General features: G+C 51.7%; 53 protein-coding genes and 1 pseudogene (2 of these 54 running past the window's edge). 13 read left to right on the forward strand and 41 right to left on the reverse strand.

Annotation, left to right across the window (positions count from 1 at the left end):
• The 5 genes from BQ7367_RS12920 to BQ7367_RS12940 all read right to left on the reverse strand — a co-directional run.
• A protein-coding gene (locus BQ7367_RS12920; RefSeq protein ID WP_072525811.1) for an LPXTG cell wall anchor domain-containing protein crosses the window boundary here: on the reverse strand, nt 1–1,513 show its 5' portion. The gene continues 836 nt to the left of window position 1, outside the view; 1,513 of the gene's 2,349 nt are visible here — the first part of the coding sequence; its start codon is at nt 1,511–1,513; its stop codon lies off the left edge, out of view.
• On the reverse strand, nt 1,506–2,204 hold the full coding sequence (locus tag BQ7367_RS12925) for an isopeptide-forming domain-containing protein (RefSeq protein ID WP_072525812.1): 699 nt from the start codon (nt 2,202–2,204) through the stop codon (nt 1,506–1,508). Before BQ7367_RS12925 ends, BQ7367_RS12920 begins: the two co-directional genes overlap by 8 nt.
• 277 nt (nt 2,205–2,481) lie before the next feature.
• Nucleotides 2,482–7,080 carry a PolC-type DNA polymerase III gene (locus tag BQ7367_RS12930; RefSeq protein WP_072525813.1) on the reverse strand — a complete coding sequence of 1,533 codons (4,599 nt, stop codon included), beginning with the start codon at nt 7,078–7,080 and terminating at the stop codon, nt 2,482–2,484.
• Nucleotides 7,068–8,123 (reverse strand): flavodoxin-dependent (E)-4-hydroxy-3-methylbut-2-enyl-diphosphate synthase, encoded by a 1,056-nt coding sequence (gene ispG / locus BQ7367_RS14855; RefSeq protein ID WP_072525814.1) that lies wholly within the window; start codon nt 8,121–8,123, stop codon nt 7,068–7,070. The genes BQ7367_RS12930 and ispG overlap by 13 nt, the downstream gene beginning before the upstream one ends.
• A gap of 115 nt (nt 8,124–8,238) precedes the next feature.
• Nucleotides 8,239–8,613: a hypothetical protein gene (locus tag BQ7367_RS12940; protein WP_072525815.1), complete on the reverse strand. Its 375-nt coding sequence runs from the start codon at nt 8,611–8,613 to the stop codon at nt 8,239–8,241.
• Between the two features lie 162 nt (nt 8,614–8,775).
• Between BQ7367_RS12940 and BQ7367_RS12945 the strand changes: the two genes are divergently transcribed.
• A complete protein-coding gene (locus tag BQ7367_RS12945; protein WP_072525816.1) occupies nt 8,776–9,621 on the forward strand; it encodes a DUF368 domain-containing protein in 846 nt (281 codons plus the stop codon).
• A 93-nt stretch (nt 9,622–9,714) separates the two neighbouring features.
• Here the strand turns inward: BQ7367_RS12945 and hisC are convergent, their stop codons facing one another.
• The 8 genes from hisC to rho all read right to left on the reverse strand — a co-directional run bounded on the left by hisC (nt 9,715) and on the right by rho (nt 17,592).
• A complete protein-coding gene (hisC, locus tag BQ7367_RS12950; protein WP_072525817.1) occupies nt 9,715–10,779 on the reverse strand; it encodes a histidinol-phosphate transaminase in 1,065 nt (354 codons plus the stop codon).
• A gap of 13 nt (nt 10,780–10,792) precedes the next feature.
• Entirely contained in the window at nt 10,793–11,989 is a 1,197-nt protein-coding gene (locus tag BQ7367_RS12955) for a pyridoxal phosphate-dependent aminotransferase (protein ID WP_072525818.1), read from the reverse strand.
• Between the two features lie 5 nt (nt 11,990–11,994).
• Nucleotides 11,995–12,894 carry a DUF2156 domain-containing protein gene (locus tag BQ7367_RS12960; protein WP_072525819.1) on the reverse strand — a complete coding sequence of 300 codons (900 nt, stop codon included), beginning with the start codon at nt 12,892–12,894 and terminating at the stop codon, nt 11,995–11,997.
• Between the two features lie 5 nt (nt 12,895–12,899).
• Nucleotides 12,900–13,970, reverse strand: coding sequence for a peptide chain release factor 1 (gene prfA / locus BQ7367_RS12965; RefSeq protein WP_072525820.1), 1,071 nt, complete (start codon nt 13,968–13,970; stop codon nt 12,900–12,902).
• Complete coding sequence (prmC, locus tag BQ7367_RS12970) at nt 13,963–14,889, reverse strand: peptide chain release factor N(5)-glutamine methyltransferase (RefSeq protein WP_072525821.1); 927 nt, start codon at nt 14,887–14,889, stop codon at nt 13,963–13,965. Before prmC ends, prfA begins: the two co-directional genes overlap by 8 nt.
• Nucleotides 14,886–15,800 carry a DUF1385 domain-containing protein gene (locus BQ7367_RS12975; protein WP_072526217.1) on the reverse strand — a complete coding sequence of 305 codons (915 nt, stop codon included), beginning with the start codon at nt 15,798–15,800 and terminating at the stop codon, nt 14,886–14,888. Before BQ7367_RS12975 ends, prmC begins: the two co-directional genes overlap by 4 nt.
• Before the next feature lie 151 nt (nt 15,801–15,951).
• Complete coding sequence (rpmE, locus tag BQ7367_RS12980; RefSeq protein ID WP_072525822.1) at nt 15,952–16,152, reverse strand: 50S ribosomal protein L31; 201 nt, start codon at nt 16,150–16,152, stop codon at nt 15,952–15,954.
• A 90-nt stretch (nt 16,153–16,242) separates the two neighbouring features.
• On the reverse strand, nt 16,243–17,592 hold the full coding sequence (gene rho, locus BQ7367_RS12985; protein WP_072525823.1) for a transcription termination factor Rho: 1,350 nt from the start codon (nt 17,590–17,592) through the stop codon (nt 16,243–16,245).
• A gap of 440 nt (nt 17,593–18,032) precedes the next feature.
• Between rho and BQ7367_RS12990 the strand changes: the two genes are divergently transcribed.
• Complete coding sequence (locus tag BQ7367_RS12990; RefSeq protein ID WP_235837530.1) at nt 18,033–19,178, forward strand: transposase; 1,146 nt, start codon at nt 18,033–18,035, stop codon at nt 19,176–19,178.
• Nucleotides 19,179–19,429: 251 nt separating this feature from the next.
• On the opposite strand, the gene BQ7367_RS12995 is transcribed toward BQ7367_RS12990, so the two are convergent.
• Nucleotides 19,430–20,602, reverse strand: a complete 1,173-nt coding sequence (locus tag BQ7367_RS12995) for an NAD(P)-dependent malic enzyme (protein ID WP_072525824.1) — start codon at nt 20,600–20,602, stop codon at nt 19,430–19,432.
• A gap of 138 nt (nt 20,603–20,740) precedes the next feature.
• On the opposite strand from BQ7367_RS12995, the gene BQ7367_RS13000 reads away from it, so the two are divergent.
• Complete coding sequence (locus BQ7367_RS13000) at nt 20,741–21,691, forward strand: tRNA modification radical SAM protein MnmL/YtqA (RefSeq protein WP_072525825.1); 951 nt, start codon at nt 20,741–20,743, stop codon at nt 21,689–21,691.
• On the forward strand, nt 21,684–22,196 hold the full coding sequence (locus BQ7367_RS13005; protein ID WP_072525826.1) for a DUF4364 family protein: 513 nt from the start codon (nt 21,684–21,686) through the stop codon (nt 22,194–22,196). The genes BQ7367_RS13000 and BQ7367_RS13005 overlap by 8 nt, the downstream gene beginning before the upstream one ends.
• 57 nt (nt 22,197–22,253) lie before the next feature.
• On the opposite strand, the gene BQ7367_RS13010 is transcribed toward BQ7367_RS13005, so the two are convergent.
• The 4 genes from BQ7367_RS13010 to BQ7367_RS13025 all read right to left on the reverse strand — a co-directional run bounded on the left by BQ7367_RS13010 (nt 22,254) and on the right by BQ7367_RS13025 (nt 26,032).
• Nucleotides 22,254–23,582 carry a replication-associated recombination protein A gene (locus BQ7367_RS13010; protein WP_072526218.1) on the reverse strand — a complete coding sequence of 443 codons (1,329 nt, stop codon included), beginning with the start codon at nt 23,580–23,582 and terminating at the stop codon, nt 22,254–22,256.
• A gap of 44 nt (nt 23,583–23,626) precedes the next feature.
• Nucleotides 23,627–24,352 carry a tRNA threonylcarbamoyladenosine dehydratase gene (locus BQ7367_RS13015; protein ID WP_072525827.1) on the reverse strand — a complete coding sequence of 242 codons (726 nt, stop codon included), beginning with the start codon at nt 24,350–24,352 and terminating at the stop codon, nt 23,627–23,629.
• Nucleotides 24,353–24,441: 89 nt separating this feature from the next.
• Nucleotides 24,442–25,104 (reverse strand): polysaccharide deacetylase family protein, encoded by a 663-nt coding sequence (locus tag BQ7367_RS13020; RefSeq protein WP_072526219.1) that lies wholly within the window; start codon nt 25,102–25,104, stop codon nt 24,442–24,444.
• A 70-nt stretch (nt 25,105–25,174) separates the two neighbouring features.
• A complete protein-coding gene (locus BQ7367_RS13025) occupies nt 25,175–26,032 on the reverse strand; it encodes an AraC family transcriptional regulator (RefSeq protein WP_083588944.1) in 858 nt (285 codons plus the stop codon).
• Between the two features lie 203 nt (nt 26,033–26,235).
• On the opposite strand from BQ7367_RS13025, the gene BQ7367_RS13030 reads away from it, so the two are divergent.
• Entirely contained in the window at nt 26,236–27,405 is a 1,170-nt protein-coding gene (locus tag BQ7367_RS13030; RefSeq protein ID WP_072525829.1) for a galactokinase, read from the forward strand.
• A gap of 69 nt (nt 27,406–27,474) precedes the next feature.
• Nucleotides 27,475–28,965 (forward strand): UDP-glucose--hexose-1-phosphate uridylyltransferase, encoded by a 1,491-nt coding sequence (galT, locus tag BQ7367_RS13035; protein ID WP_072525830.1) that lies wholly within the window; start codon nt 27,475–27,477, stop codon nt 28,963–28,965.
• A gap of 96 nt (nt 28,966–29,061) precedes the next feature.
• Here the strand turns inward: galT and BQ7367_RS13040 are convergent, their stop codons facing one another.
• The 4 genes from BQ7367_RS13040 to BQ7367_RS13050 all read right to left on the reverse strand — a co-directional run bounded on the left by BQ7367_RS13040 (nt 29,062) and on the right by BQ7367_RS13050 (nt 33,188).
• On the reverse strand, nt 29,062–29,949 hold the full coding sequence (locus BQ7367_RS13040) for a tyrosine-type recombinase/integrase (protein ID WP_083588945.1): 888 nt from the start codon (nt 29,947–29,949) through the stop codon (nt 29,062–29,064).
• A gap of 165 nt (nt 29,950–30,114) precedes the next feature.
• A complete protein-coding gene (locus BQ7367_RS14510; protein WP_159431657.1) occupies nt 30,115–30,276 on the reverse strand; it encodes a hypothetical protein in 162 nt (53 codons plus the stop codon).
• 24 nt (nt 30,277–30,300) lie between these two features.
• Entirely contained in the window at nt 30,301–31,476 is a 1,176-nt protein-coding gene (locus BQ7367_RS13045; protein WP_072525831.1) for a SpoIIE family protein phosphatase, read from the reverse strand.
• A 2-nt stretch (nt 31,477–31,478) separates the two neighbouring features.
• Entirely contained in the window at nt 31,479–33,188 is a 1,710-nt protein-coding gene (locus BQ7367_RS13050; RefSeq protein ID WP_072525832.1) for a [Fe-Fe] hydrogenase large subunit C-terminal domain-containing protein, read from the reverse strand.
• Between the two features lie 197 nt (nt 33,189–33,385).
• On the opposite strand from BQ7367_RS13050, the gene BQ7367_RS13055 reads away from it, so the two are divergent.
• Together BQ7367_RS13055 and BQ7367_RS13060 are read left to right on the forward strand one after the other, a co-directional pair.
• Nucleotides 33,386–33,928 carry an RNA polymerase sigma factor gene (locus tag BQ7367_RS13055; protein WP_328586532.1) on the forward strand — a complete coding sequence of 181 codons (543 nt, stop codon included), beginning with the start codon at nt 33,386–33,388 and terminating at the stop codon, nt 33,926–33,928.
• 22 nt (nt 33,929–33,950) lie between these two features.
• The gene (locus BQ7367_RS13060; RefSeq protein ID WP_072525833.1) at nt 33,951–35,426 is read left to right on the forward strand and encodes a hypothetical protein; all 1,476 of its coding nucleotides are present in this window, start codon (nt 33,951–33,953) and stop codon (nt 35,424–35,426) included.
• Between the two features lie 801 nt (nt 35,427–36,227).
• Here the strand turns inward: BQ7367_RS13060 and BQ7367_RS13065 are convergent.
• The 5 genes from BQ7367_RS13065 to BQ7367_RS13085 are packed head-to-tail and all read right to left on the reverse strand — an operon-like array spanning nt 36,228 to nt 41,272.
• A complete protein-coding gene (locus BQ7367_RS13065) occupies nt 36,228–37,970 on the reverse strand; it encodes an NADH-dependent [FeFe] hydrogenase, group A6 (RefSeq protein WP_072525834.1) in 1,743 nt (580 codons plus the stop codon).
• Between the two features lie 15 nt (nt 37,971–37,985).
• A complete protein-coding gene (gene nuoF / locus BQ7367_RS13070) occupies nt 37,986–39,773 on the reverse strand; it encodes an NADH-quinone oxidoreductase subunit NuoF (protein WP_072525835.1) in 1,788 nt (595 codons plus the stop codon).
• A 21-nt stretch (nt 39,774–39,794) separates the two neighbouring features.
• Nucleotides 39,795–40,184: a (2Fe-2S) ferredoxin domain-containing protein gene (locus BQ7367_RS13075; protein WP_072525836.1), complete on the reverse strand. Its 390-nt coding sequence runs from the start codon at nt 40,182–40,184 to the stop codon at nt 39,795–39,797.
• A 29-nt stretch (nt 40,185–40,213) separates the two neighbouring features.
• Nucleotides 40,214–40,774 (reverse strand): ATP-binding protein, encoded by a 561-nt coding sequence (locus BQ7367_RS13080; protein ID WP_072525837.1) that lies wholly within the window; start codon nt 40,772–40,774, stop codon nt 40,214–40,216.
• A gap of 3 nt (nt 40,775–40,777) precedes the next feature.
• Complete coding sequence (locus BQ7367_RS13085) at nt 40,778–41,272, reverse strand: NADH-quinone oxidoreductase subunit NuoE family protein (RefSeq protein ID WP_072525838.1); 495 nt, start codon at nt 41,270–41,272, stop codon at nt 40,778–40,780.
• Nucleotides 41,273–41,582: 310 nt separating this feature from the next.
• On the opposite strand from BQ7367_RS13085, the gene BQ7367_RS13090 reads away from it, so the two are divergent.
• The 5 genes from BQ7367_RS13090 to BQ7367_RS13110 all read left to right on the forward strand — a co-directional run bounded on the left by BQ7367_RS13090 (nt 41,583) and on the right by BQ7367_RS13110 (nt 44,871).
• Nucleotides 41,583–41,927 carry a DRTGG domain-containing protein gene (locus BQ7367_RS13090; RefSeq protein WP_072525839.1) on the forward strand — a complete coding sequence of 115 codons (345 nt, stop codon included), beginning with the start codon at nt 41,583–41,585 and terminating at the stop codon, nt 41,925–41,927.
• Nucleotides 41,928–42,350 carry an ATP-binding protein gene (locus tag BQ7367_RS13095; protein ID WP_072525840.1) on the forward strand — a complete coding sequence of 141 codons (423 nt, stop codon included), beginning with the start codon at nt 41,928–41,930 and terminating at the stop codon, nt 42,348–42,350.
• A gap of 61 nt (nt 42,351–42,411) precedes the next feature.
• Nucleotides 42,412–43,836, forward strand: coding sequence for a [Fe-Fe] hydrogenase large subunit C-terminal domain-containing protein (locus tag BQ7367_RS13100; RefSeq protein ID WP_072525841.1), 1,425 nt, complete (start codon nt 42,412–42,414; stop codon nt 43,834–43,836).
• Nucleotides 43,826–44,158 (forward strand): DRTGG domain-containing protein, encoded by a 333-nt coding sequence (locus BQ7367_RS13105; RefSeq protein ID WP_072525842.1) that lies wholly within the window; start codon nt 43,826–43,828, stop codon nt 44,156–44,158. The genes BQ7367_RS13100 and BQ7367_RS13105 overlap by 11 nt, the downstream gene beginning before the upstream one ends.
• Nucleotides 44,155–44,871, forward strand: a complete 717-nt coding sequence (locus BQ7367_RS13110; protein WP_072525843.1) for a PHP domain-containing protein — start codon at nt 44,155–44,157, stop codon at nt 44,869–44,871. The genes BQ7367_RS13105 and BQ7367_RS13110 overlap by 4 nt, the downstream gene beginning before the upstream one ends.
• Before the next feature lie 55 nt (nt 44,872–44,926).
• On the opposite strand, the pseudogene BQ7367_RS13115 reads toward BQ7367_RS13110, so the two are convergent.
• The 14 genes and pseudogenes from BQ7367_RS13115 to BQ7367_RS13180 form a co-directional block, all read right to left on the reverse strand.
• Nucleotides 44,927–45,316, reverse strand: a pseudogene (locus BQ7367_RS13115) (precorrin-2 dehydrogenase/sirohydrochlorin ferrochelatase family protein); the annotation flags it as partial.
• On the reverse strand, nt 45,316–45,981 hold the full coding sequence (locus BQ7367_RS13120) for a precorrin-8X methylmutase (protein ID WP_072525845.1): 666 nt from the start codon (nt 45,979–45,981) through the stop codon (nt 45,316–45,318). The gene BQ7367_RS13120 and the pseudogene BQ7367_RS13115, both read right to left, overlap by 1 nt.
• Before the next feature lie 4 nt (nt 45,982–45,985).
• The gene (locus BQ7367_RS13125) at nt 45,986–47,029 is read right to left on the reverse strand and encodes a bifunctional adenosylcobinamide kinase/adenosylcobinamide-phosphate guanylyltransferase (RefSeq protein WP_235837600.1); all 1,044 of its coding nucleotides are present in this window, start codon (nt 47,027–47,029) and stop codon (nt 45,986–45,988) included.
• A 43-nt stretch (nt 47,030–47,072) separates the two neighbouring features.
• On the reverse strand, nt 47,073–48,728 hold the full coding sequence (locus BQ7367_RS13130) for a peptide ABC transporter substrate-binding protein (protein WP_072525846.1): 1,656 nt from the start codon (nt 48,726–48,728) through the stop codon (nt 47,073–47,075).
• A gap of 12 nt (nt 48,729–48,740) precedes the next feature.
• Nucleotides 48,741–50,501 (reverse strand): ABC transporter ATP-binding protein, encoded by a 1,761-nt coding sequence (locus BQ7367_RS13135; protein WP_072525847.1) that lies wholly within the window; start codon nt 50,499–50,501, stop codon nt 48,741–48,743.
• The gene (locus BQ7367_RS13140) at nt 50,498–51,292 is read right to left on the reverse strand and encodes an ABC transporter permease (protein WP_072526223.1); all 795 of its coding nucleotides are present in this window, start codon (nt 51,290–51,292) and stop codon (nt 50,498–50,500) included. The genes BQ7367_RS13135 and BQ7367_RS13140 overlap by 4 nt, the downstream gene beginning before the upstream one ends.
• A gap of 20 nt (nt 51,293–51,312) precedes the next feature.
• Nucleotides 51,313–52,245: an ABC transporter permease gene (locus tag BQ7367_RS13145; RefSeq protein ID WP_072525848.1), complete on the reverse strand. Its 933-nt coding sequence runs from the start codon at nt 52,243–52,245 to the stop codon at nt 51,313–51,315.
• Between the two features lie 66 nt (nt 52,246–52,311).
• Complete coding sequence (locus tag BQ7367_RS13150) at nt 52,312–52,956, reverse strand: GNAT family N-acetyltransferase (protein WP_072525849.1); 645 nt, start codon at nt 52,954–52,956, stop codon at nt 52,312–52,314.
• On the reverse strand, nt 52,949–53,482 hold the full coding sequence (ybaK, locus tag BQ7367_RS13155) for a Cys-tRNA(Pro) deacylase (RefSeq protein ID WP_072525850.1): 534 nt from the start codon (nt 53,480–53,482) through the stop codon (nt 52,949–52,951). The genes BQ7367_RS13150 and ybaK overlap by 8 nt, the downstream gene beginning before the upstream one ends.
• 29 nt (nt 53,483–53,511) lie before the next feature.
• Nucleotides 53,512–53,895, reverse strand: coding sequence for a DUF6483 family protein (locus tag BQ7367_RS13160; RefSeq protein ID WP_072525851.1), 384 nt, complete (start codon nt 53,893–53,895; stop codon nt 53,512–53,514).
• 12 nt (nt 53,896–53,907) lie between these two features.
• A complete protein-coding gene (locus BQ7367_RS13165; RefSeq protein ID WP_072525852.1) occupies nt 53,908–54,651 on the reverse strand; it encodes a class I SAM-dependent methyltransferase in 744 nt (247 codons plus the stop codon).
• Nucleotides 54,648–56,243, reverse strand: a complete 1,596-nt coding sequence (gene cobA / locus BQ7367_RS13170) for a uroporphyrinogen-III C-methyltransferase (protein ID WP_083588946.1) — start codon at nt 56,241–56,243, stop codon at nt 54,648–54,650. Before cobA ends, BQ7367_RS13165 begins: the two co-directional genes overlap by 4 nt.
• Nucleotides 56,240–57,166 carry a hydroxymethylbilane synthase gene (hemC, locus tag BQ7367_RS13175; RefSeq protein WP_072525853.1) on the reverse strand — a complete coding sequence of 309 codons (927 nt, stop codon included), beginning with the start codon at nt 57,164–57,166 and terminating at the stop codon, nt 56,240–56,242. The genes cobA and hemC overlap by 4 nt, the downstream gene beginning before the upstream one ends.
• Nucleotides 57,154–57,671, reverse strand: the 3' end of a protein-coding gene (locus tag BQ7367_RS13180; RefSeq protein WP_072525854.1) for a cobyric acid synthase. It continues 1,000 nt past the right edge of the window; 518 of the gene's 1,518 nt are visible here — the last part of the coding sequence; its start codon lies off the right edge, out of view; its stop codon occupies nt 57,154–57,156. The genes hemC and BQ7367_RS13180 overlap by 13 nt, the downstream gene beginning before the upstream one ends.

The following is a 57,671-nucleotide window of genomic DNA, read 5'->3' on the forward strand; positions in this document are numbered from 1 at the left end:
TGCCATCGGCGCTTTCATAATCCAATGACTTTTCTCCACCTGAAAGATAAGGTTCTGCTGCACCTACTGTGGCTGTAATTTTTTCTGTATTTAATTCATAATTTTCAGGCGCTTTTGTCTCCACAAAATAATAAGTACCAGGCTCAAGATTATCCAAGCGTTCTGTATAACCTGGCAAGGATTCTGTTTTATATTCCTGAGTCACTTCATCATAGACTTCTACTTCTCTTGTAGCTGTCTCTAGATTTTCCCTAATCAGTTCATCCTCTCCTGTATCATTTTGTTTATACAGACTAAAGACCGCTCCATTCAACGCCTCGCCTGTCTGTTCGTCTATTTTTCTGAGCTGCAGGCTGCCGGTGCTCCCATTGGAAATTTGCACGTTGTCAAAAATCGTAAATGTAGGAAAAAGCATGGGTGCCATGGATGTTACATTAGGTGCTTCCATTCCCGACTCTGCATTTACACTCCATGAACGAAAGGCTAAATCCATAGCAGCTCCTATAAAAGGGCTGCAACTCCTTGTTAGATTTGTAAAACGCGCGTCAATGTTTTCATTTTTATTTGGCCCGTCGGCTGTCTTTTCAACAATAATTTTGGCATCCTCAGAAAGATCTGCGTTTCCGGCTCCTTCCGCTGTTATCTGTATCCAATCTATTGTCACATACTCTGCGTCTGGTTCCATAGAATCATATTGAACAAACCCTACCCTTAAGAAACCGTCATATCTTTCTGTATCCTCTCTTTTATAGTAAAACTGCAGATCTGCCGGATCCACATATGTCACATCACTACCGGTTAAATCTTTTATTTCTAGATAACCGAAATATTTGCCTTCAACATCATTAGCAAAGCAACGAATAGGGTTATTTTTTAACTCTATTGAAACTGGACGGTATTTCCATGACCCAATATCTGTGCAATATACATATCCTCCAAAATGAAAAGGGTCTTCCATACAGGCATTTATAAGAGGGGTCAGATCCTCTATCAAATTGTTATAAAAATCTATTTCATAAGTTGTATCAGCAGTCGTTGCAATTTTTAGGTATTGAATACCTTCTATACTTTTTATTTTTTCCGAATCCGGAGTACTGAAGCTCTTTTCAGCCTCAATAGGGCCCTGATAAGTTTCGAGAATTTCCTGCACCGTTTCCGGAGGATCATTTGGATTTCCAGCAAGCCATCCGTATTCTTCAAAAGCGTCATATATTGCTTTTCTGAAATTTGCATCAGGTACCAGGCTGACCAGCTCGGGATCATCTGGGGAACTGATGCTAACACCATCTGCCAATGGTTCTGTTATATTGACGTTGCTGTCAGGTTCCCCCTCCTTCTTAATCTGACTCTGTTCTGACAAAGCATCATTTTCTTCCGGTTCCTCTGCATTTTCTGTGCTCTGAGTATCTGCCTGAGTTTGTTCCGTATCTGCCAGCACAACACATGTAGAAAGAGAAAGAAGTATTGCTCCAGCCAGCACAGCACTCAGCATTTTCTTTAACATTTTATTCATCTGCGCCTTCCTCCTTTCTCCGCCTCCTCATAAAAAGGATCGCTCCTGCCACAACCGCAGCACCGGCAGGAATCAAAGCCCGGACTCCGGTCTGCGTGTCATCTCCTGTCTGTACTGAAGTTTCTTTGTCAGGAGCAGGCTCTTCTGGCTCTTCTTCCGGATAGGGAGATGCCTTTGGCTCTGATACCACCTCATAGATGGGTCCCTCCATCTGTCCCTCTACCTCTTCCCAATATGGCAGCTGCACAAGGAAAGGCGCGATCCTTCCATAAGGATTGTCCTCCTCTGCGCAGATCAGATAGACTCCCGTCTGAACCTCTTCAAAGATAACCTGACCGGTCTGATTCGTTATTCCTATCCTGTCTGGCTGCCCGGATTCTGTCAGAACCATATCCGCGATTTTCTCTGCAGCTTCATCCAGACTCTGGCTGTCCTGTGGATATTCCGGAATCCCGTAACTTTCATCGATTACCGGTGTCCCGTACTCATTTACAGTTCCCACCTTCCAAAGGCTGAACTCTACGCCTTCTGTGGAAGAATTTTCTGCTTCCAGATTCTTTAAGATCAGGCTGATGCTTCCTGTCTCCTGTTTTTGTCCTATTTCTTCTGACGCAGATACAGGCAACACATTCAATATAGCCAGCAGCAGCGTCACGGCAAAAATATGCCATCCTATTTTCCATTTTTTCATCTCAATCTCCCACTTGGAATCTTGTCCCTCATGTTCCTTTAATTATTACGCATATAATTACATTTGTATTTTATATTACCATTTATAGGTATAAATTGCAATATGATTATAATGTTTACTTTTTAATACCGTCATACACGATTCTGCTTTTTTCGACTTTTATATCTGTGTCTCCACTCCTTCGCTTTTTTCTTTTAAACAGAACAAAAATGCGCAGAAAAAGAGCAGGGTACATATTTCTACATACCTTGCTCTCTTATAATCCTGGCAGTATATCCTACAGGTCGAAAAGCGACAGCTGATTGCTCTGGGGCAGTCCGCCGAACAGGCCCAGCTCCTGCATAAGGTCGATCACGGTCTTACTGACTTTGGTTCGCTGCCGGAAATCGTCCAGTGACAGATATGGCCCGTCCTTGGATGCTTCTTCCACTGCTTCCGCGGCTCTGTCGCCCATTCCTTCAATGGTAGCCAGAGACGGCAGGAGTTTTCCGTCCACGATCTGGAACATTTTCGCTTTTGAGCGGTAAATATCGATCGGAAGGAACTCAAACCCTCTGGCATACATTTCCTGGACGATCCTCATATCCTTCATGACATCCTGCTCTTTTTTGCTGAGGGTGTCGCTGCGCTTTTTGTAATCTTTCATATAATATTCCAGTTTGTCGCGGCCCTGGCACATGATCTCATAGGAGAACGCGTCCGCGCGGATACTGAAATACGCCGCATAGTAAGCCAGGGGGTAATTGATCTTACAGTAAGCGATGCGGTAGGCCATCATAACATAGGCCGCCGCGTGGGCTTTCGGGAACATGTAGCTGATCTTCTTGCAGGACCAGATATACCAGTCCGGCACGCCCTGGGCCTTCATGGCCTCCTCCCACTCAGGCTTCAGTCCTTTTCCCTTCCGCACGCTCTCCATGATGGTAAAGGCAAGCGCGCTCTCCACGCCCTGGTTGATCAGATAGATCATAATATCGTCACGGGTACAGATCGCGGTTGAAATCGTCGCTTTCCCGCTCCTCACCAGTTCCTGAGCGTTTCCGAGCCACACATTGGTCCCGTGGGACAATCCGGAGATACGGATCAGGTCAGACAGAGTCTGCGGCTTTGTATCTTCCACCATCTGGATGACAAAGTCCGTGCCGAACTCCGGGATCCCCAGGCATCCCAGCCTGCATCCGTCAATGTCCTCCGGCTTGATCCCCAGCACTTCTGTTCCATGGAACAGCTCGATCACCTGCTTGTCGTCCAGCGGGATCTCCGTGGCGATGAACGGATGATCTTTATTATACTCATTGTCCATGGCGTCCGATGTGATGTAATCTTCCAGGGAACGGATCATCGTCGGATCATCATGGCCCAGGATATCCAGCTTCAGCAGGTTATGGTCGATGGAATGGTAGTCAAAATGCGTGGTGATGATCCCGCAGTCCATGTCATTGGCCGGATGCTGCACCGGAGTGAACTCATTGATATTGTGTCCGTGGGGCAGCACTACGATGCCGCCCGGGTGCTGTCCGGTGCTGCGGCGGATCCCGGTACACCCCGCCGTGATCCTGTCGATCTCGCATTTCCTCTTGCGCTGTCCGTGCTCTTCATAATAATTTTTTACATAGCCGTAGGCAGTCTTGTCAGCCAGCGTTCCGATGGTCCCCGCCTTGAATGTATGTCCTTCCCCAAACAGGACTTCCGTATATTTATGTGCTTTCGCCTGGTAATCACCGGAAAAGTTCAGGTCAATGTCCGGTTCCTTGTCTCCCTTGAATCCCAGGAACGTCTCAAATGGAATGTCAAACCCGGCCTTTACCAGCGGCTCCCCGCACACCGGGCAGTTTTTGTCCGGCATGTCGAATCCGCAGCCTCCCGCGTAAGCGCGGACTTCCTCGGACTCAAAATCACTGTAGTGGCATTTTTTGCAGTAATAATGGGGGCTTAACGGATTCACTTCTGTGATCCCGGCCATGGTGGCCACAAAGGAGGAGCCCACGGAGCCACGGGATCCCACCAGATATCCGTCATCATTGGATTTCCACACCAGTTTCTGGGCTATGATATACATCACCGCATAGCCGTTGGATATAATGGAGTTCAGTTCCTTCTCCAGCCGCTCTGACACCTGCGGCGGCAGATCCTCGCCGTACATCTCGTGGGCTCTGCGGTAGCAGATGTCTCTCAGCTCCTGATCCGAATTTTCGATCACCGGCGGGCACTTGTTGGGATTCACCGGCGAGATCTTCTCCACCATCCCGGCGATCTTCACCGGATTGTCGATCACGATCTCCCGGGCCTTCGCCGCTCCCAGATAGGAAAATTCCTCCAGCATCTCCTCGGTGGTGCGCAGAAACAGAGGCGCCTGGTTGTCCGCGTCATCAAACCCTTTGCCGGCCATGATGATCCTGCGGTATACTTCATCCTCCGGATCCAGGAAATGAACGTCACAGGTCGCCACCACCGGCTTTCCGAACTTCTCGCCCAGTTCCACAATCTCCCGGTTGATATTTTTCAAGTCTTCCTCTGAGTTCACATCCGGCGTCCGGTCACTGTCGATCATGAATCGGTTGTTCCCCAGAGGCTGGATCTCATAGTAGTCATAAAAATCCGCCAGCCGCGCGATCTGCTCCGGTGACCGTTTCTCCAGCACTGCCTGATACAGCTCTCCCGCCTCGCAGGCGCTTCCGATGAGAAGCCCTTCCCGGTGTTCGTTCAGCAGACTCTTCGGGATCCTGGGCCGCCTTGCGTAGTAGGTCAGATGAGACTCTGTAATGAGCTGATACAGATTATATCTGCCGATATCATTCTTCGCCAGGATAATGATATGGTGTGTGGGCATCTTGCGGATCGCGTTTACATTCCGCCCGCCATACTGATTGACCTCTCTTAGGGTGGTGATGTTCTCTTTCTTCAGCATCTCCACGAATTTTACGAAAATCTCCGCCGTGGCCCCGGCGTCGTCCACCGCCCGGTGATGGTTCTCCAGGGAAATATTTAGCGCCCTGGCCACTACGTTCAGCTTATACTTTGACAGAGTGGGCAAAAGCACCCGTGCCAGAGCGACTGTATCCACGTATACAAAATGATCATCCAGTCCCATAAGCCTGCAGTTCTGCTCAATAAATCCCACATCAAACCCGGCATTATGGGCCACAAGGGCGCCTTTGCCGATAAATTCCATAAACTGTGGCAGAACCTCTTCTATCGGCGGGGAGTCCAGCACCATCTCGTCCGTGATCCCGGTAAGATTGGTGATTTCAAAGGGAATGGGCCTCTCCGGATTTACGAATGTGCTGAACCGGTCCACGATCCTGCCGTCTGCGACTTTCACCGCGCCGATCTCAATGATCCTGTCACGGATCGAGCTGAACCCGGTGGTCTCGATATCGAATACGATATAGGTGTCATCCAGAGTTTCCCCTCCCGCATTCACCGCGATTTCCGTCAGATCGTCCACCACATATCCCTCCACTCCGTAGAGGATCTTAAATGGATCGTCTTTATCCAGTCTCTCGATATAATGATTAGCATCCGGAAATGCCTGGGCCACTCCGTGGTCCGTGATCGCAATGGCCGGATGTCCCCAGTCGTGGGCCCGCTTCACGATATCCTGCACTTCGGATACTCCGTCCATATCGCTCATCTTCGTGTGGCAGTGCAGTTCCACCCGCTTCACCGGGCTTAGATCTTTTCTTGTAACTGTAAAGTCTCCGATCTTTTTGATGCCCGTCACCGAGCCGATGGTAAGCTCTCCGTCAAACTTGTCTATAGTGGTGACTCCCTTGATCTTGACGAAAGCGCCTTTCTTCAGTTCGCCCAGCAGATCGGGGAGCTGTTCGTTCCTCGCAAACATCTTCACCATGATGGTATCTGTGAAATCTGTCACCGCGAACATGATGATGGTCTTTTCGTTGCGGATCTCTCTCGTCTCAAACCGGATGATCTTGCCGTGGACAGTGATCTCCCCCATCTCTGAAACGATCTGTTCCAGAGGCATCGGCTCGTCATCAAAACTTCTTCCGTAGATCAGATTCGGATCGTTCCCGGTCTTAAGCGGACGATAGGCTTCTTTCTTGCGGAAAGTCCCCTTCCCTGAACCCCTTCCTGCATTTTTCCCGCCTCTGCCGTTTCTCCCCGCAGCGCCTGTCCCGGCGGAGGTACCCGCGGCACTGCCGGCTCCCTTCGTTCCTGCCTCAACGGAGAGATTCCCGGTACGATTCCCGCCGATATCTTCTCCTCCATCTTCCGGAGTATTTTGATCCGTACCAGAACCGGACGTCTCACCATGCCCCAAGCTGTGGGCAAAAATGGCTTCGATCTCCTGCCGGATCCGCTGTTCCTCATACTCTCTCGTGCTTTCTCCATCCGGCTCCCGGTAGGTCACGCGGATATCCGCGTCCATGTGCATCCGCTCTTTAAAAAGCCGGTTCAGATAATTCAGGATCTCATCCTTTCGCCCCTCGGAAACGACAGTGTCAATGAGCTCCAGACAAACCACGTTATCCTCCCCGTACCGGATCTCCGCCTGAGCGAACATACTGGCAGCCAGCATGCTGGTCTCCTTAAGCTCCATCAGGATGCTGTCCCGGTACTCCTCCATCAGGGTCCGGGGCGTGTACTGCCCGGAAAGGGCATACTCCTCCTCGATTCCTACATCCACGGGACTCCTGCCAAACAACTGTTCTTTGATCCGCTGTTCCATCTGCCGGATCTGCTTCTTCTGGATCAGATGGCGGCTGTATATGTACACGTGAAGAAAATCACGGCGCGAATTGGTCGTGATCTTCCTGACTTCCACATCTGAAAAGAGGATCCGGGTATCTTCTTCCACCTTCAGAGTGGGAAACACCTGAAAAAATATCCTGTCATTCTTTACCTGTTCCAATTTAACAGCTCCTGTCTGAGAGTGTCGAGAAGTTCTTCTTCCTTTACCTTTTTTATGATCTGTCCTTTTTTGATCAGAAGGCCCTCCCCGATGCCTCCGGCGATCCCGATGTCCGCCTCCCGGGCTTCTCCCGGGCCGTTTACCGCGCATCCCATGACGGCGACTTTAATGTCCAGCGGGATGTCTTCCACCATTTTCTCCACCTGTTTTGCCAGACCGATCAGGTCGATCTTCGTCCTTCCGCAGGTGGGGCAGGACACAACCTCGATGCCGCCCTTCCTCAGCCCCAGTGTCTTCAGGATCAGCTTCGCGGTCCGGATCTCCTCTACCGGATCTCCCGTCAGGGAGACACGGATCGTATCGCCAATTCCTTCGTGCAGGATAATCCCCAGCCCTACGGAGGACTTTACATTTCCGGAATATACTGTCCCGGATTCCGTAATCCCCACGTGAAGAGGATAGACGCACTGCTCGGCGATCTGCTCATGGGCCTGCACGCACATCATCACGTCCGAAGATTTGATGCTGACCACCAGGTTGTCATACCCCATCTCCTCGATCATATGGACTTTGTCCATTGCGCTCTCCACCAGTCCCTCTGCTGTAACACCGCCGTATTTCTCAAGGAGATGCTTCTCCAGAGAACCGCTGTTGACGCCCACCCGGATGGGAATGCCGTACTCCCGGGCCTTGTCCACAACTGCTCTGACTTTTTCTTCCGATCCGATGTTCCCCGGATTGATCCGGATCTTATCCGCGCCATTCTCAATGGCCGCGATCGCCAGCCGATAATCGAAATGAATATCTGCCACCAGTGGGATATGGATCTGCCTTCTGATCTCCCGGAGCGCGTGTGCCGCCTCCATGGTGGGCACCGCGCACCGGACGATCTGGCATCCCGCCGCTTCCAGCCTGAGGATCTGCGCCACTGTGGACTTTACATCCTCAGTCTTCGTATTCGTCATGGACTGAATAGCCACAGGGTTTCCTCCGCCGATCTTCACATTTCCGACAGCGATCTCCCTGGTCTTGTCTCTGTACATACCGTCATCCTCCTGATTACAACAGAAGAGTTCCGCAAACGGAACTCTTCCTGATCTTCCAAGCTGTCATCCGGATCTTCTGTCCGGATCTCTGCAGAATACGTCCGCCAGACGTCTATCTGCGCGTAAATTCCATCTGATCCCCATATTCCCGCTCAGTAAGCGTCAGCGTATTTCTCTCCAGATTATAGTCGTAAGACCCTGCCAGATCTCCCTCCGAATATACAGTGAATACCTTTGTCCTGGTGTCCACCGTATACTGCACCATGATATTGTCCGATCCGGTCCCTTCATCCACGACCAGCTCTCCGTCATCCCTGATCTCCATCACGGCGCCGTTGTCCTCGCTGACCCAGGTCCCCTCCAGAGGATTTCCCGTAAAAAGCTTGGCGATAAAAAACACGGCCACAATGATGATCAGAACGGAGGACACGCTCAGAACGGTCCGCCAGAGTGTACTTCTTTTTTCCTCATTATTTTCCAGAATCATAGAATATTTCCCTTCTTTTTCTGTCTTTCATTATACGAAATTCATACGGGACTGTCAACGTTCGAAAAGGCAAGCCCACTCTTGCAAAAATCGTGAAAAAATAGTATAAATACTATGGTCTTTAAAATAAGTATATGAAGAAAGGAAAGGATTTACGAACATATGTTAAAAAAACAAACCAACACTTTCAATCCCCTGCAGTTCCTGTACCGGATCATCCAGGGCGCGCTGATCGGTCTCGGAGCCGTACTCCCCGGCATATCCGGCGGTGTTCTGAGTGTGATCTTCGGCATCTATAAACCGATCATGGAGCTTCTGTCCAATCCGTTTAAAAATTTCAGGACCCATGTACCGAAGCTTATTCCTGTTTTTATCGGAGGCATCATCGGCTTTCTGGGTGTGGCAAATATTCTTTCCTACTTCCTGAATAAATATCCGGATCCGTCTGTCTGTCTCTTTATCGGACTGATCGGCGGCATGCTGCCCTCACTCTTCCGGGAAGCAAGTGAACAGGGCCGGTCAAAAGGTTCCTGGATCTCCCTGATGGTCTGCATGTGCTTTATCTTCGTGCTCCTCATCGGGCTGCGCATGACATCCGTGGAGATCGTGCCAAACTTTTTCTGGTATCTGTTCTGCGGATTCTGCCTCGCCTTAAGCGTTATCGCTCCGGGCATGAGTTTTTCTACACTTTTGATGCCACTGGGGCTGTACACTCCTTTTGTAGACGGGATCGGACACTTTGATATGGCGATCCTGGTTCCAGGCGGAATCGGGGCCCTTGTCACTGTGATCCTGCTGGCCAAAGCGATCAACGCTCTTTTTGACCGTCACTATTCCATCGCGTTCCATGGTATCGTCGGCATTGTCATTGCGGCTACGATCATGATCATACCTGTAGACAGTTTTCTGTCGGCAGGAAGCGCTTTTGTCAACCTGATCTGCATCGTAGTCGGCATCATCTGCGCCCTTGCTCTGGACAGATTTAACAGCCGCGTCCAAGTGGAGTAAAAGCAAAACAGGGCTTCCGCAGACTGCCGGTATTCTCACCGGCCGGTCGCGGAGCCCTGGCTCTCTTTCTGACAGATCCTGGCTCTGTCCTTTTTATCTACAGTATTTTTTTCTTAAAGAATCAAACAGCAGATCCATCTCCTCTTCTGTGCCCACCGTAATCCTCAAATACTGCCCGATCCTTTCCTCTTTCCAGTGTCTCACATAAATCCGCTCCGCCTTCAGCTCTTCAAAAAGTTGCTCTGCGTCGCGGTGCGGGTGGCGGACAAAAAGAAAGTTTGCCCTTGACTCCGTACACAAAAATCCCATATCCCGAAGTTTTTTCTGCGCATGTTCTCTTGTCTCTGTGATCCTGCGGATATTTTGTTCAAAGTAGTCCCTGTCCTTTATTGCGGCTGCCCCGCAGACCAGAGCCGCCCGACTCATGGTATAAGAATTGAAGGAATATTTTACATCGTTCAGCCGCCGGATCAGATCCGGATTGGAAACGGCATATCCGATCCTCATGCCGGCCATGCTCCGGGACTTGGAAAAAGTCTGGGTCACGATCAGGTTGTCATATTTTCCGATCAGATCCATGGCAGATCTGCCGGCGAAATCCACATAAGCTTCATCCACGATCACGATCGAATTCCGGTTATGTTCCAGAATATCCTCTATAAAATCCTGTTCTTCATAAATTCCTGTCGGCGCGTTGGGATTGGGGAATATAATTCCTCCGTTTTCCCGGTAATAGTCTTCCCTGACAATACGGAAATCCGTATCCAGCGCCGGACACTCGTACGGAATCCGGTACAGGCCGGCCCAGACTTTATAAAAGGAATAGGTAATATCCGGGAACAGGATCGGCTTTCCCGAATGGAAAAAGGTCAGGAAACAAAGGGAGATCACATCATCGGATCCTACCCCCACAAACACCTGATCTTCCCCCACGCCGTAATTCTCTGCCAGCGCCTTTACCAGCACACTGGATGCCGGATCCGGATACAGACGGAAATCCGCCGGATCCAGAGAGTCCAGCGCCGCTTTCACCCCGGGGGCAGGCGGATACGGATTCTCGTTGGTATTTAGCTTAACTACATTTCCCCGGGGCTGTTCTCCCGGCACATAGGGATCCACTGTGCGGATATTTTTCAGAAGTTCTGGTCTGACTGCCATTGATTTTCCTCCCTCAGTTCTTCAGTCCGTACTCTTCTGCCAGTGAGGCAAATTTCGGAAGGGAGTTTACGATCGTCTCATGGGCGACGCAGTACGCGATCCGGACATATCCCGGGCATCCGAAAGAACTTCCCGGCACAATCAGGATATTGTATTTTTTCGCTGCGGCACAGAATTCCTTTTCATCGGCTACCGGAGATTTCACAAAGAGATAGAACGCCCCTTCCGGCCGGATACATTCAAATCCCAGATCTTTCAGTCCATTGTACAATGTCTCCCGGTTCCTGTTATAGAAGGAGATGTCTGTCTTCTCATTTAAGCAGGCCTTCACCACTTTCTGCTGAAGGGTCGGCGCGTTTACAAATCCAAGGATACGGGTGGCCACATTTGCCGCCGCGATCAGATCCCCGCTGTCGGACGCCTCATCGGGAATGATCAGATATCCGATACGCTCTCCCGGAAGAGAGAGGGATTTGCTGTAGGAATAACCCACTACCGTATTGGCATAGTATTTCGTCAGATAAGGCACTTCCACCCCGTCATAGGCCAGCTCCCTGTAGGGCTCATCCGAGATCAGGTAAATGTCCGTTCCGAACTCTTTCTGCTTTTTCTCCATGACGGCAGCCATCTTTTTGATCGTATCTTCCGAGTAGACGACTCCTGTGGGATTGTTCGGCGTATTGACGATCACGGCTTTCGTTTTCGGCGTGATCTTTGCCTCAAATTCATCAAGCTTTGGCTGGAATGTGGCTGTGTCCGGAGAGATCTCCACCAGCACGCCGTCATAATTGTCCGTATAGCTCCTGTATTCTCCAAAATAAGGCGCAAACACGATCACTTCATCTCCCGGGTTCAGCAGAGCTTTCAGGATCACGTTCAGTCCTCCTGCCGCTCCCACGGTCATGGTAATATTGTGGGCCCCGAAGCTCGTCCCGAAGCGCCGGTTCAATGATTCTGCCACCGCCTGGCGGACATCCTCATATCCGGCATTGCTATTGGTATATCCGTGAAGGACTACCGGATCTTCTTCATTCAGAAGCTCAATGATCGCCTGTTTCACGGAATCCGGAGCGGGCACATTGGGATTGCCCAGGCTGAAGTCATATACGTTTTCCGCTCCATACAGCTTTGCCAGCCGGTTTCCTTCCTCAAACATAGCCCGGATCGCGGAACTGTTTGCAACCATATTTTGCATTTTCTTTGATATCATCTCTCTCACTCCGTTTCTTTTACGATTCCTTTTTCCTCCAGGAACACCGGCCTGTAGGAAAGCTTTGCTTTCCGAAGCCCCTCTGCCCCGGTGTCTTCTTCTCTGTTCACATATTTATAATCTGTACACTCGTGCTGGACAAACTGCTGATTGATCATGGGATACGCCCCTTCCACATCCGGGAACGCCTTCTCGATATGCACGACAAACGTGTCTTCGCACAGGGGTTCTCCCAGCGTGAAAGCTACGATCTTCCCGCCAATCTTAAGAACACCGCCCCTGAGCCCCAGCTCTTTGTACAGCCGCAGAGAATTCAGCGTCACGCACATCTCCGCGTTCTTATCGGGATCCTCCTCACAGCCGTTCTGGTTTCTCCATTTCAGCGCCATCTGGAAACAGTCTTCCACGTTGTCATCGTTCAATGCCTCATAAGTCCAGTCCGGATACAGGGCCTTGAATTTATTAATATGATTGCGCTTTCCATGAAGTTTTTTCCCCGCAAGACTCGCCAGTTTCTCCGACTCATACACATAATCCGCCACATCCCGGTTATACTCTACTGTAAACCGTCCCGGATACCATCCGTCCAGCTGGGCGAACATCTCCGGAGTCACATTGTACAGGATGAAGGGACAGGCATTCTCCCTGCAGTACTCCATCAGGAACTCCAGGGCATTCTTTATATTTTTCTCCTCTCCCGCAGGATAGGAAAACGCCAGAAGATCTCCTTCATTTCGAAAGACGAGGGCGTCTTCGATCACAGCATAAGTTACTTTATAGTGTCTGGACCACAGGTACACATTTACAAAAGTACGTTCACAGCTCCGGCTGGGCGCCTTTGAAAAATAAGCAGTGATCAGATCCCTGTCCTCCAGTTCCGGCCGTTTAAATACTGGTTCTGTCATCGCTGTCACTCCTCCATCTTCGCCAGCTTCGCGGTCTGATCCGCCGCGATCAGGCTGTCTATGATCTCATCCAGGTCGCCGTTCAATATCGAATCCAGTTTATGCAGCGTCAGCTTGATCCGGTGGTCTGTCACACGTCCCTGGGGGAAGTTGTAAGTCCGGATCTTCTCGGAACGGTCCCCCGTACCGATCTGGCTCCTCCTTGCTTCCGCCTCGGAGGCCTGCTGCTTCTCAAGCTCCAGGTCATACAGCTTGGAGCGGAGCAGCCGGAACGCCTTCTCCTTGTTCTGGAGCTGTGACTTCTCGGTCTGGCTGTAGATCACGATCCCGGTAGGATAGTGGGTCAGACGCACCGCTGAGTCTGTGGTGTTGACGCACTGCCCGCCGTTTCCGGAGGCGCGCATCACGTCGATGCGGATGTCCTTCTCATCGATAACCACATCCACTTCCTCCGCTTCCGGCATGATCGCCACCGTAACGGTGGATGTATGGATCCTGCCGCCGCTCTCCGTCTCCGGCACCCTCTGGACACGGTGAACTCCGCTCTCGTATTTCAGTCTGGAGTAGGCGCCCTGACCTGTGATCATGAACACGCACTCCTTGAAGCCCCCGATGCCGTTCTCATTCAGAGAGATCAGCTCCGTCTTCCATCTCCTGCTGTCGGCGTAATGGACATACATCCGGTAGATCTCCGCCGCGAAAAGCGCCGCTTCATCACCGCCGGCCCCCGCGCGGATCTCAACGATCACGTTCTTGTCGTCGTTGGGGTCCTTCGGAAGGAGCAGGATCTTCAGCTCCTGTTCCAGCTCCTCCACTCTCTTTTTGGATTCATTCAGCTCTTCCTTTGCCAGCTCCCGCATCTCCTCGTCTGATTCATCCTCCAGCATGGCAAGGCTGTCCTCGATATTCTGGTTACAGTTTTTATACTCGGTGTATGCTTCCACGATAGGAGCCAGGTCACTCTGCTCCTTCATGAGCCTGCGGAAACGTTCCTGATCGTCCGCGGCTCCGGGCTCCTGCAGTTCTCCCATCACTTCCTGATACCGGATCAGAAGATCCTCCAATCTGTCAAACATATTCCTCTTCCTTTTCTATACTCTTCTCTTTTGACAACACTCTTCCACTATACACGCCGTACACTACACGGTCAAGCCCTGCCAGATCCTTTTTCACCCGGATCCTAGCATAGCCGGACGCGCGCATCAGCGCCGATACTTCCTCTGCCTGATCCCATCCGATCTCAAACATCAGATATCCCCCCGGCTCCAGATACTCCCGGCTCTCTCTGATGATCTTCCGGTAAAAGTACAGCCCGTCTTCTCCGCCGTCCAAAGCAGCCCGCGGATCATAAAGCCTTACTTCTTCCTGGAGCCCGTCGATGTCTCCCGTCCTGATATAAGGCGGATTGGACAAAATCATGCCAAACTTTCCGCCAAGATCCTGAAACAGATCACTTCGTACAAAATCCGCCCGGATCCCCAGGGCAGCCGCATTTTCCGCCGCTGTTTCCAGCACCTTTTCTGACAGATCGCTCCCGATTCCCCGAATCTCCAGATCCCTGTTCTTATCCTGAGACATCCAGTAAAGCACACTGAGAAGGATGCAGCCCGAGCCGGTGCACAGATCCAGAACGCGCAGTTTTCCTTCCTGCATGGGAAGCCCTTCCTCCCGAAGGATCTTCAGCGCTTCTTCCACCAGGATCTCGGTATCCTGGCGAGGGATCAGCACATGTTCATTTACCCGGAACTTCAGTCCCATAAATTCCTGGCTTCCGGTAATATGCTGCAGGGGGACATGCCCGGCCCGCCGTTCAATGTACGCCGCATAACGGCTGTGATCCGTTTCCGGGATCTCTCTTTCGGGATCCGCGTAATAGCGGGCCCGGGAGATGCCGGTCACCTGTTCCAGCAGATACCACGCGTCCAGATCCGCTTCCGGGATCCCCGCGTCCGAAAGCCTGTCTCTTCCCTGTCTGTAAGCTTCCTTAAGCGTCATAGGTTCTCCTTCTGCCAGGTACGCCAGTCAAAGACTTCCTCCACAGCCCGGATCCCCACCTCGATCATGTCGTCGTCCGGCTCTTTGGTGGTCATATTCTGGACCCAGAGACCGGGCTGGCTCAGGACATTTATAAAAACATTGTCCGTTCTTCCCGCCAGACGGATGATCTCGTAGGACACGCCCGCGATCAAAGGCAGCAGCAGGATCCGGAGGAGAACTCTCATGACCTGCGACTCTGCCGTAATAAAGAAGCAGAAGATAATACTCACGATCATTACAAAAAACAGGAAACTGGTGCCGCAGCGTTTGTGCTGTTTGGAACTCTTCCGCACGTTCTCCACGTTCAGCTCCAGCCCGTGTTCAATACAGTTGATACACTTGTGTTCCGCGCCATGGTACATAAACGTCCGTTTGATATCTTTCATCCTGGAGATCAGGAATATATAGAGCAGAAAGATCCCCAGCCGGATCACGCCTTCAAAAATAATCACCACTGTACGGGATGAGGTATACATCTCCACCAGTCTGCTCAGATAATACGGAAGCACCATAAAAAGCGCCACCGCGATCACTACAGCCGCAGCGATGGTCAGAGTCATGAACAGGCTGTCCTTTTTATCCTGTTTCGCCGCCTCTTTCTCTGTCATCTCCTGCTCTTCTTCCTCCTCATAGAAGGAGGCAGAATACGTAAGCGTCTTCATTCCCACGACCAGGGAATCCACAAAGTTAAATATCCCGCGGATAAATGGGATTTTCAGGGGTGCCTTCCAAGGGATCACATTGTGATACTCCTTCACCTCCACGGCAATCTCCCCGTCCGGTTTGCGCACGGCCACGGAATATTTCCCGCCGTTCCGCATCATAATGCCTTCCAGGACCGCCTGCCCGCCTATATTCGATGATTTCATGATCCCTCCCTGCTCCTTTCGTTCTCTGACTTGTCTTTCTGTTCTTGTCACGAACGATGCCTGACCTTTCTCTTCAAAAAGGCCAGGCATCGCTGATCATCCGTTACAAAACAGGCTGAGATGCTTCCACCCCAGCCTGATGTGTCTGTTCTTATTTAATACCGTATTTCTTGTTGAACTTGTCAACACGACCGCGTGCCTGTGCTGCTTTCTGCTGTCCTGTATAGAACGGATGGCATTTGGAGCAGATCTCAACGTGGATGCTTTCCTTTGTAGAACCTGTTACAAATGTATTTCCACAGTTACAGGTCACTGTTGCCTGATGATATTCTGGATGGATTCCCTCGCGCATGATTTTCACCTCTCTATTTTAAAATACTAATTATAATCTCTAAACAGCTTTTTTATTCTATCATAACATGTTTTTTTTTGCAATAGTTTTTTAGATAAACTTCTGCCGGTTCACCTGGTGTACCAGCTCTGCGTTGGATTTCGTCCGGGTGAACATATTCAGCAGATTGTCCACAGCCTCTTCGGACTTCATACCGTTCATGGCCCTGCGCATGATGTAGATCGCGTCCTGCTCTTCCCTGTTCAGAAGAAGATCCTCCCGCCTGGTCCCGGATTTCGGGATATCGATGGCCGGAAATACTCTGCGTTCCTGAAGCTTGCGGTCCAGGATCAGTTCCATATTTCCTGTGCCTTTGAACTCCTCATATACCACATCATCCATCTTACTTCCCGTATCCACCAGCGCTGTTGCCAGGATTGTCAGACTTCCGCCTTCCCTCATGTTTCTCGCCGCTCCGAAAAACCGCTTGGGACTGTAGAGCGCCGCCGGATCAAGGCCTCCGGAAAGAGTCCTTCCTGATGGCGGAACAATCAGATTATATGCGCGGGACAACCTAGTAATGCTGTCCAGAAGGATCATTACGTCTTTTCCGTGCTCTACCAGCCGTTTTGCCCTTGAGATCACCATCTCTGACACCCGCTTGTGATGCTCGGGAAGCTCATCAAAGGTAGAATGGATCACTTCCACATTGGGACCGGATATGGCTTCCTTGATATCCGTCACTTCCTCCGGTCTCTCATCGATCAAAAGGATAAGAAGATGCATATGGGGCTCTGTCTTCTGAACAGACAGGGCGACCTCTTTTAACAGCGTGGTCTTCCCTGCTTTCGGAGGAGAAACGATCATTCCTCTCTGCCCTTTCCCGATGGGGGATACCAGATCCATGATCCGCATGGCTGTGCTGCTGCCCGGCGTCTCCAGACGGATCCGCTTGTTGGGGAAGATCGGAGTCAGATCTTCAAAATTTTTGCGCTTCATGGCTTCCGCCGGGCGAAGCCCGTTGATCGTTGATACATACAGAAGGGCACTGAACTTCTCTCCCTGGGTCTTTACCCTGGTATTCCCGGTCAGAATATCTCCGGTCTTCAATCCGAATCTGCGGATCTGGGCCGGTGACACATACACATCATTTTCTCCCGGCAGATAATTATCACTCCGGATAAACCCGAAACCATCCTGCATGACTTCCAGGATCCCATTTGCAGTGCACCCGCTGTCCAGCTGTTCAATATCTGTCTCGGCCTTCTTTTCCTTCAACTCTTCCCGGACTTCTTCTTTCGCCTCTGAAGCGGCCTCCTTCTGCTCCTCCTGTTCATCCAGGGCAAGCATGGCATCGATCAGTTCCCCCTTCTTCAGACCTGAAACGCCTTTCATCTTCCTTGCTTTCGCCAGGTCTCTCAGTGTTGCCAGCGGCAACGATTCATACTTTTCTCTCGTCATGATACTTTCCTTTCAAAAAAACATTGCTGAACATTGAGTGCTGCCACTCATTACTGTAAACTGGTATAAAATGCTTCGGGAATTCTTGTCTGAATAGACTTAAAATCGATAACTTGCATTAAATATGGGATTATTATACATTTCAATTGTAGCATTGTCAAGATAGGATAAGCTTGAGTTTCCGCAGAATTATTCCCTCAGACAAATCTGCTGCGTTTTGTTATCCACAACTTTCAAAAAATGGCCAAAATATAAGGAATCCTGTCCCTTTTTGATGTAAAATTAAGCTGCAAAACAAAAACCTTACTAAACAAAAAGAAAGGGGATTCCTTATGGCTAATTCTACATCAATTACCTACCGTTTGAAAAGAAAAATTTTGACTTTTACTAATAAAATCTCCCGCAGACTTTCGAAACCAGATCGGAAGTTCACAGCAGATATGGTTTATGGCATTCTGGCATCCAGAAGCTGTCTGCTCACTGATATTTCCGACCAGCTTCATGAAACGGTACATAAGGTGAATACTGTAAAACGGCTTTCAAATCATCTTTCGGAAGGAACGCCGGCTTCTGCTGCCGCTTCTTATCTCCACACCGTAAAGAGACTCGTTCCCTCTGAACCAGTGGTCCTCATTGATGAAAGTGATATCGTAAAACCAGATGGAAAACAGTTTGAAGCTCTTGGTATCGTTCGCGATGGTTCTGAAAGCACACAGACGAAAAGTGTTTATAAAAAAGGATACCATGTAACAGAGGCCTGTGTCCTGACTGCCAACAAGCATCCTGTCAGTGTTTTTTCCATGATCCATTCTTCTGTTGAGAAGGACTATAAATCTGTAAATACCATCACATTTGATGCGATCAAACAGGCATCTGCTCTTTTCGGAAAGGCCACCTTTGTTATGGACCGCGGTTATGATGACAATAAGATCTTTCTCATCCTCGACCATCTGAAGCAGGATTACGTGATCCGCCTGAAATCCAACCGGAAACTTCTTTATCACAACAAATGGACAAAGGCAACGGAACTGCAGAATCGGAGGAAAGGGAAAGTAAAAGCGGATGTTTTCTATAAGGGAAAAGAGCATACCGCATATCTTTCCCACGTAAAAGTTCAGATCACTGCCTCCCGGAAAAATATTTATCTGGTCCTGGTCTATGGGATCACGGAACATCCCATGATGCTGGCTACAAACAAAGAGATCCGTTCAAAGGATGATGTGATCCGCATTGCCAGAACTTATTTTTCCAGATGGCGGATCGAGGAATATTTCCGTTGTAAAAAGCAGACCTATCAGTTTGAAAATTTCCGTGTAAGAAAACTGGAAGCCATTAATGCGCTTAACTTTTATATTACTTTAGCCATGGCATTTTTAGCTCAGGAAGAATTAAGTCCTGAGACAAACGCCCTGAAAGTTTCAATCATACAGGAAGCAGACCCGATCAAGGAAAAAGTCAGTTTCTGCTATTACCGGCTGGCAAAAGGCATCTCCGGCATACTGTCACATGCCAAAGAGGGCATCCGGCTCTGGTACAGGACAAAGCGTCCGACATACCGTCAACTCTGCCTTAAGCTGACCGCCTGAATAGATAAAAGTATATGTCTCCCAAAGCCCGGTTCCGGCGGGGCTTATAAAAGTGCCTCTACTCTCGGTGCTGCCATTCTAAATCTCTCAAAAAATGGGCAGATTGGTACTTTAGAAAGACATACTCATCTTTTTAGTACAATCTGCGGAAACTCAAGAGGATAAGGGACAGGGTGAACCCGGATTTGGGACAGGGTGAAATCGAATTGGGGACGTAGTAAAATTGCATTTTACTACGTCCCCAATCGCGATTATATTCTTGCGACTCCGCTTTCTTTCGCTGCCTGAGCCACTGCCTTGGCCACTGCTTCCTTTACGCGCGGATCAAATGCCGGCGGAAGGATATAGTCTGCGCTCAGCTCGTCATCTTTCACAAGATCTGCCAGTGCGTAAGAAGCCGCGATCTTCATCTTGTCATTGATGTCGGAAGCCCGCACATCCAGAGCTCCGCGGAAGATTCCCGGGAATGCCAGTACGTTGTTGATCTGATTTGGGAAGTCGCTCCGCCCGGTAGCGACGACAGCTGCTCCCCCTGCCTTTGCCTCATCCGGAAAGATCTCCGGTGTCGGATTGGCGCAGGCGAATATGATCGGATCGGAAGCCATAGACTGCACCATTTCTTTTGTCATCGTACCAGGCGCGGAAACGCCGATAAACACATCTGCTCCGCGGATCACTTCCGCAAGGGTTCCTTTCTCACAGTTTTTATTCGTGATCTCTGCCATTTCCTCTTTGATCGGATTAAGATTCTCTCTTCCTTTGTAGATCGCTCCAGTATGGTCTGTCATGACCACATTTTTTGCTCCCACCGCGCACAACAGACGGATGATAGCGATCCCCGCAGCGCCGGCGCCGCAGGTAACGATCTTCACATCTTCGATCTTCTTTCCGGTCAGCTTCAAAGCATTGAGCAGACCTGCCAGAGTGATCACTGCCGTACCGTGCTGATCATCATGGAAGACCGGAATGTCACACCGCTCTTTTAACTTCTTCTCGATCTCAAAGCAGCGGGGCGCGCTGATATCCTCCAGGTTCACGCCTCCGAAACTTCCTGCCAGCAGCGCCACAGTGTTTACGATCTCATCGACATCATTGCTTCTGATGCACAGCGGGATCGCGTCCACATCGCCGAAAGCTTTAAAAAGGACACATTTTCCTTCCATTACCGGCATACCTGCCTCCGGTCCGATATCTCCCAGTCCCAGCACGGCACTTCCGTCAGTGATCACGGCAACGGTATTCCAGCGGCGGGTCAGTTCATAGCTCTTGCTGACATCTTTCTGGATCTCCAGGCAGGGCTGAGCCACTCCGGGAGTGTAGGCCAGAGACAGAGCCTCTTCGCTGTCCGCGGCCACCCGCGGCGTTACTTCAATTTTTCCTTTACAGTTATAGTGTAATTTTAAAGATTCTTTTGCATAATCCATAACTAAGCCTCCATACAGTTGAAATACTTCTTATTCCTAAATGCTACCAGTAAATAAGAATACAATTCCTGCGTGCCCTTGTCAAGTCGGGAAAAAAGATGGTATGATGGTCTGAGAATCAATTAAAGGAACAGAAAAATGGCAGAAAATCAGGAGCTGAAAAAGAAGAAATGGGACGGAAGGCCCTACCACTCGCTGGACTGTGAACTGAGACGGCAGTTTGGTGAAAAAGTCTACAAAATCACTCTGAATGGAGGGATGTCCTGCCCCAACCGGGACGGTAAGATCGGGACAAAAGGGTGTATCTTCTGCAGTGCGAAGGGCTCCGGAGACTTTGCCGGGAATTCAGCCCTCTCTGTCTCCGGGCAGCTGCAGGAAGGGAAAGCTCAGCTTCTCCGCAAGAGGCCTGTCCGTTCTTATATCGCATATTTTCAGGCATTTACGAACACCTACGCTCCGGTGCCGTATTTGAGAAAAATTTTCACTGAGGCCATGGAAGATCCGGAGGTACAGGTGCTTTCCATCGCCACAAGGCCGGACTGCCTGGAAGACGATGTGCTGGAGCTTCTGACCCGCCTGAATCGGATCAAACCGGTCTGGGTTGAACTGGGTCTGCAGACCGCCCATGAAGAGACTGCCCGTTTCCTGCGCAGAGGCTACGATCTGGAAGTATTTGATCATGCCGTAAAGCGGCTCCGGGATGCCGGCATCACTGTAATCGTTCACGTGATCCTTTTCCTTCCCGGAGAGACGGAAGCGATGATGCTGGAAACCATTGACTGCCTGAACCGCCGTGACATCCAGGGGATCAAACTCCAGCTGCTCCATGTACTGGAGGGGACGGATCTTGCCCGCATATATGAAGACTCCCCTTTCCATATACCTGATATGGAGGAATACATCCGCCTCCTGGGGAAATGTATCGCCCGGTTACGGCCTGACATTGTCATCCACCGGCTTACCGGCGACGGCCCCAAGGACCTTCTCATCGCGCCTCAATGGAGCAGGGCCAAGCGCACTGTACTGAACCGTCTGCATCAGTATCTGAAAGAAAATGACATCTGGCAGGGAAAGGAGTATTATGGCTGAGACATTTACACTTTATAAACTGATCATTCTGTATATGCTGAATAAAGTAGACTTTCCTCTCACAACCTCACAGATCTCGGAATTTGTGCTGGATGAGGGTTACACCACCTACTTTAAACTGCAGGAAGCGCTCTCTGAGCTGGTACAGTCCGGACTGATCCAGACAGAAACTACGCACAACCGGACACTTTATCATCTCACAGAGGCCGGGGCTGAAACCATCCACTATTTCAGTAAAAAGATTTCCGAGCCTATCCGAAAGGATATTGATAATTTTCTAAAGGAAAAACAGTATGACTTGAAGGAAGAAGCCTCTGTAAAATCAGATTATTACCTGACAACAAATAAAGAATACGAGGTTCGGTGTCAGATTGTGGAAAACGGCGCCAGCCTGATCGATCTTAAGCTGACCGTACCTACCGAAAAAGAGGCCGAAGCCATCGCAAGCCGCTGGAATACAAAAAGCCAGGAGATCTACGCCTCTCTTCTGGCCAGTCTCCTGTAACTTTTTTCTATCTGTCTGAACAACATCTTTACCCTGAGTTGTTCTGCCCCCGCTGTTTTATATGTTGTCTTCTGTGCCGCGTATCCTGTTCAGATAATCGCGGATCGTCTTTTCATAGCCGAGATCGCCGGGTTCATAGAACCTGGCGTTTTTTATTTCGTCCGGCAGATACTGCTGTTTTACATAATGGTCCGGATAATCATGGGCGTACTTGTACCCGATCCCGTGTCCCAGCTGACGGGAGCCCTTGTAGTGGGAATCCTGGAGATGAGAGGGAACGGAAGTCCTGTACTGCTGCACGGCCTGGTTCGCCGCCGTGATCGCATTTACCGCAGAATTACTCTTAGGCGCGCAGGCCACATACGTCACTGCCTGGGCCAGAATGATCTGGGATTCCGGCATACCGACCCGCTCCACCGCCTGAGCGGCGGACACTGCCACAGTCAACGCCATAGGATCCGCATTTCCCACATCTTCCGAGGCACAGATCATAATCCTTCTGGCAATAAATTTCACATCTTCCCCCGCGTACAGCATTTTCGCCAGATAGAAAACCGCCGCGTCCGGATCTGATCCCCGCATGCTCTTGATGAACGCGGAAATGATATCATAATGATTGTCTCCTCTTTTATCGTAATTCACCACCCGCTTCTGGATACACTCTGATGCCACGTCCACTGTAATATGGATGATCCCGTCGCTGCCACGCTCTGTCGTAAGGATGCCCAATTCTATGGCATTTAGGGCGTTTCTCGCATCTCCTCCGGAGAGATCCGCAAGAAAATCCAGCGCCTCCTCGTCGATCTGCGCATGAAAACTTCCCATTCCTTTCTCCGGGTCCTCCACGGCCCGTCTAAGCAGCGTCTTGATATCCTCCCGGTCAAGAGGTTTCAGCTCAAAGATGCTGGACCGGGAAATCAGAGCGCTGTTCACCTCAAAATACGGATTCTCCGTTGTCGCTCCGATCAGGATCACCGTGCCGTCCTCTACAAACGGAAGAAGATAGTCCTGCTGTCCCTTGTTGAACCTGTGGATCTCATCGATGAACAGAATCGTTTTCTTCCCGTACATTCCCCGCAGGTCCTTTGCCTCTTTGATAACTTCCTCCATGTCCTTTTTTCCGGCCACAGTGGCATTGATCTGCTTGAACTGCGCGCTGGTGGTATTGGCGATGACCTTTGCCAGTGTAGTCTTGCCCGTGCCGGGAGGCCCGTAAAAGATCACCGAGCTTAGCTTGTCCGCCTGGATGGCCCGGTAAAGAAGCCGGTCCTTCCCGATGATGTGCTGTTGTCCCACCACCTCGTCCAGCGTCTCCGGCCGCATCCTGGAAGCCAGAGGCGCTTCCTTTTCCTGGGTGTTCTTACGCATATAGTCAAACAGATCCATGTCTTCTCCTCCTGTCAAATCTGTATTTCCCCGCTCTTTTCTCCTCACTCGACCCCTGCCAGCTCCCGTATCACTTCTCCGGCAATGATCAGCCCCGCCGCAGGGGGAACAAACGAGACACTGCCCGGCACTGCCCGCCGTGCCCCGGCTTCTTCCTCCGGGACCTTTCCATGCATATCAACCGGTTTTTCCTGAGAATACACGACCTTCAGGTGCTCGACCCCTCTCTTCTTCAGCTCTCTTCTCATAACGCGGCACAGTGGACATACGCTGGTTTCCGCCAGATCCGCCACCTGAAACCGCTCCGGGTGCAGCTTGTTTCCCGTGCCCATACTGCTGATCAGCCTTAAATGCCTCTCCTGCGCCAGGCAGGCAAGAGCGATCTTGGCGCTCACCGTATCGATGGCGTCCACAATATAGTCCGGCTCCCCTGCCTGTTCAAATAAAGTCATAAGGTTATCGGGAAGGACGAAGATCTCATAGGTCTCCACTTGGATCTCCGGGCAGATATCCTGGATCCGTTCCCGCATCACATCCGTCTTGCGCCGCCCCACCGTGCTGTGATACGCGATGGACTGCCGGTTGATATTGGTCAGGGAGACCCGGTCATTGTCGATCAGGATCAGACGCCCCACACCGGCTCTGGCCAGCGCTTCCACACAGTGGGACCCTACGCCTCCCACGCCGAAAATCATCACGGAGGCTTTCTTCAACCGTTCCATGGCCTTTGTGCCGATCAGAAGTTCTGTCCTGGAATATTCATTCATCATATCTTTTCTCCCACAATTTCTCTTCTCATAAGCAATGAAAGTTGCTTCATGTATTTCTTCCGGCAGCTCTCCTGGCGGTTGCCTCTTTCTTATTCCAAAAGGAGCTCATCCACTGTCACAAACTCATATCCCTGTTCCCGGAGCAGATCGATGATCCGAAGAGCGGCCTCCACGGAAGTTCCGTAACAGTCATGCATGAGAATGATATCATTTTCTCCGGTATCCGTCACTACCTTTTTCACCGTCTGATCCGGATCCTTCGTCACCCAGTCCCTGGAATCCACCGTCCATTTTACATACAGTTTATCTGGCTCTTCCATCCCCGCCGGAAATGCACCGAAAGGCGGGCGCACCAGGGCTGTCTCTTCCCCTGTGATCTCCTTCACAAGCTGATCCGTCAGGTCAATCTCTCTTTGGGCATCCTCTGTACTAAGCCGGGAGAGATCCACATGATGGTAGGTATGGTTCCCTATCAGATGGCCTTCCTCCTTCATCCTCCTGATCAGCTCTTCGTTCCCATCCTTCTCTATATTTGCCCCGATCACGAAAAAACTGGCCCTTATCCCCCTCTCCTTCAGGCCGTCCAGGAGTACGGGCGTGTACTGCGCGCTGGGACCGTCATCAAAAGTCAGCGCCACTTTCGGCGCAGTCCCGCCGTCCGCCGGTCCTGATTGTTCCGCTGCCGCCGGCTGTTTCCAGAGCACTGACACCGGACACATCCAGAGCATAACAACCAGGGCCAATGCCTGCATGTGTCTTTTTAAACTTCCTTTCCTGCTGTCCGCTTTCACCGTGTTTCCTTCTTAGCCGTTCTCACCCCAATTATATGCTGGCGGCTTTTCCCCGATTCATCCGGGACTTCCGGTATTCCGAAGGACTTACCCCCTTCTGCTTTTTAAACGCCTTGGAAAAATAAAGATTATTCTCAAACCCCACCGAATAGGCGATCGCCGATACGGACAGTTCCGTCTCCTTCAGAAGATGACAGGCCTGCTTGATCCGGTACTCTGTCAGATATTCTTTCGGAGATCTCTGCATATAGGTCTGAAAAGACCGGAAGAGATGGCTCCTGCTTACACCTACATAATGAGCAATATCTTCCACGGTGATCGGATAAGAATAGTTGGTTTCGATATAACTCTCTGCTTTCTCCACATAGAGCGAAGGCATATCTTTCTCCTGTCCTTCCTTATCTGAATAATGCATGAACACGGCCAGCAGGCTGTACAGCTCCCCGGTCATGGCCACTGCCGCCTCATACGTGTTCCCCTTGACCCGGTAGATCCGGTCCAGTCCTTCCCGGATCTTCTGCTCCGGAATCCTGCCCTTCAGAATATAAGGAGTCTCCTTGCTGAATTCCGTATTCCGGATGATGGATGCCGCGTCCGCGCCCATAAATCCCGCCCAGGCATACTCCCATGGCTCCTCCCGGTCTGCCTGATACTGCAGCTCCACTCCCGGATAAAGGATGAAGGTATCCCCTGCGCGCAGATGCCGGGACACCTTCCCGGTAGAATAATACCCGCTCCCCGACAGGATATGATGGATACAATAATGATCTCTCACCCCCGGACCCCACTGGTACTCCGGCTCGCATTTCTGATATCCCACATTATAGACTGACAGGGAATTCAGAAGATTTTCTCCCACTTTATACGAATGTTTGTAAGAACCTGGCACAGCATTCCCTCCCTTCCTGTACGGCCATTGCAGCCTGTCTGTTTCATTCTGTGGATATTATAGTCTCTTAGTTCCTTTTTGTGCAACATTTTTACATGGATTTGCACGTATTTTTTATAGACGCAGGTACTGTCTGCGTTTATAATAGAAATAATAAAATGCGGATCGCAGATCACGACATTAAGATTCAGGAGGATCATGAGATGAAGAAAAAACTTTTTGACAAATTCGCAGAGCTTTTTGGGAACAATGAGGGTGCCCGTTTTTACTTTTCACCGGGCCGTGTCAATCTGATCGGAGAACATACCGATTACAATGGGGGACATGTCTTCCCCTGCGCGCTGACACTGGGTACATATGGCGCGGCACGCAGACGGGATGACCGGCTGATGCATTTTTATTCCATGAACCTGGACCGGATCGGCGTAGTGGAGGCATCCCTCGACGATCTGACCAACAAGGACGCTTATGACTGGGCAAATTATCCGCTGGGCGTGGTATGGGCATTTGCGGAGAAAGGATACAAGCTGGACAGCGGCTTCGACATGGTGATCTGGGGGAACATTCCCAACGGTTCCGGTCTTTCTTCTTCCGCTTCCCTGGAAGTGCTTACCGGAGTCATCCTGACAGACCTGTTTGGCATCGATTCTCTGAGCATGACCGATCTGGCCCTCATCGGACAGTACTCTGAAAATAACTTCAACGGCTGCAACTGCGGCATCATGGATCAGTTCGCTGTGGCCATGGGCAAGAAAGACAACGCCATCTTCCTGGATACCAGCACGCTGAATTACGAATATGCGCCGATCCAGCTGGAGGACGCCAAGATCATCATCACAAACAGCAAGGTAAAACACAGCCTTGTGGATTCTGCATACAACGACAGACGTCAGGAGTGTACGGATGCACTGGCCGCGCTGAAGACCGGACTCGATATTCAGACGCTGGGAGATTTAAGCCCGGAAGAATTTGAGGCAAACAAAGGACTTATCAAGGATCCGGTACAGTTAAAGCGTGCAAAACATGCCGTATATGAGAACCAGCGCACCATCGACGCTGTGGCTGCTTTGAAAGCCGGCGACATCACAAAATTCGGCCAGCTGATGAACCAGTCACACATTTCCCTGAGAGACGATTATGAGGTATCCTGTGAGGAGATCGATATCCTTGTGGATCTTGCATGGGAGATTTCCGGCGTCATTGGTTCCCGTATCACAGGAGGCGGTTTCGGCGGCTGTACTGTCAGCATTGTAAAGAATGACGCCGTAGATACATTCATCGACAGCATCGGCAAGGCCTACAAAGAAAAAGTCGGCCATGAAGCCGAATTCTATACCGTAGACATCGGCGATGGGGCTTCCCGTCTGGACTGATCCGGCAAAGGGACGCTATTTTCAGCCTGTCACAGTAAAACTGTCGTTCTATTTGGGAGGGAAATTACCATGCTTTATGAATCGATCAAAAAACTGGTCCAGTACGGGATTGACACAGGTCTTACCCCGGAATCCGAAAGAATCTACACTACCAATCTCCTTCTGGACCTGATGAAAGAGGACGATTACGAAGACGTATCCTGTGATACGGACAATATCGTTCTGGAAGAAGTGTTAAAAGACCTGCTGGATGAGGCAGTAAAAAGGGGCATCATCGAGGACAGCATCACATACCGCGACCTCTTTGACACAAAGCTCATGAACTGCCTGGTGCCGCGCCCGGCACAGATCCATGAAAAGTTCTGGGAGGAATATGAACAGTCTCCGGAGCAGGCCACAGAGTATTATTACAAGTTAAGCCAGGACAGTGATTATATCCGGCGCTACCGCATCAAAAAGGACCGGAAATGGACCGTGGATACCCAGTACGGCACTCTGGACATTACCATCAATCTCTCCAAGCCGGAGAAGGACCCCAAGGCGATTGCCGCGGCCGGCGCGGCAAAGTCCTCTTCCTACCCGAAATGTCAGCTCTGCATGGAGAATGAGGGATACGCAGGACGTGCCAATCACCCGGCCCGGGAGAACCACCGGATCATCCCCATCACTATCCAGGGACGGAAATGGGGATTCCAGTACTCTCCCTATGTCTACTACAATGAACACTGTATCGTGTTTAACGGCGAACATACGCCCATGAAGATCGACCGGAACGCCTTTGCGAAGCTGTTTGACTTCATCAAGCTGTTCCCCCACTATTTCCTGGGATCCAACGCGGATCTTCCGATCGTGGGCGGATCGATCTTAAGCCACGATCATTTCCAGGGCGGCAATTATACCTTTGCCATGGCAAAAGCGCCTGTTATCGAGAGCTTTACCGTGCCCGGATATGAGGACGTGTCCGCAGGCATCGTGAAATGGCCTCTTTCCGTAATCCGCCTCCGCGGCGAAGACACAGAGAGGATCATTGACCTGGCGGATCACATTTTGGGCAAATGGCGCTCCTATACGGATGAGGACGCCTTCATCTTCGCAGAGACGGACGGAACACCCCATAATACCATCACGCCCATTGCACGTAAGAAGGACGGCCTTTACGAATTGGATCTGACCCTGAGGAACAATATCACCACAGAAGAGCATCCCCTCGGAGTCTATCATCCTCATGAGAAGCTCCACCATATCAAGAAGGAAAATATCGGTCTGATCGAGGTCATGGGCCTGGCCGTACTTCCTGCCCGCTTAAAGGGTGAGCTGGAGCTTTTGAAAGAGTATATCCTGGAAGGAAAGGATATCCGCAGCAACGAACAGATCGAGAAACACGCGGACTGGGTGGACGAATTCCTCCCCTCCTACTCTGATATCAATGAAGGAAACATCGAACAGATCCTGGAGCAGGAAGTCGGGAAAGTCTTCTGCCAGGTACTGGAGGACGCCGGAGTCTACAAATGCACCGAAGAAGGATTGAAGGCGTTCCACCGCTTTATCGAGACACTGTAGGATATATAAACCAAAAAGAAAGTCCCTTGGGGGCTTTCTTTTTTAATGCATATGTATCATCCTTTTATACTATATAATTATCATTATGTGGCCTTCCTAAAGTTTTTCATACATCATATCCATATCCCTCAGGCATTCTTTCACACTGCTCCTTGCATAATTCCGCGTCACCTCAATATTGCTGTGTCCCAGGATATCTGCCAGCCTTACCAGATTTCCTGTAAACCGGTAAAACGTCTCGGCAAAGAAATGTCTGAGATTATGGGGAAATATCTTCTCAGGACTGACACCGGATTTCTCCGCCAGATGTTTCATTTCCCGCCAGATATTGCTCCGGTCTTTGGACTTCCCTCCTTTTGTAATGAAAATCTCCCCCTGCTGGATGCCCTCTTTCTGCAAATAGACTGTCAGCTTTTTCTGCAGTTTATGGGGAATCAGAATAAATCGGAGTTTTCCTTTATTATTTACGATCACCCTGCCCCTTTTCACACTTTCCGCGGTAAAGAAACGCAGCTCACTGACCCGCACCCCGGTGACGCCGATTGTCTCCATAAGAAGGACCAGTTCTTCCTTTCCCTGTTCCTCGGCCGCCTCCAGGAGTTTCTGGTACTCTCTCTTCGTCAGTTTTTTCTCTTCCCCGGCAAATACCTGCCTCTGGATTTTAAATGGCCGGATCCTCAGTTCTCCCGCGCCGAGGAATTCTGTAAACTGGTTCAGTGCGGCAATCATGGAGTTAGCGCTGGCCGGCGCATAATTTGCTCCCAGCCATTCCTTATACTCTACTGCGCATTTCTTTGTCACCGTCTCAGTATTCCCCAGAAATTTATAAAAGGTTCTGATATCTGTCCGGTATTTTGTGATCGTATTATCTGCGTATTCCTTCTCATACAGATTTTTCATAAATGCTTCCAGAGCTTTGTCCTTATCCTTAAGGCACAGGCCTCCCTCCTCCCTGTCTCTGTCCGTTTTCCCATACTGCAGCATAATGCTCCTCCTTTTTCATTTTGTCTGGTTATCCTCTTTTTAACAGTCTGCCATGTTCTCCTATAAAAGTACATCTGTAAATCCTGTTCCCCTCTCTCTAAGAGAAGAAACGCCCGGGCGTTTACTGTTTGCGCCCGGGCGTTTCTTTTTCAGCTATCGCTGTCTTCAAATTTTCTCTTTCAGCTCATCCACATCTTTTCTCAGTTCTTTTATGAGCTCCAGGAGGATCATTATGTTTTCGCCTTCCAGCTTTCGGATCATACTGAACCGTTCAAGGCGTTCCACATTCTGTTCCACCTTATTTACTTTCTTTCCAAATTCATCCATTTTCTTCTCCATAGACTTAAGCTGTCAGTAATATTTTACGGTGACATTCCTTCCCATCTTCTCCGCCGTACTGATCAGCTGATCCACCAGATTCTGCCGCATACTCAGATCAAAATTCAGTTCGGACTCTTTGTGGGCCGCATTGACCGCCGTTCCCACAAACAGGTTCAGCTCCGTACACTCCTCGATCAGAAGTTTTGCCAGGCGGGAAGCCCCGTTGTCCGCGTCCAGCTCATCAAAGAACTCCGAGTCAAACTCATCCCGCACATACTTTTTCAGAAGTTTCAGGCATTTACCCAGTGTCAGCACGCCCTCGGTCACCAGATCGATCCCCTCGATGGTGGCCATGGGCGGCACGTCCGGATTCCGGCTGTCCACTTTCGTGACGATCTCCCGTCCCAAAACACGGGCCGCGATATTGGCGCTGGTCCCGCCTGCCACTACCTTTTTCCCTTCCGTGTGCATGAACTCATGCATCAGCCGTTCATCATCCTCTTTTTCCTTTGGCGGGCCGGTAAAGATATTGACGACTCTGCGCTCAATCACCCGCGCTACCGCCACCGTCGTGTCATCCCCGGGCTTCTCTTCGTACAGCTCCTCGCAGGCCTGACTGAGCATCACCGCCAGACGGGAGGCGGACATGGTCTTCTTGGTACATTTCAGCGTATATTCTGACATTGCCTCCCAGGTCCAGCCCTGCAGGTTCAGGATCTCCCCTGCCCCCGCATATATCACGCCGTCGCTCATCAGTACAAAGCAGTCATTTTTCTTCACCTGGAAACGATACTCGTGTATCTTCTTACCGCCGATCTCCCTTGTCTCGTAAGGATATTTCACGATCTTGCCGTCCCGGATGAACACACAGGAGGGATTGTCAAATTCTACAAGATAGGCTTCGCTGTTGTGGAAGATCTGCAGAATAGAAAAAGTTGCGTATGCCACTTTCCGGACCTTGCAGATCGGCAGCGTCTTGGCGATGGTCTCCACACAAGACTCGATCTGAGCTCCTTCGTAAAGCATGGTTCCCAGGATCTTGGAAGTCAGGGTGGCAAGGATATTTGCCTTGACTCCGCTGCCCATGCCGTCCGCCAGGATGATAATATCAGAGTCCTCTCTCTTCAGGATCTCCACCTTGTCTCCGCACAGTTCTTCCTTATGCTTGTTCAGGCTTTTCCACGCAACGTCCACACTCACACTCATAGCTACTCCTCCTCGTTCAGGATGGAATCCCGAAGCTTTGTCAGCGTCACCTTCGTCTCAGCCGTTGTCTCTCCCAGAAGTCCTGCAATCTCCTGGGCCACCATCATCTGTTTCTCAATGACCTTCTGGGCCATCTCCACTGTTTCCACTTTCAGATTATAATGCTGTTCCCGGATCTTCTCCTCATGGGTCACATCCTGGAACGTGACCAGGACAGCGTCCAGATTCTCGATATAGACGATCGTCTCCTCGGCGGTCATCCTTCCGTTCTCCAGCTGCACCTTCTTATGCATCACAGGTTCTTTTGTAAGGAGAGTGTTCTCGATATCTTCCGTCTCAATAAACTCAAATATGTACCGTTCCACCGCCTCCTCATGGCCCACGCCAAGGAGCTCCTGCCCCTTCCGGTTGCAGTCCAGGATCCTCATGTCATTTCCGATAACAAAGATCATATTGGGCGTCACGTCCATCACCACATTGGACATGGATTCTGCCTGCGCCAGAGCGTAAGGCATACACATGGACAGTTCCGCCTTGCCCTGGAACACGGCAATGGCTTTCTCCCGGCAGGTGGAATATCCGCAGGCCCCGCAGTTCAGTTCGTCCTCCACTGTGAATTTTCCTGTAGACTGCAGGATCTTCCGTATCTGGTCCTCAGAAGGCAGTACATCCCGGATACTGTGGTCTCCAAACTCTTTCGCCAGCTCTTCCGTCGTCATATCCGGCAGGTCTCTGGCCGCTTTATAAGTTACACCATTCTCGATCTTTACCTTGGTCTTCACATAAGAAGTGTTCCAGTGCGCGGATGCCGGCCCTTTCGCGCAGCCTCCCTCACACACATTGGCCTCGATGAAGCAGTGATCCAGCTCCCCTTTCTGCAGGCATTCCAGCATCTCCATGCAGTTCTCCAGACCGTCCACAAACACCTTATGGTAACCGTCCGCATCCTCCTCCGTAATAACAGACTGGATCACGCCGCCGCTGACCGGATAGAGCCGGTTGATCTTCGGATCCGGATTGCCCATGGGCTTATCCTCGCAGGATGCAAGGTCTATACCCGCTTCGGCAAACCAGTCCGCCAGCTCCTCAAAAGTAAGGATCGCGTCGATGGCGCCGAACACCCGGTCATCCCCGATAGCCTCCTGCTTCTTCGCAATGCACGGGCCCAAAAATACGACCTTTACATCCGGTCCGTAAATCTTCTTAATATAACGTCCATGAGCCACCATGGGAGACACTACCGGAGCCATCAGTTTCGCGCAGTCCGGATAGTATTTCTCGATCAGGTCGTTGACACTGGGACAGCAGGTCGTGATGATATTCGGCATCCGGTTCTCCCGCACCAGCTTCTTGTACTCATTGGTCACCAGCGCCGCGCCCTCCGCCGTTTCCCGGACTTCGTAAAAGCCCAGCTTCTGCAGAGCATCCACCACCTGTCCCGGCTTGTCAAGTTCCAGGACTCCCGCATAGGACGGAGCGATGGAGATGATGGTCTGAAATCCCTGCCGCAGATATCCTTTCACACGCTCAAGATCACTTGCGAAAGTCTTGGCATTCTGGGGACAGACCTCCAGGCAGCGTCCGCAGTTGATACAGTGATCCACCATGATGCGGGCCTGTTCATCCTTGACCGTTATTGCCTTCACCGCACAGTTCCTCACACACTTATAGCAGTGACGACATTTCGCATCCTTAAAGTCTATGACTTTCATCTGCATAAACCTCCTCGTTCTCTATTATCAATATTTTAACAGACCGCCGCGTGAGTTTCAATGAAACAAAAAACAGCATTTACACGAAATGTATCTTTTTTAAAATAAATCATCAGGACATGAAACTATTTCCCGCCCCTCTTCCGTCTAATGTTTGAAAAAAGCAGACAGACCAGAGAGGAGGCTAAAACACAGGAATGAACCGACCGAAGAGAAAGGAGGGGATCAGCCTGGAGTATCTGGTACAGAGAGCCCGGCAGGGCGATGTACAGGCATTCGTTGAACTGATGGATTCCTGCAGACAGAGGATGTACAAGACAGCCCGCAGCTATTTTTCCTCAGAAGAAGATATCGCAGACGCCATCCAGGACACCATCGAATCTGCCTGGCGCTCTCTTCCGCATTTAAAGAAAAACGAATATTTCCAGACATGGATTACCCGTATTCTTATCAACAAATGTATTGACATTATCAGAAAAAACAAGCGGGAATCTCCTGCAGAAACCATTCCCGATCAGGGCGGGATCTGCATGGAACTGGCAAACTGTGAATTTGAGGCGCTGATGCGTACTCTGGATGAGAAATACCGCACCGTGCTTCTCCTCTATTATGGAGAAGGATTTAAAGTCAGCGAGATCGCCCAGCTTCTGGACATGGAAGAAAACACAGTAAAAACAAGGCTTTCCCGAGGGCGGGAAAAATTCCGGGAAATCTGGTCCCTGGAAAATACAGCCTACTGATCCACAGAAAGGAGGAATTACTTTGAAAAGAGAATTTTCACAGGAAGATATGGAACGGATCCTGAAAAGCGACGCGGTCATTCCCTCGTCCGTCAATGAACGGATCCATCAGACCTACCAGAAACTCGGGCTTATAAATGACCCCGGATACGCAGACTCCAAAGAACAGCCCGGCAGGCACAGAACAGTCAGGCGCCGCCACAGGGCATGGGTGTCCATCGCGGCTGCGGCAGCTCTTATTGCCGGGCTGGGGGTCACGGTGGCCGCAGCCGTCAATCTGCTGAGTGTACGTGTCACACAGACAGAAGACGAAGCCAATTTCGAGATCTCCATCAATCCGGAAGCGAAAGAAGCTCACAAAATTAACGTTGAGGCCGGCTATATGCCCGACGGATATCTATATCAGGAAGAAGGTCCCCATGCCGGAAAATGGTATAATGAGGCCACAGAAGGCAGCATCACAATTATCGACTACAATGCCGCCCTGCTCTATGAAATGAACGAAACTGACACGCCACTGATCGGAGGATTCTCTCTGGACAGTCTGGAAGAAAATCTGACAGACAAGGTCCAGATCCCGGGAATGCAGATTTCCCTTGTAGACCGGGAAAGCGTCTACAAGGATGACCAGGGAACCCACCGCACTCTCTGTCTTTTCAATCCGGAATACGGTTATGTCGTACAGATTTTTGATGTCGGCGGATCCCTTGCGGCAGATGAACTGTTCCATATCGCCAGTGAGCTGAAGATCGATGTGCTGGATGAAACCGAGCCCTATCCAGGCGAGGAAGAGATTCTTGCCCTGAAAAAAGAGCAGCAAAAAAGCCAGGAACTGTCCGAGCTGGAAGGCATTGTTCCCGCATCCTCTGTATATAAGGCCGGAGATCTCCTCACCATGCAGTCACCCGATGCCACAGAATACCCGGAATCCGCCATACAGTACAAAATAACAGATATCCGGATTTTGGACGCTCTTCCTCTGGATCAGTTCCCGGAACAGTACTTTAACATTGATTATGATACGGAATTCCTCCCGCTCCTTAACTCAGACGGCAGTCTGAAGCCTCATGAAAGATATGCATCCCTGCGTTGGGAAACCGATCAGATCGAGACCGGCGGTTCCCGGTTCATCGTTCTGTCCGCAGAAATTACCAATAGCAGTTCTGAAACGCTCTCCTATGAAGCTCCCATGCTCCGCCTGCTTGAACCGGACAGCAGCCAGGAACTGCACCGGATCGATGGCCACCGCTCAGCGCTCAGCGCATATGAAACCCTCACAGTCGACGGAGCACCGATCTATCAGTCTCCGGCAAGCAATGGCGGGAAATCCATGAATTACACGGATATCCAGGGCGGCGAAACCATAGAATATACTGCTGTTTACGTTGTAGATGACGACTGCGTCGATCTGGCGTATCTGTCCTTCTTCGGCGGAACAAGCTATTCCCAAAGCAGAGACAGCCTGCTGACAGAGCCATACCTTAAAGTGCAGGAATAAATCTGAGTTTGCCGGGATGATTCAGGAGACGCCGGAAAAAATGGATAAAGCTTAGGGAATAGAAAAAAGCTGGTATCGAAAAACGTATTCTGCGGCAACAGAATGGGTGACCCCGTCTCCGTTCCAGAATCCGGGAAAAACATAAAGGGACTTAAGCTCCACCTAAAAGCAAGGCAGGCCGATGGGCAACCCACTTCGTTCAGACAATCCCATCGGCCTGCCTGACGGTGCAGCTTAGTCCCTTAAGTTTTTCCGACGGATTCCTCCAAAGTCGCCGGTCCACCCATCTGCCGCCGCAGAAAGGTTCTTCCAACCGGTACTCTTTCCCTTCCCTGCACTTCGTCCATTCCCTCCAGCGTCATGATTCATCCCCCGTCAATCTCGCGATTATAAAGTAAGACGAAAGCGGAACGCTATTGGAGAAAATGCATATACGATCCCAAAGGTTATTATGCCAAAGATCCGTGGATGTCAGGGCTGCGAAGCACCGCCATAAGGCGGCCCGGCCTAGACATCCACGGATCTCTGGCATATGTCTTCTGCCTTTTTGAAGACAGAGTATATAGTCGATAACGTTTCGCTTTTATATTACTTTTAAATCGCGAGATTGTCGAGGGGCAAGGATTGGGAGCCGGGGAAGGAAGAGGTATCCATCGAGGGCCGTGCAGCAACGCCGGCATTTGGGGCGCGTCCTTTGCGCCCTTATGTGCCGCTGCGTTGCAGCCCCGAGCGAAAGCGTGTCCGAGATGGATATCCTCTTCCTTCCCTCGGCGTCTACATCCCCCCTCAACAATCTCAGATTTAATTAATGGTTCTTTTTACGTAGGTGGTATGCAGGATATGATGCGCCTTTTCGCTTCCCGGCGCGCCGAGATACTCACTGTATACTTTCTTGATGGACGGATTCTCATGAGATTTCCTCAGAGTCTTCGCCGCGTCATTGTCATACAGAGCCTTTGCCCGGATCGCCTTCACATCCTCAAAGTTACGCACATCGGCATGTACCTGGGGCTGGCCGCCTCCATTGACACAGCCGCCCGGGCAGCACATGATCTCAATGAAATGATAGTCTGCCTCTCCCGCGCGTACTTTGTCCATGATGATCTTCGCGTTGGAAAGTCCGGATACCACTGCTACTTTCACGTCCATGCCTGCCACATGATAGGTTGCCTCTTTGATGCCCTCTGTTCCACGCACTTCCATGAACTCCAGCTTCTGAAGTGACTCTCCTGTCAGCTCTTCGACTGCCGTACGAAGAGCCGCTTCCATGACTCCTCCGGTAGCTCCGAAGATCACGCCCGCGCCTGTGGACTCGCCCAGCGGATCGTCAAAACCTTCATCCGGCAGGCTGCGGAAATTGATTCCCACCTTTCGGATCAGTCTTGCCAGCTCTCTCGTCGTGATGGAGATATCTACATCCGGCACTCCCGCTGCGTACTGGTCATCTCTCTGGAGCTCAAATTTCTTTGCCGTACACGGCATCACGCTGACACAGACGATATTTTCCGGAAGAATGCCCATCTTCTCAGCATAGTAAGTCTTGGTGATCGCCCCGAACATCTGCTGAGGGGATTTGCAGCTTGACAGATGCGCCAGCTGATCCGGGTAGTAATGCTCGCAGTACTTGATCCATCCCGGTGAACAGGAAGTCATCATCGGAAGCACCCCGCCGTTCTTCACACGATCGAGGAATTCATGTGCCTCTTCCATGATCGTCAGGTCCGCGCTGAAGTTGGTATCGAATACCTTGTCAAATCCGATCCGTCTGAGAGCTGCCGCCATTTTGCCTTCTACGTCAGTTCCCATGGGATATCCGAACTCCTCGCCCAGTGCCGCGCGCACGGCCGGTGCTGTCTGTACTACCACATGTTTCGTTTCATCGGCGATGGCAGAGAGCACATCGTCGATATTGCTCTTCTCATAAAGAGCTCCTGTCGGACATGCGGCGATACACTGGCCACAGCCCACGCAGCTGGTATCTCCCAGCCCCATCTCGAAGGGGGAGCCGATAAATGTGGCGAATCCTCTGTTGTTGGGTCCGATCACACCCACGCTCTGAACCTTCTCACACACTGCGGAACAGCGGCGGCAGAGGATACATTTGTTGTTATCCCTTACCATATGTACCGCACTTTCATCCAGCTCATATTCCGGTGATTCACCCGCGAAATAATCTTCATCCTCCACTCCCAGTTCCTGGCACAGTTCCTGGAGTTCGCAGTGTCCGCTGCGCACACAGGAGAGGCACTTCTTATCATGGTTGGACAGGAGGAGTTCCAGTGTTCTCCGTCTGGAGTCCAGCAGTCTCTGCGTGTTTGTCAGTACTTCCATTCCCTCAGAGACAGGATGCACACAGGCCGCCACAAGATTTCTCGCGCCTTTGACTTCCACTACGCACATACGGCACGCGCCGATCTCATTGATTTCTTTTAAATAACACAGTGTCGGTATCCTGATGCCTGCTGCCTGTGCCGCCTCAAGTACAGTAGAGCCCGCGGGTGCAGTTACATTCAAGCCATTGATCTTTAAATTCACATTTTCCATCTTCGCTGCCCTCCCTTATTCTTTGTAGATCGCGCCAAAGCGGCATTTCTCCATGCAGGCGCCGCACTTTAAGCACTTCTCAGGATTGATCATATGTACTTCCTTCACCTTGCCGATGATCGCGTCTGCCGGACAGGTACGCGCGCAGAGCGTACATCCCTTACATTTATCCGGATCGATCTTGTACTGCAGCAGATCCTTGCAGACTCCCGCAGGACATTTCTTGTCTACAATATGGGCAATATATTCATCCCTGAAATATCTCAGTGTGGAGAGCACCGGGTTCGGCGCCGTCTGTCCCAGAGCGCACAGGGAATTGGACTGCAGATGGTAGCACAGCTCTTCCAGCTTATCCAGGTCTTCCATAGTGGCCTGCCCCTTCGTGATCTTCTCCAGGATCTCCAGCATACGCCTTGTACCGATCCGACACGGCGTACACTTTCCGCAGGACTCATCTACCGTAAATTCCAGGAAGAACTTGGCGATATCCACCATACAGGTATCCTCATCCATGACGATCAGTCCGCCGGATCCCATCATAGAACCGATTTCCTTTAAGTTGTCATAGTCGATGGGCACATCCAGATGCTCCGCCGGAATACATCCGCCGGAAGGTCCGCCGGTCTGGGCCGCCTTGAATTTCTTCCCGTTGGGGATGCCGCCGCCGATCTCTTCTACGATCTCCCGAAGCGTCGTTCCCATGGGTACTTCCACAAGTCCGGTGTTATTGATCTTGCCGCCGAGAGCAAACACTTTCGTTCCCTTGGAGTTCTCTGTTCCCATGGACGCAAACCACTCCGGTCCGTTCACGATGATCTGCGGAATGTTCGCGTAAGTCTCCACATTGTTCAGAATGGTGGGCCTTTCAAACAGTCCTTTCAGGGCCGGGAACGGCGGACGGGGACGAGGCTCCCCTCTGTTTCCTTCAATGGAAGTCATGAGCGCGGTTTCCTCTCCGCAGACAAACGCGCCGGCTCCCAGCCTCAGTTCAATGTCAAAATCAAATCCGCTGTCAAAAATATTTTTGCCCAGCAGTCCATAGTCTCTCGCCTGTCCGATGGCGATCTCCAGACGCTTGACCGCGATGGGGTACTCTGCTCTGACATAGATATATCCCTGGGACGCTCCAATAGCATATCCCGCGATCGCCATAGCTTCCAGCACCGCGTGAGGATCTCCCTCCAGAATGGAACGGTCCATGAATGCTCCCGGGTCACCCTCGTCCGCGTTACAGCAGACATATTTCTGATCCGCTTCGTTTGCCGCGGCAAACTTCCATTTCAGTCCTGTCGGAAATCCGGCGCCGCCTCTTCCTCTGAGTCCGCTGTCCAGCAGGATCTGGATCACATCCTCCGGTGTTTTCTCTGTCAGGACACGGCCCAGTGCTTCATAACCGCCGGTCCCTATGTACTCATCAATATTCTCCGGATTGATGACACCACAGTTGCGCAGCGCGACTCTGTGCTGTTTTTTATAAAAGTTGGTCTCATTCAAAGGAATGATCTTATCTGTCTTTGTCGTCTCGTCATAGAGAAGACGGGTCACCACTCTTCCCTTCAGGAGATGCTCGGAGACGATCTCCGGGATATCGTCTTCCTGTACCATGGAATAAAAAGTCCCTTCCGGGTATACGATCATGATCGGACCAAGCGCGCAGAGTCCGAAACATCCGGTCTTGACTACGCCGACTTCTTCCGAAAGTCCGTTGGCCGCGATCTCCTTCTCCAGTCTTTCCCTGATCCTCTGGCTCCCGGAGGAGGTACATCCGGTTCCGCCACAGACAAGTACGTGTGAACGATACATTTCTTCATGCCTCCTTTTCTGCTATGCGTTATTTTTCTGTGCCTGCGCCGCGCTCAGCGTATATTTTGTTACTACCTGGCCGCCCAGCAAGTGAAGACGCAGCACCTCCAGCGCTTTCTCGGGAGTCATCTTCACGTAAGTTACTTTTTCTTTGCCCGGTTCCATCACTTCCACGATAGGCTCATACTGGCACAGTCCGATACATCCGGTCTGTGATACGCTGATCTTCTCGCTTAAGTTCTGTTCCTGGACCGCGTCAGAAAGCGCGGTCAGCACCGGTCTTGCTCCGCTGGCAATCCCGCAGGTAGCCATCCCCACGACCACACGGGTCTGGTTCTCATTCTCTGCGCGGACTCCAACCTTGCCCTGCATGCTTTCTCTGATCGCACGTAATTCTTCAAGAGATTTCATATAATCCTCCTCTTACAAATCAATCTTTCTTATATATCTGCTCCTCCATCTGTCTCCTCTTTATTAGTTACCAGATATTCCCTGATAAACGCCGATACCTCCGGCTCGGAAAGATCAATGCCTTCTCCCAGTATCTGGCGCATCTGGCGGGTATCCAGCACAAAACTTTTCTCAGCATATTCATATGTATACCTGAAATCGGTCTGTCCATTGAATACGATCAGTGTATGGATGGTGGAACTGATATCGCCCAGCGGCATCCTGTCGATATGGGACAGGCCGAATACCGCCTTTACTGTAGTTCCTTTACCTTTTTCTGAATCAATCCGGAAGCTGCCCCCTGTGCTCTCCGCGGCCTGTTTGAAAAACGGGACTCCCAGTCCCACCTTCCTTGTGGTCCTCGTAGTATAAAAGGGATCCTGCACGCTGACTGCCTGTTCCGGAGTCATGCCGCAGCCGTCATCTTTGATGATCACGGTCAGCATATCCGTCTCCGGCTGCACCGACACGGTGATCTCCACCAGTGACGCTTCAGCGCGTATGGAATTTTCCGCTACATCCAGAATATTCAGAGATATCTCCGGCATCATAGCTTATTCGTATTTTGCCAGAATGCCGTCCAGATCGTCCACTGTGAGCCGGCCGTAGACTTCGTCATTGATCATCATGACCGGAGCCAGACCGCAGGCGCCCACGCAGCGGCACGCATCCAAAGAAAATTTTCCGTCCGGTGTACACTCTCCGCCTACGATCCCGAGCTTTTCCATCAAAGCATTATAAATATCTCCCGAGCCCTTCACGTAACACGCAGTGCCAAGACAGACAGAAATCCTGTATCTGCCCTTCGGGTTTAAGGTGAACTGCGAATAAAATGTCGCGACACCGTAAATTTTCTCCATGGGGATCCCTGTCTCATCCGAGATCATCTTCTGAACTTCGATTGGAAGATACCCGTATATATCCTGTGCTTTCTGCAGGATCGGCATCAAAGCACCCTTTTCATCCTTGAGATCAGCGATCACTTTCATAAGTGCTTCTTCCTGTTCTTTTGTCCCGGAAAATGGAACTGTTCCTTTCTTAGCTGCCATTCTTCAACCTCCATTTCTCTCCTTTGTCAAACTGCTGACAACAATAAAAAACGGCCGTCAGTCGACAAAGTATATTTTGTGCTCATAGAATATATGATAACACAAGATATTACAAAATTCCACCTATTTATGAATAATTTTTTGTGAATTTTATACGAGGACAGAAAATGATCTATGGTTAATTTTCTGACAAATTATCCTTTCTTTATGTGCCAGATATGCAATACTCCCGATTCATTGCTTTTTCAAAATGCAGATGTTATACTAACGGAAAGTAATGATAATCCATGTTTCGATTTCAGGAGGATTTATGAAGATCAGAGAAATGAAAGAAATTCTGGACGCTCAGTTCCTGTACGGGGAGGAACTGGCTGATCTGGACGCGGAATTCGTCTTTTCCGCGGACATGATGAGCGATGTACTGGCATATGGAGGGAAATGTTCTATCCTGATGACCGGGCTGTGCAACCCTCAGGTGGTTCGCACCGCGGAAATGCTGGACATTGTCTGTATCATTTTTGTCCGCGGAAAAATGCCGGACGAAAATATGCTTGCGCTGGCGATGGGAAAGGGGATCGCCATCCTTGCCACAGAGCATTATATGTTCACGGCATGTGGCATGCTGTATGAGCACGGACTCAGGGGAGGTGCCTGAATGAGCGATGAACTGATGTTTACCTACACTGTGGACGGAGAAGATTTCACCCGCGCGGGAGAAGCCAGCAGCAATGTGAAGAACAAACTGAAGATGCTGGGCGTAGGCAGTGACGTGATCCGCAAAGTCGCTATTGCGATGTATGAGGGCGAGATCAATATGGTCATCCACGCGGAAGGCGGCATGATCACGGTCACTGTATCTGACGATGACATTACCATGGTGCTCGCCGACAAAGGCCCCGGCATTCCGGATATTGAAAAGGCCATGCAGGAAGGTTATTCCACCGCCCGTCCGGAGGTCCGCTCTCTTGGATTCGGAGCCGGCATGGGACTTCCCAATATGAAACGGTACACAGACGAGATGGAGATCGATACCGTGATCGGCCGGGGAACTACCATCACGATGAAGGTGTATCTTTGATCCTTTCCGTCTCTGCCCGCTGTTTTTCCTGTGATTCCATCTGTGTTAAGGAGGCACTGTAATGGACAAAAATAAATTTATGCGATCTGTGCGCCTGAAGGAATCATCCTGCCAGGGCTGTATCAACTGCATCAAATACTGCCCGACCCAGGCCATCCGGGTGCATAACGGCAAGGCCCACATCATAGACAAGTTCTGTATTGACTGCGGCAGATGCATCCGTTACTGTCCGCATCACGCCAAGATCGCTGTCTATGATCCGCTTACTGTCATCAATAATTTCAAATATACGGTCGCTCTTCCGGCGCCCTCACTCTATGCCCAGTACAACAATCTGACCAATGTGGATATCGTGCTCAACGCCCTCCTGAAGCTGGGGTTTGATGATGTATATGAAGTAAGCGCCGCGGCGGAACTGGTCTCAGAGGCATCCAGGGAATACATAAAAGAACATATGGAGGACGCGCCTTTTATCAGTTCGGCCTGCCCTTCTGTCATCCGGCTGATCCGGGTGAAATTTCCCTCTCTTATCTCCCGTCTGCTTCCCATCAAGGCACCTGTGGAAGTGGCGGCAGAGATTGCCAGGGCAAGGGCCATGAAAAAGACCGGACTGAAACCGGAAGAAATCGGGATCATCTTTATCTCTCCCTGTCCCTCCAAGGTCTCCTATGCCAAATCCCCTCTTGGCATTGAGAAAAGTAATATTGACAACGTGATCGCCATCAAGGATGTCTATCCGCTTCTGCTGCCCCATATGAAACATGACGAGAGCCAGCTGAAGCCTTTGTCCAACTCCGGGCGTATCGGTATCGGCTGGAGCAACGCGGGCGGAGAAGTCGGAGGGCTGCTTGTGGACAATTATCTGGCTGCGGACGGCATTGTCAATATTCTGCGTGTTCTGGAAGAACTGGAGGACGAGAAACTCCACGGACTCACCTTCGTGGAATTAAGTGCCTGCAACGGCGGCTGTGTGGGAGGCACCCTGACGGTAGAGAATGCCTATATCGCCACCACCAAAACAAAACGCCTTGTAAAATATCAGCCGGTCTCGAAAAATCACCTTTCGGACAATCCTGAGGCGGAAAATATCTATTGGGCCGACAATGTAGAGTATGAACCGGTTTTCCGGCTCGGGAATACCTTTAAGGAAAGTCTGAAGATGATGAATGACGTGGAGAAACTCACGGCAAAATTCCCCGGTCTGGACTGCGGCTCCTGCGGAGCACCCACCTGCCAGACACTGGCGGAGGATATCGTGCGCGGAGACGCCACTCCCAATGACTGCATTTATGTGCTCCGGGCCAATATTGCGGAGCTGTCCGGGAAAATGGAATCTCTCATCAGAAACCGGGAAGACAAAAAACCTTTGAATGAAAATGATTCCAGGCTCCTCAACTCCTACATACAGACACTGACAGCGGAACTTGCCGCCTTCGGTGTTCCTGAACAAAACAGAAAGGACGGTGCGTCAAAGGATGAAACTTGAAAAAATCCTTCATCTCCCAGAGTATCAGGCTCTTGTAAAAGGATCCCCTGACCGGGAGATTTCCCGTGTCTTCTGCTGTGACCTGCTCAGCATCGCCATGAGCAAAGCTCCCGCGGACGGCGTGTGGGTAACGGTGATGGGAAACAAAAACACACTGGCAGTGGCCTCCCTTGCGGATGTCGCCTGCATCGTACTGGCCGAGGGCGTCTCCCTTGATGAGAAGACGCTGGAAAAAGCGGAGGAAGAAGGGATTGCTATCCTTTCGACAGAACTTCCGGTTTTTGAGGCCGCCCTCAGGATCTATCAGGAAGGAGCCCTATGATCCCTCTGTATTATGACCTTCATCTTCATTCCTGTCTGTCTCCCTGCGGAGATGACGACATGACGCCGGCAAATCTTGTGGGGATGGCGGCGGTCAAGGGACTGGACGTGATTGCCCTGACCGACCACAACAGCTGCAAGAACTGTCCCGCTGCCATGTATCACGGCAGTGTTTACGGTGTCACTGTCATCCCCGGTATGGAGCTGACAACAGAAGAAGAAGTGCACGTCATCTGCCTTTTTGCAGATCTTGATCGTGCACTTGCTTTTGATGCCTTTATATACGAAAGACTTATGGCCGTTCCCAACCGGGAGGATATCTTCGGGAAACAGCAGATCATGGATGAAAAAGATCAGGTCACAGGATCTGTGGAACATCTGCTGATCAATGCCACTTCCGTGTCTTTTGATGAAGTGTTTTCTCTGGTAGATTCTTACGGGGGCATCGCCTATCCGGCTCATGTGGACAAAACTTCCACAAGTTTGATCTCAAATCTGGGCTTTGTCCCGCCGGAGAGTACCTTCCGGTGTGCGGAATTCCACGACTTTAAAAATCTGCACCGGATGCAGAAGGAACATCCGTACTTTTCTCAGTGCAATGTGATCTGCTGTTCTGACGCCCACTATCTCGCGGACATCCATGAACCGCAGTATCAGATCTGGTCACGCTCGAAAGATCCTGAGGATGTCCTTCAGGCGCTGTCGGGGCGCTGACGGTCCTCTCGATCTTCTCTCTTACTGCTTTCACAAGTCCCGGATCTTTTCCACCTGAATTGATCGCCACTACCACATCCTCTGTCATTACGACCGATGGAAAATAGAAATCACACAGTGTATGGTCATCCGCTGTGTTCACAGGGATCTTTCTTTCCCTGCAGTCTCTCCATACCTTGCGGTTCACCGTCCGGTCATCAGTGGCGGCAATGACAAGCTCTGCTCCTTCCAGATCTTTTTCCTCATATTTCCGGATCACTGTACGGATCTTTCCTGACTCTCTCAGGCTGTCAAATCCTGAGCACAGAGAGGGTGAAATGACACACACATCTGCTCCAAAACGCAGAAGTGTGTTCACTCTTCTCAAAGCGACGTTCCCTCCCCCGATCACGGTGGTCCTTTTCCCGGAAATATCTATAAACACAGGGAAATATGGATGCTCCATCACTGCTGCCTCCTCCTGTCCTGCTCCTCCTCAGACTCACTCATATACAGAAGCGCGTTGCAGATGCAGGCGGCAATATTACTTCCGCCCTTTCTCCCTCTTGCCACGATATAAGGAGTATCTTTCAGTTCCAGTATCCGCTCTTTGGCCTGCACCACATTCACGAATCCCACGGGAGCACCGATGATCAGACGGGGCGTCAGGCCTTCCTCCCTGATCAGCTCATAAAGACGCAGCAGAGCCGTGGGGGCGTTGCCCACCGCGAAAATGACATCTCTTTCGAGCGCTGCTGCCTTATCCATACTGGCTGATGCTCGGGTAGTCCCTTTCTTTTCCGCCATTTCCCTCACGTCAGGATCCGCCATGAAGCAGTGGACTTCTCCCCCGTACCGGGCCAGCTTTTTCTTATTGATCCCTGCCCGTCCCATCTCGGTGTCCGTCACGATCCAGCATCCCTTCCGGATTGCCTGGATCGCCTTCTCTACAGCGTGTTCTGAGAATACAAGATTATCCGCGTAGTCAAAATCCGCGCTTGTATGGATGCAGCGTTTTACGATGGGTTCTGTCCCCGGGATCAGTCTTTTCTCTCCCAGCTCTTCCGTGATGATCTCAAAACTTCTCTTCTCGATCTCTGAGGGAAGTATCTTCTCCGTCTCCCATGCCATCTCTTTATTTGATCCTCCTCCCAATTCCGCACACAACCTGATCTACCCGTTCTGCCCGGCCGGCCAGCTCACTCATTATCCGTCCCGTAGTCTCCCGGTATGACCTTTCAAACGCGTTTGTGGGCACAAGTCCACATCCGATCTCGTCGCATACGATGATAATATCTCTGCCATTTTCTTCAATTGCGTCCAGCAGTTCTTCCTTTGTCCGACCTTCTTTCATCCACCTTCGGATAAAAAGATGGAAATGTTCGATCGCCGTACACATCCGGATCTCCTCAAGCGGACAGGACGCTCCGTCTGTCCATATCCTTCCCGGACAGATCGTGTCCGCGTATCTTTTTTTCCCCTGGAACGCGCCTCCGGTTACGATCTTCAGAGTGGTTTTTTTATTTTTTTCTGTATTTCTCTGTTCTTCCGGATCCTCACTGTCTTCCTCCATGCCGGATACCGGGCATCGGACCCCATAGACGATCCGGGTCACACGATCCGCCATCTGCGCCAGATTCCGGTTGATCTGCCCCAGTACCCTCTTGTACTCTTTCATCTCTTTGGAATCCATGACAGATTCCGCAAACACATCATTGGTCACCACCACCACATACGCGCATCTTTCCTTCAGAAGCCGGATTCCATCTGTGATCGCCTCCACTGTATTCTTTCCGGCGCCTTCCTCCATGTACATTTCATTTGCGGTCAGGTTTGAAATGCATTCCAGCAGGACGCAGGACCCCTCCGTAACCGGGCATCCGGGCCCGGACAGATGCTCTTCCAGTCCCGTATACCATTCCAGAGTATGAAACCCTTTTCCGTCTCTCTGTTTTCTGTGTGCCGCGATTTTTTCTTCTGTCTCCTCCCCATAATGTCCCATTGAAGCGATGTAATAGAGAGAAGGTCTTTTCCGGGTATCCTCCACTGAAGTACAGATGCTTCTGTACACCGCGCAGATCAGGTCCTCCGCGTACGCTGATTTTCCACTTCCACTTCCCCCTGATACAAGTTCCATCATGATCTGTCTTTTCCTTTCTGTCGTAAATTTTTCTGTCACAGATTTTCTTTCTGCTGTTCTTTTGTCATCACGCCGGCAGATATTATCCGATATCTGCCTGACGGTAATCCAGGGCGCCGCTGGCCGGAATCCGGCCAAGTCCGGATATTTCCGGATTTACGAGATTGACCCCTTTCATACAGTAAAGAGGAATGATATAGAACTGTTCTCCCACAGCCAGCTGTTCGGCCTGGTGCATAAGACCGGAGCGCCGTACGGGATCTTCTTCCGAATCGGACTGTTTTACAAGAGCGTCATATTCTGCGTCCCGAATACCGCTGCAGTTATAGGTACTGTCAGACAAAAGCATGGACAGATAAGTATAGGGATCCGCGAAATCTGCCGTCCAGTTCATACGGCACAGGTCAAAATCGCCGGACCACCGTGTACTGTAGTTGGCCTGCAGTTCCTGGGCGTTCAGCCGGATCTCTATATTCAGATTCTGCTTCAGCTGTTCCTGTATGACCTGGGCTGTATCGGAATCCATCTCCAGCGTGGGATAGCTGTATGTAATCTCCGGAAATCCCTCCCCGTCCGGATATCCGGCTTCTGCCAGAAGCTCCCTGGCCCGTTCCACATTTTCCTCAAAAGGCTGGTCTGCACCCTCCGTAAAATAGGTCCCTGTGCTCTTGTCCTTCATGTATTTTGACACAAGATTATAGGTGGGTTCTGTATCCGCCCCCACTTTCCGGCACAGATCCTCTCTGTTGATCGCCAGATTGAACGCTTCCCGCACACGGACATCGTCAAAAGGCTCTGTCTCCAGATTAAAATAAATATACCGGGTGGCGATCTGTTCGGTCACCATCAGATCCTCCTGTCCCTCGTACAGATCCATAACTGTGGAGGGCAGCGATGTGGCCACATCTACCTCTCCTGTCTCGTAGGCAGCCAGCATGGCCTGAGAATCTTCAAAGAAACGGTAGGTGATCCGGTCCAGCTTTACCTTGTCTTTGTTCCAGTAATTTTCATTTTTCTTCAGGACAAAATACTGGTCCGGCACATACTCCTCCAGACAGAAGGGGCCGTTTGAAAGACTGGTGGCCGGATCCCGGTCCCATCCACTGTCCGCGCTTTCCGCATATTTTTCGCAGGACGGCATATACACCGGCAGCCGTAAAAGATCAAGGAAATACACACAGGGCTCTTCCAGACGAAACACCAGAGTGTAGTCATCCGGCGTCTCCACGCCAAGACTTTCCATATCTGTCTCCCCATTATAGATTGCTTCCGCGTTCTCAATGGGAAACAGATAGACCGCGTACCCGCTGCCGGATGCCGGATCCAGCGCCCGCCGGATCGTATTGAGAAAATCTCCTGCCCTCACCGGCGACCCGTCAGACCAGAGGGCATCTTGTCTTAAGTGGAAAGTCCATACTGTAGAATCATCGCTGACCTCATAAGATTCTGCGGCCCGGTATTCGATCTCCCCGTCTTCATCGAATGTGAGCAGCTCATCCAGAGCGCTGGCCGAATATGACAGATAGGTCAGCGCGATCGTCCCGGCAGGGTCAAGGCCTCCTGTCTCGCTGCCCATGGCCACCGTGATCTCTTTTTCTCCATCCTCCGGGTTTATCCCCTTCCCGGAATCACTAAAACCGCACCCTGAGAGCGACACTGAGCAGGAGAGGACAACTGACAGGAACAGGCAGAGAATCATTCTCTTTTTTTTCTTCTGGCCGGTGTATCGTACAATCATTTGTTTTCCTCCTTATATCTGTGATGTCATCCTGTAATTCGCGGAGCGTTTTCCGCTGTGTTCCTCTGAATAAAGGAAACAGGATACACTCCTGCCGCCAAACGTATAGATGCCCGGCTGCTGAGTCCGACAGCAGTCCATTGCATATCCGCACTGATTTGCAAAAGGGCAGCCATCCGTCTGACCCGCCCCGTTCCCGGGAAATCCCCTGCTCTCATTCTCCCTGGAAGGCACGCTCTTCATTCTGCCGGCTCTCAGTGGATCAGGTTTCGGCGCCGCCTGGATCAGCATCTTTGTATATGGATGCCAGGGATCAAAACAGACCTCCTTTGTTTCTCCACACTCCACCAGCCGTCCCATGTACATAACTCCCGTCCACCCGCCCAGACGGCTTACGGTCTGTATGTCATGGGAGATGAAAAGGCAGGCGATCTTCCGTTTTCTCTGCAGATCCATGAGAAGTTCAAGAATCTGTACTCTGGCGGAAGGATCCAGGGAAGACAGCGCCTCATCACAGATCAGCAGCTCCGGCTCTACGATCAGCGCTCTTGCGATCCCAAGCCGCTGTCTCTGTCCGCCGGACAACTCCCACGGATACCGGTCTGCGTCTCTCCGGTCCAGCCCTGCAAATTCCAGCATCTCTTCCACCTGTTTCCTGCATGCCCTCCGGTCTCTTTTCCGATAAGCGCCCAGAGCTTCTGTCAGTGTCTCTCCTGCTGTGAGCCGTGGATTGAGGGATGCATAAGGATCCTGAAAAACCATCTGTATCTGCGCAGTATTTTCTCTGCCTTTTTCTGATGTAAGGCTATGATAGAGGATCTGCCCGCTGTCCGGCCGCAAAATCCCTGACAGGATCCTGGCCAGAGTGGTTTTTCCGCTTCCGCTTTCTCCCACCAGCGCGAACATCTCTCCCCGGCGGATCTCCAGAGATACGTCCTGAAGGCCCTCCCCGGCCTCATATTTCTTTGTCAGATGGCGGATCTTCAGAAACAGCTCCCGCTCTTCCGCCGGCAGCGCATAGTTCCTTCCTCCTGCGTCTCTTAGCAGCTGTTTCGTATACTCCTGAACCGGGCTGTAGAAGATGTCCTCCACGGATCCAGACTCGATCAACTCTCCGGCACGCATTACGCAGACCCGGCTGCACAGAGACGCTGTCACGCCCAGATCATGGCTGACCAGGAGCAGTCCCGCCCCGGTCTCCAAAACCACCTGCCTCAGCAGAAGAAGGATCTGGGCCTGGACTGCCGTATCCAGAGCGGTGGTAGGCTCATCCGCGATGATCAGCTCCGGTTCACAGGCCAGGGCGATGGCGATCACTACCCGCTGGCGCATCCCTCCGGACAGCTGGGAGGGATACTGTCCCATCCGGAGTTCTCCGTTTCGTATACCTGCCAGATCCAGCAGCTCCAACGCCCGGCGCCGGGCTTCTTTTCTGCCGTATCCCCGGCGCGTCCTCAGCGTTTCTGTAATCTGAACGCCGATCTTCATGGAAGGGTTCAGACAGTTCATGGAGTCCTGGAAGATCATGGCTACATTTTTCCCCGGCTGCGGAATCTCTCCACAGATCTCCATCTTTGCTGCCGATACCTGAGCTTTTTCTCCCAGCAGGCCCATTACAGCCAGCATAGCGGTGGTCTTTCCGGACCCGGATCCGCCGACGATGCCCACGGTCTCTCCCTTGTCCACGGAAAAGCTGATCCCCCGCACCGCAGGGATCTTTCCTGTGTCTGTATGATATTGTACTTTCAGATCCTGTACTTCCAATGCCTTCATTGTCGTTTCTCCATTGCCGTGGCCACACCGTTAAGGGCCAGCATCATCGCGCACAGTACCACAAGCGGCCAGATCATCTGGTAAGGATACAAAAGCATCTGGCTTCTGGCCTCCTGAATGATCGTGCCCAGGCTTGCCGCCGGAGCTTCCAGCCCCACACCCAGGAAGCTTAAGAATGCCTCCGTAAATACTGCCTGAGGAATCAGAAAGAGAAAATTCACGGCGATGGGCCCTGCCGCATTTGGCAGAAGGTGGCGCAGCAGGATCCGGTATCCGGGGATCCGCTCCATCTTCGCCGCAGCCGCGAAATCGGTCGTCTTCAGCCTCAGGATCTCCCCTCTCACCGTCCGGGCCATCCCGATCCAGCCGGACACACACAGTCCCAGAATAATGCTTCCGGGGCCTGAGCCCGCCGCCTGGGAGATCAGGATCACATACAGCATGGACGGAATGGAGTCGATGATGTCCGCCGCCCGCATCAGCAGCATGTCCGTTCGTTTTCCCAGATATCCGGCCACCGCGCCGTATACGATCCCGATTCCCCCGTTGATTCCCGCGCTGACCGCTCCGATGAACAGGCTGATACCCGCCCCGTACCAGACCCGGGCAAACAAGTCCCTACCCAGTTTGTCCGTCCCGAACCAATGGGCCAGGGACGGTCCCTGATTCCGGATCTCCCCGTTCTGTTCCGAGAAAGACCAGGGACAGAAAAGAGGGACAAGGACCGCCAGCAGGATCCAGACGGCAAGGATCGTATAGCCGGTGATCTCCGCTCTGCTTAATTTTTTCATCCGTATTCTCCTCAGCCCGGTCATCTGCGTTCCCTCCTGTAAGATCTGCGGATCTCAGGCGCGATCCAGGCGCAGAGCAGATCAGCAGCCAGATTCACCAGGATCACCACGGTTCCCATAAACACCGTCAGTCCCAGGATCAGCGTATAGTCCCTGTTGGTGATGGAGCTGACGAATTCCCTCCCCAGGCCCGGGATCGTAAAAATGCTCTCCACCGCAAAGCTGCCGGTGAGCATGGCTGCCGACGCCGGACCGATATAGTTCAGCGCCGGGACCCACGCATTCCGGAGCGCATGGACCAAAACGATCCGCCTTCTGCCCAGTCCTTTTGCCCGGGCAAACAGGGCATATTCCTTTTTCAGCTCCGTTCCCAGGGCATTTCCGGTCAGCCTTGTGATCACCGCGGCAGGATATGCCGCCAGCGTAATAACAGGCAGGATGTAATGCGCGGGACTTAGAAGCCCGGAAGCCGGAAGCCATTTTAACTTCATGCTGAAAAGCAAAAGCAGCAGGATCGCAAGGGCAAAATTGGGGATCCCCGCCGCTGCCATCCCGCTTATGGAGACCGTCTCTTTTACCGCTCTTTTTTTCGACACCGCCAGCAGGATGCCCAGTCCGGTCCCGATGACCACTGCGACTGTAAGGGCCAGCATGCCGACAGAAAAGGTAAGGGGCCAGGCCCGTCCGATGATCTCTGTCACCTCTGTCCCCGGATCCTGGTAAGAGATGCCCAGATCCCCCTTAAGCAGTCTGCCCATATAGGACAGATACTGCTGTGAGAGAGGCGCATTTAACCCATATTCTTCTTCCACAGCCTCCACTACCTCCCCGGATACGCCGCCATTCTGGAAGGGGCTCCCGGGAAGCAGGCGCACAAGGAAAAACGTCACGGTGGCAAGGACAAAAAGGGACACAATGCCTGTCAGTATTCTGTTGATCGTATAGCGCGTCATTTTCATCCACTCCTTGTCTGCCTTGGGCCTGTATCTTCCGTAAAAAACCAAAATTCCGATTTTCTGCTACCGGATCAGCGCATGGCTGAGGATATAAAATTCCTCCTGACTGGGCTGAACCTTTTTTTCCATTTTCTCAAGACTGTCGTCGAAACGCTGTGCCTGGTCCTCATCGATCTCAAAGGCAGGACTCTGGTAATAGATCCATTTTCTTCCGTCCAGCGCGCCTTCCCTCAGCTCTTTGACCAGCATGGCCGCCGGCCAGGTACCGTCTTCCAGGCATACATTATATTTTCTGCAGCTTTTGAATCCCCGGCTGACATAATTTCCGGGATTACCGAAGATCACGATCACATCATAACCCAGGGCTGCCGCCTGTTCGAAAGAATACTCCATCAGGCGTTTTCCGTGACCCTGCCTCTGATATCCCGGACGGATGCTGACCGGTCCGAAGGTCAGGATCTTCTTTTCATTTCCCTGTTCATCCACAAGCCTGGCTTTTGTATACATGATATTCCCGATGATCTGCTCTCCGTCAAGAAGGACAAGATCCAGTTCGGAGATAAAGTCTTCGTGTCCCCGGATCACATGAGCCAGATAGTGTTCCGTGCAGCCTGGCACGTACAGATTATAGAAAGCCTCCCGGATCATCTTCTCCACTGCCTCATAGTCCTTTTCCGTCTCCCTGCGTATTGTCAGAGTCTTATTCATTGTACCCGCCTCCTGTTCTTCCTGTTTTCTGCGGCACCTCTTCCACTGGTTCCGCAACGTCCGCCGTCTGGAACCGGATCACCCTGGACAGGTCTTTTACATCCAGTTCCACCTGATACCCTACTTTACCGGCGCTGAACATGATCCGCTCCTGCTCCCTGACAGAAGCATCGATCACTGTGGAAAACTGTTTCTTCATCCCGATGGGAGAGCATCCCCCGTGGATATAGCCTGTCAGCGGCAGCAGCTCCTTTGAACGGATCATCTCTATGCTTTTCTCTCCCACGCTCCGGGCGGCTTTTTTCAGATCCAGCTCCCGGTTCACCGGGATCACGAACACGTAATTCGTCTTCGACTTCCCTACAGTGACCAGAGTCTTGAATACCATATCCGGATCTTCGCCGAGCGCCCTGGCCACTTCCAGTCCGCTGACGGCCCCGGTATCCGTATAATTGTGGCTGACGTAGGGGATCTTTTTCTGATCCAGAATACGCATTACATTTGTCTTGTCATTCTGCTTTCCCATAACTTTCTGCCATTCCTTCCATAAATGTATCACAATTCCTCTGTAAATGTATCCATCAGGCTGCCGTATCCATAATAATCCACTACATATTTCAGCCCGTCCACTACTTCCTGCCTGGAATAATCATGCGCCTCCAGGAATTCATCCGGCTTTGCCCCCAGCTGCTCGTAGAACATCAGGCACAGCTGAAAATACGCCCGGCTGTCCGGATCCAGTCCGTCCACCAGCATATTTTCCGCCTCATTGATGTCTCCCCGGTCGATCATATCCTTCAGCCTGACAAACGGCTCCATCATTTCCGCAGGTACCGCAGTGTCCTCTTCCCGGTCGATATCCTTGTTAAAGATCAGCCTGACCAGCGTGCGGATCCATTCGTGGACGATCCGCATCACATAATCCTTTTCTTCCAGCATTCCGCGTCCTCCTTACTTCTTTCCCGCCCGTACCATGAGCATCATGGGCCTGCGCATTTCATCCTTCATCTCGGGAAGATCCCGCATCGCCTCCGAAGGCTGTGCCTCTTCCACCGCCTGAATGTCAAAGCCGCATTCCAGCAGACCACCCAGGATCTGGGTCAGTGTATGATGCTGTTTCTCCACCTGACAGTCAAGGAAACGGGTCACCCTCCTCCCGGGATAAAAATAATCATCCACCGGCCAGTACAGCAGATCCCCTCTATCATTCCGGATCCAGTCCTGTCCCGGAGCCGACGTGAACACCGGATGTTCTATGTTGAACAGAAAGACGCCGCCCGGCTTTAATGTCTGATGGACCTTCCGGTACACACCTTCCAGATCTTCCACATAGTGAAGGACCAGATTGGACACTACCAGATTCCAGCGCTCTGCCGGATAATCGTATTCCTCCAGACTGCACACCCTGTAGGTGATCTTCTCATGAGCGCAGCGCTCTTTGGCTTCCCGGATCATCCGGTGACTGGCGTCGATACCCAGGATTTCCACGGCACCCTCTTCCGCCGCGTACCGGCAGTGCCAGCCGTAACCGCATCCCAGATCAAGGACCCGTCTTCCTTTCAGGGAGGGAAACATCTTTTTTAACTGATGCCATTCCCCCGCTCCTTCCAGCCCCTGCCTGCTCCTGGACATCCGGGCATACTGTTCAAAAAATTCTTTTCCGTCGTAGACTGCTTTGTCATGAACTTCTTTCATGATCCTTCTCTCCCGAACATTTCAATGATTTTATCTGCCACCCCGTCTATGGTCGCCTCCGCCGCCGTCACTGTACGCATGCCGTATCTCTCTGCTGCCCAAGCGGTCTGTTCTCCGATGCACACAGCCTGGATCTGACGCAGAAGATCCGGCTCCTTCACGGCCCGGACAAAGCCTTCCACGGTGGACGCGCTTGTAAAGGTCACTGCGTCGATCTCCCCGGAACGCAGCAGAGCCCCCACCTTCCCACTCAAAAACGGCGCTGTCTCATACTCCGTATGGTAGAGGGGCACATCCTGAACCGTAAGTCCCGCTTTCACAAGAGGGGGGATCAGTTCCGGGGAACCCTTTTCTGCCCGGGCCACAGTAACATAGCTTTCCCCGGCCGCCTGCCGGGCAATAGCCTCACCCAGCGCCTTTGCGTTGTATACATCCGGGATCACATCCGGAAAGATTCCCCGTTGTTCCAGCGCTTTCCCGGTGCCCGGGCCGATGGCCCCGATCCGGATCCGCGTTTTTCTTCCAAACAGATCCCGCAGATCCAGCTTCCGTTTTTTCATCTGTTCAAAAAACATCTCCACGCCTGCCGGACTGGTAAATACCAGCCACTCTTCCGGAGTCCGGGTCCCCAGCCGCTCCAGGGCAGTGTCCAGATCTTTGTCAGATTCCACGGGTTCTGTCCGGATGGAAGGCATCTCGATCGCCTGGGCTCCCAGTTCCCGCAGCCGTCCTGCAAGGGCGGCGCTTTGCTGTGCCGGTCTGGTAATAAGGAACTGCCTTCCTCCCAGGATCCGGTCCCCGGCCCAGTGAAGCTTTTTCGAGAGCCGGCACACTTCTCCCACAAGAACAATGGACGGAGTGCCGATCTTCTCCCGGTCCGCTTTCTCCTTCAGAGTGCCTAAGGCGGCCGTCACGATCCTCTGCCCGGCGGTGGTTCCTTTTTCCAGGACAGCGGCAGGCGTATTTTCATCCATCCCGGCCTTAAGAAGTCCGGACAGGATCTCTTCCATAGAGGCCACGCTCATAAGGAACACCAGCGTTCCTTTCATCCGCGCAAGAGCAGGGAAATCAATGTCCGGCTTCCCATCCTTCTTCCCGTGTCCCGTGATCACATGGAAAGAGGAGGCATAGTCCCGGTGGGTCACCGGAATGCCCGCATAGGCAGGCACCGCCACCGCGGATGTGATCCCGGGGATCACCTCAAAGGGGATCCCTTCCCGTGTCAGGATCTCCAGCTCCTCTCCGCCCCGCCCGAAGACGAAGGGATCTCCTCCCTTGAGCCGGAGCACCTGCTTTCCTTTCCCGGCCTCCTGCACCAGGATCCGGCTGATCTCCTCCTGAGGAACGGGATGGGTCCCGCTCTGTTTTCCCACATCTATCGTCTCTGTACCGGAAGGGATCTGGCTTAAGATCTCCGCGCTGATGAGGGCGTCGTAGACGATCACATCGGAACGCCGGATCAGCTCCATGGCCCTTAAGGTCAAAAGACGGACATCCCCCGGGCCGGCCCCGGCGATCCAGACTTTTCCGATCTTTTCCCCGGTCCCCTTTCCTGCTTTTTCTGTTATATTGTCTCTCGTTTCCTCTGTCATACCGGCTTCCTCTCTCCTTCCCCTTTCAGAAGCGAGAGGGCAAGGCTTTCTCCCGCCTGCGCCGCCTGTTCTGCCGCTGCATGTACGGTTCCCATCCGCAGCTCCTTTTCGCCCTCTTCGCAGTACATTCCGGTGAGCATCACCTCTGCCCCTTTCACAACGGCGTAAGCCGCGTTGGGAGAGGTACAGCCTCCGCCCAGCGTGCGTATGAACTGCCGCTCTGCCGCCGCAGCCGTATGGCTGTCAGGATCGTCCAGCCGTCCCAGCAGCGCTCTTAAGGCTTTGTCCTCCCGCCTTCCCTGCACCGCGAGGATGCCCTGCCCCGCCGCGGGAAGCATCTCGTCAAGAGAGAGATATCGCCCGATGAGTGATTCCATCCCCAGCCGCTTCAGGCCGGCAGCAGCCAGTACCGTGGCGTCATATCCCTCTGTCTCCAGTTTCCGGATCCGGGTCTGGACGTTTCCCCTTATCCCCCGGCAGACACATCCGGGGAAAATCCGCTCCAGCTGAAGCGCCCGCCTCCTGCTGGATGTGCCGATGACAAAAGATTCTCCGGGACGGAAGCCTTCCCCCGCCCCCTCTTTTGATCCGGCCCGGTACAGGAGCACGTCCCGGGGATCCCCTCTTCTGCCAAAGGCAAGGATCGGGAGAGCTTCATTTTCTTCCACCGGCATGTCTTTCAGACTGTGCACGGCCAGGTCGATCCTCCCGGAGGCAAGCGCCTGATCCAGCTCCTTTACAAACAGGCCTTTTCCTCCGATCCGTTCAAGACTCTGATCCAGGATCCGGTCCCCCGCGGTCTTCATGGTAACGATCTCCACCCGGATATCCGGCCGTTCTGCCCGGATCAGATCCCGGATGATCTCCGTCTGCCTTACGGCAAGTGCACTTTCTCTGCTTCCGATCCTTATTACAGACTGCATGGCGCTTCCATTCCTTTCTCTATGATCCGGTACACTGCCTCCATATCCAGGTTCTCCCGGATGATGTCTGCCAGCTGTTCATACTGTTCCTCCTTGTGGGCTTTCCAGTCCGCCGCCTGTATCTTCGACGGATCCAGCCCCTTCTCGCTCAGCAGTCCGGCCACGAAGCCCTCCGCCGCCTCTGCCGAGTCGAAGATCCCGTGGACATAGCAGCCGTATACACTGCCGCGCTGGGCGCCGTCCACGCCGCATCCCTGCCCTTTCATATCGAGGAGCGGATGTGCCCCGTCTTCCGGAGTGGTCCTCCCCATGTGGATCTCATATCCTTCATACTCTGCCCCGCTTAATCCGGACAGGATCCCGGACAGCTTCCGGAATCTTCCCTGCACTCTTGTTCTTTTCTTTTCCTGCGTGAACACAGTGGATACCGGGAGCAGCCCCAGCCCGGCCGTCTCTCCTGAGTGCTCCGCCCCCTGGGGATCTGCGATCTTCGTCCCCAGCATCT

The sequence above is a fragment of the Clostridium sp. Marseille-P3244 genome (genome assembly GCF_900120155.1).
Classification (GTDB): Bacteria; Bacillota; Clostridia; order Lachnospirales; family Lachnospiraceae; genus Mediterraneibacter.

What these genes read in the sequence shown, in the direction of transcription:
- prmC (WP_072525821.1), bottom strand. Translation starts at nt 14,889, where the DNA reads ATGACGCTTAAGGAAGCTTACAGACAGGGAAGAGACAGGCTTTCGGAC.
- BQ7367_RS13150 (WP_072525849.1), bottom strand. Translation starts at nt 52,956, where the DNA reads ATGAATAAGACTCTGACAATACGCAGGGAGACGGAAAAGGACTATGAG.
- BQ7367_RS13095 (WP_072525840.1), top strand. Translation starts at nt 41,928, where the DNA reads ATGAGCGATGAACTGATGTTTACCTACACTGTGGACGGAGAAGATTTC.
- BQ7367_RS13100 (WP_072525841.1), top strand. Translation starts at nt 42,412, where the DNA reads ATGGACAAAAATAAATTTATGCGATCTGTGCGCCTGAAGGAATCATCC.
- BQ7367_RS13050 (WP_072525832.1), bottom strand. Translation starts at nt 33,188, where the DNA reads ATGAAAGTCATAGACTTTAAGGATGCGAAATGTCGTCACTGCTATAAG.
- BQ7367_RS13065 (WP_072525834.1), bottom strand. Translation starts at nt 37,970, where the DNA reads ATGGAAAATGTGAATTTAAAGATCAATGGCTTGAATGTAACTGCACCC.
- BQ7367_RS12945 (WP_072525816.1), top strand. Translation starts at nt 8,776, where the DNA reads ATGTTAAAAAAACAAACCAACACTTTCAATCCCCTGCAGTTCCTGTAC.
- BQ7367_RS13130 (WP_072525846.1), bottom strand. Translation starts at nt 48,728, where the DNA reads ATGATTGTACGATACACCGGCCAGAAGAAAAAAAAGAGAATGATTCTC.
- prfA (WP_072525820.1), bottom strand. Translation starts at nt 13,970, where the DNA reads ATGTTTGACAGATTGGAGGATCTTCTGATCCGGTATCAGGAAGTGATG.
- BQ7367_RS13085 (WP_072525838.1), bottom strand. Translation starts at nt 41,272, where the DNA reads ATGGCAGCTAAGAAAGGAACAGTTCCATTTTCCGGGACAAAAGAACAG.
- BQ7367_RS13160 (WP_072525851.1), bottom strand. Translation starts at nt 53,895, where the DNA reads ATGCTGGAAGAAAAGGATTATGTGATGCGGATCGTCCACGAATGGATC.
- BQ7367_RS12975 (WP_072526217.1), bottom strand. Translation starts at nt 15,800, where the DNA reads ATGAAATCATCGAATATAGGCGGGCAGGCGGTCCTGGAAGGCATTATG.
- BQ7367_RS12925 (WP_072525812.1), bottom strand. Translation starts at nt 2,204, where the DNA reads ATGAAAAAATGGAAAATAGGATGGCATATTTTTGCCGTGACGCTGCTG.
- nuoF (WP_072525835.1), bottom strand. Translation starts at nt 39,773, where the DNA reads ATGTATCGTTCACACGTACTTGTCTGTGGCGGAACCGGATGTACCTCC.
- BQ7367_RS13105 (WP_072525842.1), top strand. Translation starts at nt 43,826, where the DNA reads ATGAAACTTGAAAAAATCCTTCATCTCCCAGAGTATCAGGCTCTTGTA.
- BQ7367_RS13090 (WP_072525839.1), top strand. Translation starts at nt 41,583, where the DNA reads ATGAAGATCAGAGAAATGAAAGAAATTCTGGACGCTCAGTTCCTGTAC.
- rpmE (WP_072525822.1), bottom strand. Translation starts at nt 16,152, where the DNA reads ATGCGCGAGGGAATCCATCCAGAATATCATCAGGCAACAGTGACCTGT.
- BQ7367_RS13040 (WP_083588945.1), bottom strand. Translation starts at nt 29,949, where the DNA reads ATGCTGCAGTATGGGAAAACGGACAGAGACAGGGAGGAGGGAGGCCTG.
- BQ7367_RS13165 (WP_072525852.1), bottom strand. Translation starts at nt 54,651, where the DNA reads ATGAAAGAAGTTCATGACAAAGCAGTCTACGACGGAAAAGAATTTTTT.
- BQ7367_RS13140 (WP_072526223.1), bottom strand. Translation starts at nt 51,292, where the DNA reads ATGAAAAAATTAAGCAGAGCGGAGATCACCGGCTATACGATCCTTGCC.
- BQ7367_RS13045 (WP_072525831.1), bottom strand. Translation starts at nt 31,476, where the DNA reads ATGAGTGTGAGTGTGGACGTTGCGTGGAAAAGCCTGAACAAGCATAAG.
- BQ7367_RS12940 (WP_072525815.1), bottom strand. Translation starts at nt 8,613, where the DNA reads ATGATTCTGGAAAATAATGAGGAAAAAAGAAGTACACTCTGGCGGACC.
- BQ7367_RS13110 (WP_072525843.1), top strand. Translation starts at nt 44,155, where the DNA reads ATGATCCCTCTGTATTATGACCTTCATCTTCATTCCTGTCTGTCTCCC.
- galT (WP_072525830.1), top strand. Translation starts at nt 27,475, where the DNA reads ATGCTTTATGAATCGATCAAAAAACTGGTCCAGTACGGGATTGACACA.
- BQ7367_RS13055 (WP_328586532.1), top strand. Translation starts at nt 33,386, where the DNA reads ATGAACCGACCGAAGAGAAAGGAGGGGATCAGCCTGGAGTATCTGGTA.
- BQ7367_RS13080 (WP_072525837.1), bottom strand. Translation starts at nt 40,774, where the DNA reads ATGATGCCGGAGATATCTCTGAATATTCTGGATGTAGCGGAAAATTCC.
- BQ7367_RS13005 (WP_072525826.1), top strand. Translation starts at nt 21,684, where the DNA reads ATGGCTGAGACATTTACACTTTATAAACTGATCATTCTGTATATGCTG.
- BQ7367_RS13075 (WP_072525836.1), bottom strand. Translation starts at nt 40,184, where the DNA reads ATGAAATCTCTTGAAGAATTACGTGCGATCAGAGAAAGCATGCAGGGC.
- BQ7367_RS13030 (WP_072525829.1), top strand. Translation starts at nt 26,236, where the DNA reads ATGAAGAAAAAACTTTTTGACAAATTCGCAGAGCTTTTTGGGAACAAT.
- ybaK (WP_072525850.1), bottom strand. Translation starts at nt 53,482, where the DNA reads ATGGGAAAGCAGAATGACAAGACAAATGTAATGCGTATTCTGGATCAG.
- BQ7367_RS14510 (WP_159431657.1), bottom strand. Translation starts at nt 30,276, where the DNA reads ATGGATGAATTTGGAAAGAAAGTAAATAAGGTGGAACAGAATGTGGAA.
- BQ7367_RS13015 (WP_072525827.1), bottom strand. Translation starts at nt 24,352, where the DNA reads ATGATGAATGAATATTCCAGGACAGAACTTCTGATCGGCACAAAGGCC.
- ispG (WP_072525814.1), bottom strand. Translation starts at nt 8,123, where the DNA reads ATGTACAGAGACAAGACCAGGGAGATCGCTGTCGGAAATGTGAAGATC.
- BQ7367_RS12990 (WP_235837530.1), top strand. Translation starts at nt 18,033, where the DNA reads ATGGTTTATGGCATTCTGGCATCCAGAAGCTGTCTGCTCACTGATATT.
- BQ7367_RS12955 (WP_072525818.1), bottom strand. Translation starts at nt 11,989, where the DNA reads ATGATATCAAAGAAAATGCAAAATATGGTTGCAAACAGTTCCGCGATC.
- hisC (WP_072525817.1), bottom strand. Translation starts at nt 10,779, where the DNA reads ATGGCAGTCAGACCAGAACTTCTGAAAAATATCCGCACAGTGGATCCC.
- cobA (WP_083588946.1), bottom strand. Translation starts at nt 56,243, where the DNA reads ATGACAGAGGAAACGAGAGACAATATAACAGAAAAAGCAGGAAAGGGG.
- hemC (WP_072525853.1), bottom strand. Translation starts at nt 57,166, where the DNA reads ATGCAGTCTGTAATAAGGATCGGAAGCAGAGAAAGTGCACTTGCCGTA.
- BQ7367_RS13120 (WP_072525845.1), bottom strand. Translation starts at nt 45,981, where the DNA reads ATGGCATGGGAGACGGAGAAGATACTTCCCTCAGAGATCGAGAAGAGA.
- rho (WP_072525823.1), bottom strand. Translation starts at nt 17,592, where the DNA reads ATGACGAGAGAAAAGTATGAATCGTTGCCGCTGGCAACACTGAGAGAC.
- BQ7367_RS12960 (WP_072525819.1), bottom strand. Translation starts at nt 12,894, where the DNA reads ATGACAGAACCAGTATTTAAACGGCCGGAACTGGAGGACAGGGATCTG.
- BQ7367_RS13020 (WP_072526219.1), bottom strand. Translation starts at nt 25,104, where the DNA reads ATGCAGGCATTGGCCCTGGTTGTTATGCTCTGGATGTGTCCGGTGTCA.
- BQ7367_RS13135 (WP_072525847.1), bottom strand. Translation starts at nt 50,501, where the DNA reads ATGAAGGCATTGGAAGTACAGGATCTGAAAGTACAATATCATACAGAC.
- BQ7367_RS13000 (WP_072525825.1), top strand. Translation starts at nt 20,741, where the DNA reads ATGGCAGAAAATCAGGAGCTGAAAAAGAAGAAATGGGACGGAAGGCCC.
- BQ7367_RS13145 (WP_072525848.1), bottom strand. Translation starts at nt 52,245, where the DNA reads ATGACGCGCTATACGATCAACAGAATACTGACAGGCATTGTGTCCCTT.
- BQ7367_RS12995 (WP_072525824.1), bottom strand. Translation starts at nt 20,602, where the DNA reads ATGGATTATGCAAAAGAATCTTTAAAATTACACTATAACTGTAAAGGA.
- BQ7367_RS13010 (WP_072526218.1), bottom strand. Translation starts at nt 23,582, where the DNA reads ATGGATCTGTTTGACTATATGCGTAAGAACACCCAGGAAAAGGAAGCG.